Raw genomic sequence first — 57,671 nt, forward strand, 5'->3', positions numbered from 1 at the left:
ATACCAAACCGTGCCTGTGTAAAATTCATATCTTTTGTCCACAGAAAAGGAGTGTGGTACGGTCACTTTATCGAACCTTCCGCCCTGAGGAACGTTCTGCATGTACCATTTTCCTGGAAGTCCCATGTTAGCAGGATCAAGCGCAAATAACCATTCGCCATGAAGCGGAATCGCGTCGGGGCGCCGGATGGAGTATTGGGCAAAAGAACTTTGCGCAATGCATAAGATTAAAAGGAAGAAATGTTGAAATTGAAATCGTTTCATGTAAGATTTTGTCAATTAACAGGGTTTGGAAATTCAATGGGTTGACTTTGCATCTTTATCTTCTTCGAAGCACTGTAAGGAATCAACGTTGCTACCAGAATTACCCCGGCGATGATGGCGGTAATTTCTGCTCCGGAAGTTGTGAAAGTACTGAGTACAAACAGTATGACAGAGGTGAAAAGCAGGGCTCCTGCAATTACCTGCAAGCCGAATTTGTTCTGACGTTTAATCTCCAATGCCTCTTCTGGTGTTGCTTCAATCAGATTGTCAACCCGTTTTTGCTCCCTTGAAACCTGATACGTTAAAAACTCCTGTGCGGTTTTGTCTTTTGATCTTGCCCAAAGTTCATAAGCGAGAAGCAGCAATAATGGAAGCCCAACGCCCAAAATGTTTTCCATTGCCCGCGACAGCTTGAAATCGAGCAGCAGCGGGGCCAGTACTTTAAAGAAAAGGTTAACTGAAAGACCGATGCCGGTAACCCACAGCGTTACTTTGCTGGTCAGCCTCTTTGAAAACAGAGCCCAAAGGGGAGGCGCAAGCAAGGGGCCGCCGGATACGGCCGAAATACTCAGAACCACCTCCACAATGCCACCTGCCAGCGGAACCAGCAAAGCGATCCCGATCATACCCAAGCCAAAAAACCAGGATGAAGCTCTTGCCACGCGAATGAGCTGTTTATCAGAAGCAAGCGGATTAACCATCCCTTTGTAAATGTCATTGGTAAATACCGCAGAAACTACGTTGAGCGCTGTGTTTGCACTGGCAGAGGTAGAAAAGTACATACCCGTAAGCATCAGCCCAAGTAAGCCCGGAGGCAATACGAGTTTGCATATCATCAGATAAGCATTTTCAGTATCCATACCTGTAAGCGACGGATTAATTGCCTTGTAAATCATCGGAGGAAACATCCAGATCACCGGGCTTATCAGGTACAATCCGGCAAAAAGGAACGCTACTTTTCTCGCTGATTTTTCACTGTCCACACTCGTGTAGCGCTGCACCATGGTCCAATTTCCACCTATATAGCAAATGTGGTAAATGACGTAAGCGAGCACGAACCCGATCGTGTATTCACCGTTGAGCAGATTGAAAAAATCGTCGGGAACGTTCTGAGTGAAACCTTCCCAGCCGCCCACTTTGTCGAACGACAACGGCAGCAGAATAAAAACTGCGGCACATAAAACCACGAATTGAAGAATGTCTGTTACCATGACAGCCCAAAGTCCACCAACTGCGGTATAGGCGATCATAAACAATCCCAGTGCAATGGTGCAGGGCATCAAAGGTAAATCCAGCGAAGAACTCACTAGTCGTGCCACGGGATACAAAACCGAACCTTTAATGAAAACGGATACGAGTGTAAAGATGAAAATATAGGTTTTTTGAACAGGCAGGCCCAGCCGTTCACGTATGAATTCTGCTGCTGTAAGTGCACCTGTTCTTTTCCAGTAAGGTGCAAGAAAAAGACCCGTTACGAGCGCTCCAATACACATTGTCCACTGAATAGTGATAGCAACCCAGCCGTGTTTGTATGCAATAGATCCCCAGGCGACAAAAGTCCCGGCTGAAAAGAAACTCATGAACAGCGATAGTCCGCCAATAAACCAGGGCACGGCTTCTCCTCCTGCGAAAAAGGATTTTAAATTTCTGCCCGTTCTTGCAAAAAGCAAACCTATTGCCAGTACAAAGGCAGAGAAAACGGCAATTACGATGGTATCAATAGTACTGTTCATAAATTAGGCTGTTGGCTTTCAGCAATCAGCTGTCGGCTCGTGTTTATAATGTTATTTTGAACTTAATTTTATCAATGGGCTGTCTGTACGGAACGGTGCTGCCGGGAAACCTTCTTTGTTGTAAAGGTTGGCGCCGTTGCCTTCCACCGGGCTCCATGCCCACGCATAGCGCACGGATTTTGGCTCCGGAATTTCATCTTTCCAGACAACTACCTCGTTTCCTTCGATTCTGGCGTTGGCCCATACAAATTTTCCGTCCACTCCGGCAATGGCGAATCCTTTCAAAGCTCCATTCCGTGCGGACAATCCGTTGGCGGCATATTTGAATTTTATCCGGATGTTCTGTCCTTCAATCTGCATCGACTGATACAATGGAGAAGTTTGCAGATTGTTTTCTCCATAACACAGCCTTTTTGCCTCGGCTGCCATGCGCTCACCGACTTGCTGCTTGTAAACGGGATGAACGTCATACGGATTTCCTACATCCATCGTGACTGCTATTCCGGTTTGAGGAATTGCCAAAGCCGACTGCTGTGCTTCCCGCATTTCAGCCCAATGCGATTCTTCCGGATTCGGGTTCAGAGCCCCCATGCCGGAAAGCTGCGAAATAATGAACGGAAGCTCTCCCTGGTTAAACTGTTTGCGCCAGTCGTTAATTAAAAGCGGTAGAAGTTTCTGGTATTTAGCTGCTTCGGAGGCATTGGCTTCTCCCTGGTACCACAAAAAACCTTTTATTCCCAGATCTGCAAACGGGGCGATCATGGCATTATAGATTGCTGACGGTCTCTTCCTGTCCGCCGGCTCGCTTGGTTTATCCGGATATGCGCCTTTTTTCAAAGTACTTCTATAGAGCCAGTTTCCTGACAATGGGATGATGAGCGGCTGATCGGATTCTACCAATTCCTGCAATCTCAGATCAATGGCATTTTTGCTTGTGAAACCACCGAAGCCAGAAGTGTTTTCAATGCGGATTGTAATGAGATTTTTGCCTTCTTTTACCAATTCACCTGGAATAATATAAATCCTGCGGCCCGGCTGCCAGGAAGTTTTGCCAACTTCTGTTCCGTTGAAATAGGTGATGTCAACATCTTTTAGTGTTTCCAGATTGATCATGAGCGATTTCCCCTTCATGGAAGCAGGCACATTTACTTCTTTGCGAAGCCACACAATTCCGTCAAAGTCAGATAATCCCTGTTCTTCCCAGTATCCCGGTGCTATTAGCGTCTTCCAGTTTTCAGGTTTATAGGCGGGAGAATACCAATTTTCTGCAAAACCTGCATCTGTTTTTTGAATGCCATCCATCCATGTTCGTGTAGCTGCGGCATATTCAGTCTGACTGGTTTCAATTGACTTTTTCTGCATTTCTTTTTGAAAGCTATCAGCCAGTTTGGAGAAATCAGGATGTTGTTCTATACTTTTTAGTCCGATCCATGGCTCAATGAATGTTCCTCCCCAGGAAGCGTGTATGATGCCAATAGGGATATGCCTGGATTTGTAAATTTCTCTTGCAAAAAAATAGGCGACAGCAGAAAAAGAGGCGGTGTTTTCGGGAGTTGAAATTTGCCACAATGCCTCAGATGTATTGTTACGTGGCGCTGAACTTAAATCCTTGGGCACAGTGAAAGATCGAATCTCAGCATGATCTGCGTTTTTTAGTTCGAAAGGGGCGTTGAAAGCCTTATAAACCGGCCACTCCATGTTGGACTGTCCGGAGCAAAGCCATACATCGCCGATCAGGATATTTTTAAATGAAAACGAGCTGTCTGAAATGATTTTTAAGTCATACGTCCCGCCAGCTTCTTTTGCAGGAAAGCTAATGTTCCATTTACCGTCAGCGTCGGCTTTAACTTTCTTCTTCTCATTGGAAAATTCAATGGTAAATGTCGCTTTTGGATTGGCAGTGCCCCAAAACTGAATCGGTTTTTCACGTTGCAAAACCATATTGTCGCCAAAGAAATAGGGGAGTTTAATCCCGCTTTTGGCAAACGAAATCTGTGCAATGCAGAACAGAATCAAACTCAGGTAGATTGTCTTTTTTACTTTATTCATAGGAATTAGCAGGGCTCATTGCATGGTAAACGCATTTGAAAATTTTGTTGGATAACCTTATTCTTTTTTTATGAGTTTTTACCCACCGCAACGGCGGACGGTCCGCCGTTGCGGTGGGTATCTTGCATTTGACAAAAGCCTAAATGCGTTTGCCCTGTGCTCATTGCCTTGGTCCGTTCTTTAAACTGTTGACTATTCAAAAGTGACTGTATAAACCTCCATCCCAAATCCGGGTATTTGATAGTCAATAGATTGGTTGGTCACGGATTGTTTTGATGCCGTTTTAGAAATACTTTTTATCTTTTTACCCGCTGCCCATTTTTCAGCATTGAGAGAAATTTTTCCTTCACTCGGTTGTGCCCGGTTATTGAGCAAAATGATATAAGCTTCCTTGTTTTCTGTATTCTCGGCAAGAACGGCATCCACAACGGGAAGCTGACCGGTTACGAAACCTTCTCTGATCACCAGGCTTGCCTTATTGCCATAAATTGTTCCAGGTTCAAAACCATAGGTTTGGTGCGGTCCGACTTTTGGTGTTACAAAACCTCTTGGGAAAGAAGCTTTGCCATCGGAACGTAGCGCAACTTCGGACAAAAGATAATCGGTGATCCAGCCGACCTGCCACCATGCATGATGCGGATAAGGACCGGCTCCTTTGTTCATGGCTTGCCAGTAGTAAGAGGCTACGCTGGTTTTGCTATCCACAAAAGCGTCCCGGCCAATGGCAGATGAGCGGGCCATATCTGCAAAAATCTGATCGCCTGTAAGCTGATGCATACGAATGAACATACCGGCATGGCTTGCCAATTGAATAGGTCCGTGGCGTGTGGCCGAACCAAAAATTCCTCCATGCTCGAAGCTCAATCCGGTCTGGCTAATTTCCCAGTCCTGTCTTTTGGTTCCGTTCACCGTTTTAACTTCCTGCGTGGCAATAGGGTGTGTATAGATGGATGTCGTATAAATTTTGGCACAGGTGATGGCTGCATCCTGATATTTTTTGTTTTTGGTCAAATCATACAGATCCAGAAATGCCTGAGCCGATTGTCCGGTTGCGAAATCGGGAGCATAACTTGCGTCGCCGCAAACACCTAAAAACGAACCTGTTTCTACTGAGTTTTTGATTAGCCAGTCGGCTCCTTTTTGCGCAGCTTTCAGGTACTTCTCATCTTTTAAAATTCGGTAGGCGACAATTAATCCATAAAAAGAAGGACGTACATCTTTAATATCTTTGAAGAGTTCTGCTTTCGTATTGCGGTCGTAAGCAACGGCAAAACTTCCATCCGGTTTTTGCCAGGAAAGTAATTTTTCGGCGCCGTATTTAAGCCTTTCTTTTAGTTCTGTATTATTTGGTTCGAACAACAGCATGTTGCCGATGTCGAGCATTACGTAATAGGTGAGCGCGATAGGCTCAACCACCTCGCCCCATTCTTCCACGAATTTTTTCTTTTTGGTAAGATAATATTGTCCTTCTATCGCACCTTTGAAAAAATCATCTTCTGTATCCTGCTGTACCAACTTAAAATTTAAAGCTGGCGGTAACACTTTTTCTTTCAATTCCGGATCGTTGGTCGTATTGGCCAACATCCACATGGCGCCGTAGTCAGCATTTTTCATGGCATCTTTATTGGAGCCCACCACACCGCCAAGATAGGATTGCGCGCCAATTTGTTTGCCTTTGTATTCCTCAATATTCCAAAGAGAGGTTTTTGGATCAGTGAGGTAATGATGCATATTTTCGATCCTGCTTGTAAGCGATTGTGTGCTTTGGCGCAGCGCTAGCGTTTCTTTGAACTTATAAATATCATAAGCCGCATGGTTCACCGCCTGAAACCAGTCGCCGTCGGTGAGGCTGTAACGGAAGGAATAGGTGATTTCTTCATCAGCATTACGTTCCGATTTTGCTTCACCCAAAACCGGATAATAGAGCGTGGGCGAAAGCTGCGACCTTCGGTTCATATGTGACAGGCCAACAAACCAGTCCGTTTGTGTGTATTTGTCCTTTGCCCAGGGATCACGGGCAAGTCCGGGTTCGGGAATAACGGAAAGGGTAACGCCCGTTTTTGAACTCATGAGAGGACTTAAAGTGGTGGCGCAACGTTCACGATATATCACCGGACGGTTCGGAACCCCATGGCCGTAAGCATACGCAAGGGCAAAGTTTTTCTGCATGAAATTTCCCTGAAAATACCCGGGTACAGATACCCAGGCCATCTTGTCTGCGGGTAGGGTGGCCAGCGTTGGTGTTGCCAGTGAAAAGAAACCTTTTTTTCTGGGAATAAGGCGCATCGTAACCTGTATATCGTTTGGAAATGCCGGGTCTAGCTTCCAGGTGGAGATGATGGTGGCTACCTCGGTCTCTTTTGTCAATTCCACCTCATTGCTTTTAACCTGAATCGCCGATGGGAAAAAGTGAAATACCTGTCCTGCTTTGTTTAAAGAAACCTCAGTGGTGCTTTCTTTCCATTGCAGCTGCTGGTAGTGGTAGGCCTCTTCGGGAAACTTCCCGCCAGTAATTTTTTCAAATGTCTCTTTTGGCTCGTCCGACGGTTTGGTTTCGGAATAAAGCAAAGTGTACTCACCTGATGGTACCAGAGCGTCGATCCATTTACCATTTTTTTTAACCTGAACCTTGTTGATTTTCCACTCCTGCTTGCCGTTATTTTGCCAGCTGACATGAATGTGATCATTCATCAGGTCAGTAGGAGTTTTCTTTTGGGCAAAGATCAATTCCGGAAAAACGAAACAGATAAACAGGATCAGATATGTTCTCATTTTAATCATTGTACGCCGGTTAAATCATCATTTAAAATTTTCTTTCCCTATAATATTTTTATAAAATTCCTGATTCCTTCTGACGCGTAGGAGCTGAGTTTCCCAGTCGTATCATTGTATATCAGGAATACATCGATGTGTTTGTGCTGCTTTATAAATTTTTTCGTCTCCTCAATACCCATTACAAAAAAGGCGGTATCGTAAGCATCAGCAGTAATAGCGTCCTTTGCGAAAACGGTTACACTTAGCAGAGAAGTCTGCTCCATGGAACCCGTTTTTGGATTGATAAGATGGTTGAAAACCTGTCCGTCCTTCTCAAAATGATTCCGGTAATTTCCGGCTGTGGTCATGGCTTTGTCGGTTAGAGTTACCGTCGCATAAAGTGAACCTGGTGTCAGCGGATTATCTATACCTGTAATCCATGGCTTGTCATCATTTTTTGTACCCTTGCAGACAATTTCCCCTCCAATTTCAACCATGTAACATTTAATGTTTTTTTGTTCTAAAAATCTGCTGATTACATCCACCGAATAGCCCTGAGCGATTCCGTTGAAGTCAAGCCGAACATTTTCTTTGGATTTCTGAACCGATATGGAGTCAAACTCAATCTGATTGAAGCCGATCAGTTTTAGTGCAGAATCCACCGCTAACTTCGCGTTTTGATTTTTTCCATTAGCTCCAAAACCATAAGCTTCGGTGAGTGGCAGAATCGTCGGATCAAACATTCCATTGGTTGCCTCATAAACCTCTTTCGACTTCGCCAGCACCGGGTAAAAGTAGGGTGTTGTGAATTTGATGGCATGCGATCGGTTAAAAAGCGACAGCTCCGAATCGTCCCGGTAGAGCGACAAACTCTTATCAAAATCAGTTAGAATAGAATCAATTTGTATTTTAAAATTCCGTTTTTCTGTATCGAAATATTTGATGTTGTAAGTAGTACCCTGAGCTTTGCCATTGACGGAAACCATAGGAATAGATTGAGCAGCTGTCCTGTTTTGTGATAAAAACAGGATGAGAAATGTAGCATATATCAATCTTTGGAAACTCATTGACTAATTGTTTTTTTGTTTGCCACGGATGCACGAATATTCACGAATAAAAAAAATGATTACATCTACATTCGTGTAAAATCCGTGTATCCGTGGCATAAAAATTACGGTTGCGGAGCCAGTGTTTCACCTTTTAAAACACCAACAAGTTCGGGCAAATGATGCTCGTAAACACCTCTTGGCGATGTTTTGTATTTGGCAGCCAAAGCGGCTGCAAATCCTACCACTTCGCCCATCATGCCGCACGTACGCATTACACGAGTACTTCCAAAAGCGACATGCGTGGTACTTATATTCCTTCCTGCCATAAATAAGTTCTGGATGTTCTTTGAATATAAGCAGCGGTACGGAATCGTATACGGCGCTACTTTAATGTGTTTGGTGCTGGCAAAAAACTCCTGACCTTCGAAATACTTGCTGTTTTTTTCGTTGGGAAAATGCAGGTCAATCGTCCATGTGGCTGTAACTGAGCCATCGGGATAAAACTTGCCTTCCTGAATATCCATCTGGTTCAGAATGTGATCTCCAATTAATCTTCGTGATTCTCTCTTCCCGCCAATATATGCAACCCAGGCAAGTTCCTGTTTTGCGAACTTTTCCTTTTTGCTATTTTTTAAATAAGACCAGTTTCCGAAAATGGCGCGAAGATTATGGTCGCGGATTTGTTCAGCCTGTGTAATGGTGTTGAAGTTCCCGAAACCGGTTTCCCATTCCCAATCCGATTTTGTCTGGTCAATGTGGTATTCGTCTGAAAACTGTAAAGCCCATGGTGTTTCCGGGAAACTGGTCACTGAATCAACCGGCAATGAAGCCCACAAATTGGAGGTCCCCAGTGTAAAATCATCGGATTTTTCAGCCGCCAGCGATTCGCCTGTTTCTGCTTTGCTTTCTCTACCCATGCGGAAGTCGGCACCAGCCAAAAATCCTAACGTTCCGTCACCGGTACAGTCAGAGAAAAATGAACCTTCAAACCTTGTTTCCTGATTGGTAGCAATGTTTCGGCCTACCACAGCAGTAATAATATCGTTTTGTTTTTCTGCCTTAAAAACGAATGTGTTGAGAAAGAGAGTGATGTTGGGCTCCGCTTTGATGATGTCAATTTTACGTTTGTCACCATATTCCTTCGCATCAGGATTTCCGTTACCGGGATCGCCATTGTCCATTTCACGTACAATGCGGCCTAGTTTTGGATAATGGTTTTTGTCTACATCGCCCATTAGATGCACACGTATTTCGGAGCTGTTGTTTCCACCCAAAACAGGTCTGTCTTGGATTAATGCCACTTTCATACCCATACGTGCTGCGGAAATGGCTGCGCAAGTCCCGGCAATACCACCTCCCACTACCACCATATCAAACCTTCCGGCGGTAGAAGGCGTTTCAGTCAGATTTAGCTGTTTTCTGCGAAATGCGGTCAGTTCGTCCAGTTTGTTTGGAGGTGTAAATTTTGGAGCATCGGTAAACAGGATTGCATCGCAACGTCCGTTAAAGCCGGTAAGGTCTTTTAATGATAGTTTGGTCTGCACATTTTTGATATCCACTTCGCCGCCATCGTACCATTTCCACTCGTCCGACCCGCTTTCTCCGAAAATTTGTTTGATCGCATTACCATCAACCGAAACCTGGAATTTGCCCGGACCTTTTGGAAAAGGAGCCCAGTCTTTCGTGCGAACCCACATGCGATATTTCCCTGTTTTGGGAAATTTAACTGTTGTAGACGCATCTTTAACCGGTCGTCCCATTCCGTGCGCCATAATGTATGATGAATTCATCACCACAAACGACTGCTGATCGATCACCCACCCTCCTTTGTTTTCGAAAGATTCCGTTTCCACGAAGACATGGTTCTGGGCAAAAAGTTGGACCGTAAGGAATAATAAGAGTATTGTTATGTTGATTTTCATAGGGGTATTAGGTTTAGTTATTGTAATTCCCAGGGCTTCTTCCGGTTCTCATAGCTATATCTGGTTCCGCGCACTTCCTCCCCGGATTTCTTCCGGGGTTGAGAGAGTAAGCCTTTCGGGCTATTTTGATCCGGGTTGTGAAAGATTTGAGTTATTTCTGCTTATCATTTTTTCTAGATTATTACCTGCTTTTATACTGGTTCATCTTATTTCTTACCTCCTTATTTTTAGGTTGGAAATGTTCCAGGGTTTCGAAAATTTTGGAGGCTAATTCCTCATTGTCCATTTCCAGGTTCTTTGCAAGCATGAGCATTGTTGGTTCAGACAATTGTTTCTGTTTTGTCAAAATCCCCAGCTTTAATCTGATTTGTTCCTGATTGGATTCCTGAATACTTGCCGCCAGTTTCTGTTCCAGACTTGCAATGATGGGAACATCTGTCAACCGTTTCAAAATGGCAACCTGCATCGGATAGGAAGTTGCGTTGTAAGTATTCCAAAGCCAGTTTTGTCTGGTAGCATTAGCGAAGAAACGGTTTCCAGCCTTTTGTAATGCCGTTCGGGCAGTGAATAGATTTTTGCCCGCAATGACCTGTTCGATATCATTTTCAAAAGCTTTTTTAACCGAACCGTTTTTGTCAATTACCTTTTCCATAGCCCAATACCGGTAGTGATAATTATCGCTGGAAATGAATTTGTGAAGCATTTCATCGGTAAGGTAAGTGTCTGTAATCCGCTTCATTTCACTCACCACCTGCTTGCCGTAAGCAATGTGCCATAAGGTAAAACAGGTATAAACAGCTCCGTCGATCACATCATTTTTAATGGTTTTAAGCGTTGCCCCGGTTTTGGCATCCACATCGTCGGTCAGGCTGTCGGTTCCCGATGTGAGCAAATCTTCCATTTTAAGATCAGCGAAGATCGAATTGGACCGGGATAGAATATCGGCCAGTTTCTGATAGTCCTTTTCTTCAAATTCGTCATGATCTACCTTGGTCAGGATTTTACCTTTTGGCATTTCATAACGTATGTAGTTACCAAGCAAGTCCCAGTAAAAATCGATGTGAACCGGCTTGCATTCATTGGTATAACACACAGGCGTAAAGATGTTCCGGAAGAAATATTGAGGCCTCCCGGAATCATCCAACGCCAGTTTCAGGGTATAGGAATTAGTATCGTTTTCAGTAATTGTGAATTCTCGGATGGTTCCAATTTTCGTTACAGCTTTATGGCCATTCTTTATACCAATATCAACACCCTTACCTTCTGCTAATGAAAGCAGAGGCAAGAGAGACAGCAGCGAAAAGATGATGGATTTCAACATAAACTTCAATTTTAAAACACACACATTGATCTATCTCCAGTCAGGATTTTGTTCCAACTTTGGATTGGCATTGATCTCATCCTGTGGTATCGGGAAATACTTGTGTTTCGCCTGTACCGGACGATTTGGATAGACACTGTTTACTGCCTTTGGTATTACAGTCAGGAATTTATTGGTGCGAGTCAAATCATACCAGCGGTCACCTTCCGCAAAGAATTCCCAGGCTCTTTCTTGTAAAACTGCTTCGATAAACGCATCCTTTGTAAGGCCAACTGATAAATCTGGAAGCCCTGCTCGTTTTCTTACAGGATTTATAAAGCCATAAGCAACCGTCGTAGCGCCATTCAGACGAGCCTCAGCTTCGGCCGCAATGAGGTACATGTCGGGTAACCGGAGTATGGGGATGTTCGGTACAAAACCAATAGTTGAAACCGGATCCTGGTATTTTTTGATTAAAACACCCTGTGTCGTGATGGGAGTAATACTTTTCTGCGGGACCACTTTACCGGTTTTGTCGATATAATTGGTATCCAACAAAGCTCTTCGTTTGTCTTTGGGATCAAAGGAATCGAAAAAGGCCTGATAAGCAAACATAGAGCCAAAGGAGCTTTTGGCATAAGCAGGAGCGGCGCTTCCGGGAGGGCCGCACAAACCTACCAACTGGTGACTATTTCCCGGCGAAATCGGGTCGACCTCATAGGCCCACATGTTTTCGATCCTCGCAGCGTCCTCCATGTTATATCGATAAACGTCTTGTACGTCGGCGACTAAAGCATATTTGTTAGAACTGATGACCTCTTTGGCTTTTTCTAATGCCTTGGTATAATCTTCGTTGTACAGTGCCGCTTTTGCATACAATGCATTTACTACTTCTTTCGATGGGCGGCCTTTGTCAACTGCAGGGTAAGATGGCAAACCCGAAGCAAGTGCCTGGTCCAGGTCACTGTAAATTTGTTTGTAAACATCTGATTTTGGGCTTTTATTGGTAAATGCTTCGGCCTGCGTATAGCTGGGAGTCGTTTTGATTACAACGTCTCCAAAGTTTTTTGTTAGAAACCAATGATAAAAAGCTCGTAGAAAATAGGCTTCGCCAATGATCTGTTTTTTTCTGGTTTCGTCCATTGAAGCTGCTGGAACTTTGGCAATTACCCAGTTAGCATTTTCTATACCACTATACGATGCAGACCAGATATGCTGTGGTGACTCATTGACCCGTGCATTACTTTTCTGAGTGGTATAATTAACATCATATGTAAACAAAGTGAGCGTGTTACGTCCTACTACTCCCCGTGGATAAGTAAGGTCGTCACTAAAATCTGCAACAAGGGTGAGCGCAGGTGCAGCACCAAGACTTTTGAGGGCACCGTACGCACTAATGAGGCCTTTTTCAGCATCCGCCGCTGTTTTGTAAAAGTCTTCTGTGTAAATAGAAGAGTATATGGTTTCGTTAAGTTCGCAAGAACCAAGCAACACAGAAGCTGCAAAGATTCCGGAAAAACTAGTTACTTTTTTTAATATGGTTTTCATTATAAAAATGGATTTCGATTTGATTAACAGCACTATCGTACATTTCCACATGGATGGCGTATCAGAAAGTAACCTGGATACCTCCCAAAAATGATTTGGCTTGCGGGTACACGAGGTTATCTACACCGATCACCGTGTTAGAACCAGCGAAAGTGTTTACTTCCGGATCAAAGCCGCTGTAATTGGTAATGGTGAATAGGTTGTTGGTACTCACATATAGACGTATTCCCTGGATTGGACCAAAACTTTTGATGGTATACCCCAGTGTCATATTTTTACAGCGCAGGTAGGAGCCATCTTCAACCACATAGTTGGAGATAGGTAGTCGCCCTCCCTGAAATCCGCTTACATATTGCTCGCTTGGGTTGGTGGCTGACCAGCGGTTAGCTACACCCTGCAGTAGGTTACGCTGACCTAGTGGGTTCTCGAAAGACAACCGACTGGCGTTGTAGATATCATTACCCTGTGATCCTGAGAAAAATACTCCGAAGTCAAATCCTTTGAAGGAGAGATTAGTTGAAAAACCATAAATCAATTTGGGGTTGGGGTTTCCTACGATCATCTGATCAGCAGCAGATATTTGCTTATCGCCATTGATGTCCTTCAACTTATGGCCGCCGATGCGTCCGTCGTAGCCAGGCAGGATGGCTTCCCCAGTTTGGTTAATGCCGTCAAAAACATAAGTTTTGAATAAACCCAAGGGAGCCCCTACTTTGAGAACAGTATAAGTGGTGATGAATTTTTCGTTTGTCACGTCTTCGTCAAGGCTCAATACCTTATTTCGGTTGATAGTTGCATTAGCCGAAACATCCCACTTAAAAGAACCGTTGAGGATTCTTGCATTGGCTGCTAGTTCAATTCCTTTGTTGAGGAGAGAAGCATAGTTCCCGGTCATATCGGCATATCCGGAGCTGAGCGGAAGCGTTTTGACAAAAAGGAGGTCAAGGGTCTTTTTGTGGTAAACGTCGGCAATAAGGCTAAGTCTGTTATTGAGCAAACTAATATCTAACCCTAAGTTGCTCTGGATGGACTTTTCCCAGCGTAAATCGGGATTTGCAATACCGGTAGGGCTGATTCCCGTGAGATAGGCATGGTTGAAGATATAATCCTTACCTGACGCAGACACTGTGGAAAGTGACTGATATGGAGAAATTCCTGCTGCGTTTCCTGTCAAACCATAGCTTCCCCGGATTTTGAGGTCGGAAAGCCAAGAGATATTTTTTGCGAAATCCTCTTCAATGATACGGTACGCAGCTGATACGGCCGGGAAAATCCCGTATTTGTTATTGGCTCCGAAACTGCTGAAACCATCTGCTCGGGCGGTTAGGTCGAGGAAGAACTTGTCTTTGAATCCGTAGTTGATACGGCCCATATACGAGTCGAGGCGTTGACTGGTACGATCACTTCTAACGGTTCTGGTAAGCGCAAGCTGGAGTGCCTCGTTTTGAGTAGCATCGTTAGGGAAACCAGTAGCATTTATCGTATTGGAGTTTGATAAATCTATCTGTGTCCCAAATACACCCGTGGCTTTGAGCGTGTGGTTCTTACCAATGTTGGTGCTGTAAGTCAGGATACTTTCATGTAACAATACTAACCCGTTTCCATTTATTTTGCTTGCACTTCCCGAGTTATCGTTGAGGTCACTTTTATTAATTATGGAACGGGGAGAATACGAATTGTAAAGCTCTCCTTTCTGGTCCATGTTAAAGGAAGCACGGTAGTTGAGACCTTTAAGGATGTTTGCTTCTCCATACAGATTAATTAGTGAGCGCTTAATGCTTCTTTCTTGCTTAAGTGCGGCAAATTCGAGTGGATTTTTAATTTCCCTGTATTGCCCGGCACCTTGCTCACCAAATGGAAAAAGTGAACCATCGGGGCGATAAGGCTGCAAGAGAGGAGGAGCGCCTAAGGCGGCTCCTAAGACAGAGTTAATGGCACTGTCGGTATTTTCAATGCCTGCGGTGACACCGTCGTTGATCGAATAACTACCTAGTATACTTGTTCCAACTTTAAATATTTTGCTGATCCGGTGGTCGAGGTTGAGGCGGTAAGAAAAGCGTTTGAATCCTGAGCTCATAATGATTCCTTTCTGATCGAAGTAGTTAAGTGAAAGTGCTACCTGCGTTTTGTCGTTTCCGCCGTTGATTGAGAGCTGATGATTTTGAATTGGGGCATCTCGGAAGATCATTTTTTGCCAGTTGGTACCTTCGCCTAGTGAAGCCGGATCGGGATAATTATTGTTTTTAAAAACCTCATTCTCCAATTGTGCAAAGTCAGAAGCATTTAGAACGTCCAGCATTTTATTGACTTTTTGAGTTCCGTAGTAACTGTCGAAAGTAACCCTTGTAGCGCCGCTTTTACCTCTTTTTGTGGTAATGAGCACTACACCGTTTGCTGCACGGGCACCATAGATAGCTGAGGCGGAAGCATCTTTGAGTACTTCGACCGATTCAATATCATTTGGATTGATAGTCGATAAGGGGCTAACATCGGTGATACCACCGCCGTTTGAGATCTGAATTCCATCTACTACATAGAGAGGCTCAGATGAGCCGTTGATGGAGTTGGTCCCCCTGATTCTGACACTGATGTTACCACCAGGGGAGCCAGAATTTTGGTTGATTTGCACTCCGGCAACTCTTGCTTGTAAACCCTGAGCGATATTGGCCACAGGGGTTTGCACAAGGTCAGCAGCTTTCACCGAGGCAATTGAACCTGTCGTTTCTATTTTTCGCTGGGTTCCATAACCAACCACCACCACCTCTTCCAGTGCTTTTGTATCAGTTTTTAATGTTACATTAATTTTGGACTGGCTGCCTACTGCAACTTCTTCTTTAAGGTATCCAACAAAGGAAAAAACAAGTGTAGCATTGGGTGCAGCATCAAGGTAGTACGTTCCGTCAATGGAGGTCAATGTTCCGGTTTGTGTTCCTTTTACAGTAACGCTTGCGCCGGGTATACCTTCACCACTGTCGTCCACAACCTTTCCTGAAACGGACTTGTTCTGGGCGTAAATGTTGTTTGCGGTCAGCACATTCAGTGTTAAGAGCAAACATAAACTGAGTATTGTTTTCAGCATACGGTTTGGTTGTTAAATAGGGTATTTATAAGAATAGTACTAAAATTGAGAATTGAACAAACGTAAAGTGCGATTTCTGATGAGTTTGAAAAAGCGTATCAGGAGGCGTTTGTGTCGAATTCCTATTGAAGATACATGTAGATAGTGCCCCGGTCAAGTCAAAACTAACACAATTAACTCTGGGATTAGCACAAAAAGTATCGGTAACGTTTGCGGATACGTTACCGATATATGGTTATGATTATTTTTAATATAATATTTTTAGATTTATCACAATCCGTATATTTGATTTCAGTTTTACCGGTTGTGAATCAATTTTATTAAAATAATACAATGGTTAGATGTCCAAAATGTGCACAGGTCGGGACGATCATGAAAGCAGGTTATGTCAGGAACAAGCAGCGTTATGTTTGTAAATCGTGTAATTACTTTTTTACCATTGCCAGTTCGGAACAGGTACCAAGCCGGCAGAAGAACCACAGACATCAGACAACCATTATTGATATTGCCCGCTCTACAGGTGTTTCCAATTCAACAGTTTCCAGAGCGCTGCACGGACATGCAGACATTAGTCCCGAAACGCGGCAGGCAGTTTTGGACATGGCAGCTCAGCTGGACTATCAGCCGAATCAGCTTGCATATAATCTTGTAAAGAGCAAGACGAACACAATTGGGATGATCGTACCAGAATTTCACAATCGCTTTTTTCCCAATGTGATTATGGGGGCGCATCAGATACTTACCGCCGAAGGTTACAACCTCACCATCATGCAGTCGAATGAATCATTCGCGGTGGAGGTGTCCAATACCAAGGCCATGCTTGCCAACAGGATTGACGGTTTGCTGATTTCACTTACTCAGGAAACAAACAGCTTTGAACATTTACAGGTATTTGAGAAGAGAGGTATACCGCTGGTTTTGTTTAACCGGGTTTGTGATGATGTAAAAGCCCCGAAGGTTGTAGTCAATGATTTTGAGGCGGCGTTTATGGCAGTGGAGCATTTAATCCTGAACGGTTACGAACGTATTGCACATTTGGGCGGTCCGTTGAATCTGCTCGTGAGCCGCGAACGACTACGCGGGTATAGAGCCGCTCTCGAAAAACATGGCAAAAATATTGAGGAAGACATGATCATTCAGGGAATGTTGTCGCAGCAAAAGGCCAGGATATACGGGAAATATCTGCTCGAACTGGAAAACAGACCGGACGCCATTTTTGCTGTTAACGATTCGGCGGCGATTGAGATCATGCTCATGGCAAAAGAAAAAGGGATTTCTATTCCGGAAGAACTTGGTGTAGTAGGATTCAGCGATAACCCCGAGTCGGCTTACATAGGGCCAGGCTTGACAACGGTGCGACAACCGACGATTGAAATTGGAAAGACGACCGCTCAATGGATTCTTCAGATGATTGATGCCGATGAAGAAATGGCTTTGCCTCAGGAACGTATTTTAAAAACTGAACTCATTATCCGAGGTTCGTCACTACGTAGCGGTATTTGAGAGTATGTCAACTCCTAAACCTTTCTATTTTTTAATGTAGACAGGAGCAGACGTACTGGTAAAACTTTGCCCGTTTAGCAGGTCAATTTTTACGGTAAAACGATGAAGCCCGCTACTTTCCGGTGCCTGGGTCAGCCTGATGGAATAGGCATAGTAAGCTGGTCTGTCAGGAGTGGTGTCAAAATTGAAAAATGCTTGCTGTGGCCATCTTTCTCTTGCAATTGACAAAACAGGTGAAAGGTGAGTTCCCGGGGGAAGTGTGCTATTATAAGATGCACTGCTGGTTACAATAATTGATTTTATTTTGTCTATCGCAATTACCGCAGGATCGCAGGCCCAGGCTTCCGCACCGGTTTTAGTTTGACTGTGGAACACCACAGATCTCAACGTGCCGGTTATCGCAATACTTAATTTTTTAAAATCAACGGTGTCATTGGCAGCGATGGTATCCGGAGGATACATATATTGATCTTCCTTCTCTGCATTACCGAGGTATATCTTATAATTGCTTATCCCAAACCTGATCGGATCCGGATTGCAATCGTCACACCCGGTGAGCGCTGACAGAAACAAAGGAAAGCTATAAACGAGTAGGATAAGTAATAGCTTTTTCATTGGGTAGGTTTTATCTGACGGTTGCGGTCATTTCAATAATAAAGTTACCTAAATTGATAAGTTTGATTTGCGAATACTGATTATTATTGAAATAATTCAATTGAGTCTCCTTCTACAATTTACATCATCTTCCCAAAACCTGCCTTATTTTTCAAAATAGTCCAATAAAAAACCATTTGAAGTACATTTTGGCAACGTTCCCGACAACGATTGCGTAAAAAAATACCAATATTATCTTGGCTTATTCTGGGGTTAAGTTCATCTTCCATTGTGCAATCAAGTGTATATCAATTGGAAAAATTAGTTATTTCTTGGTTTGATTACATTTTGTTCCGCTTGCAAATTCATCCTCTAAACATGTCTCTTTAATTTTTCCTGATCCGGAGTTTCTCAGAGATCGGCATGATGAAAAAGTGGCGTGTTTGAATATGAATTAAGCAGTAATAAATTGAATATTATAAACTGTCATAAGGTATGTTAAGAAGACTACAGAGTGCCTCAGCCCTTGGACTTTTGATTTTAAGCGGTGTGCTGCCGCTTACCCGTCAGCAGGCGTATGCGGGAATTGAATTGAAAGTGACCAAACATGTTACAGTTGACGGGGAAAACCGGTCAAAGTCTGTGTTTGATGTGAGCGGTAAAGTAACCGGAGACAACGGAGAGGAATTGCCGGGTGTAAGTGTACTGTTAAAAGGAACAACAACGGGTGCAACCTCGGATGTGAACGGTGTTTTTAAACTGACCATACCAACCGGAAATGAAACACTTGTGTTTTCGTATGTTGGTTATCTCACTCAGGAAATCCAGGTTGCTAACCGGTCTGTAATAGATGTGAAACTTGCCGCTGATACAAAAGCTTTGGAGGAAGTTGTAGTGGTAGGATACGGTACGATGAAAAAAAGTGATGTAACGGGAGCTATCACTTCGGTAAAAGCACAGGACATTACGGCCATTCCTACAACCAATGCGCTGAGATCGTTGCAGGGAAAAGTTTCCGGGATTGATATCACGCAAACCAACGGACAGCCGGGAGCCAATATCAATATCGTTTTGCGTGGTAACCGTTCTTTAAAAGCCGATAACAAACCTTTGGTATTGGTTGACGGTATTCCCTACGGATCTTTTATTGACATTAACCCTACCGATATCGCATCCATCGAAGTACTGAAAGATGTGGCTTCAACTGCCATTTACGGTACACGTGGGGCAAATGGTGTAATCATCATTACGACTAAAAGAGGGGTGTCAGGTAAATCAAGCCTTTCGGTAAATTCATATGTCTCGATCAACAAAAAGGCACTTTATCCGCGCATAATGAACGGAGAGGAATACGCTCAACAGAAACGTGAGGCATACCGGACTACCAACGGTGGTGTATACCGGAAAGATGAAGATATTTTTCAGGTTACCGAACTTGAGTATTTGAGATCGGGACAGTTTGAAGACTGGCAGAGCTATATTTTTCATACTGGTCTGATGCAGAATTACGAGGTGAACCTTACGGGTGGAAGTGAAAAAACTACTTTCGCAACTTCATTCGGTTTTCAGAAAGACAAGGGTTTGCTGTTGGATGATGTGTACAGGAGATTGAACGGAAAGCTAAGTATTGACCACAAATTCAACAACAGAATTCGTGTGGGAGTTAGTGCTATTTATTCTTATAAAAATCAGGATAAAAGAGACAATCCGCTTAACATGGCGAACAAAATCCTTCCAATCGCCAAAGCATTTAACGACGACGGATCACTAATCCTTAACCCTGCACCAGGTTATAGTGCACAGTTTACTCCGCTTGCCGATGAGCAACCGGGCGTATTTGTCAACAACATTAAAGACAAACGTTTATTCACATCGGCCTACATTGATGTGAAGGTAACGGATGATCTTTTCTTAAAATCAACCATTGGTCTGGATTTGATAGATTATAGAAGAGGATATTTTAAAGGATACAACACTGTTGCTAATTCAGGGAAGAATTCAGTTTCTGGTGTAGAGATCAATAACTCCTTTAATTACACCTGGGAAAATACGCTGAATTACAACAAAACAGTAGGTATTCACCAGATACAAGGTTTACTAGGAACGAGCTCATTGGGAACTAACTTTGAGGAGTATACTTCCTCGGGTAACAACCAGGCATCGCCACTTACTTCTTATCATGATCTGAACTCGAACACCATTTCAAAAGTACTCGGCAGCAAGCTTCGCGAAACACGTATTGCCTCATTCTTCGGTCGTATTAATTACAAACTGAATAACAAGTATATTTTCCAGGCGTCACTTCGTACAGATGGATCGTCGGTGCTTGCGGCAGGTAATAAGTGGGGGTATTTCCCATCCGTATCAGGAGCGTGGAGAGTGATTGAGGAACCGTTTTTGCAAAATAGCAATGTGGTTAACGATTTGAAACTACGTTTGAGCTGGGGTAAATCTGGTAACGCTGCTATTGACCCATATGCTACAATGGGCGGTTTGGGATTATCGGCCTACGCATTCGGAACAAGTGCCGCTTTCGGTTATTCGCCGAGTGTGATCCGTAACCCGAATCTGACATGGGAGACTACCGGTACCTGGAACGTAGGTTTGGATTTCGGTCTGTTGCGTAACCGCATTTCAGGAACACTTGATATTTATAAGTCAAATACAAAGGATCTTCTGCTGCCAAGTTTACTTCCAACGCATACCGGATATGCAGAATTTCTTGATAACGTTGGACAGGTTGAGAACAAGGGAATTGAACTTTCGATTACTTCTCAAAACATTGCAGGTAAGGCGTTCAATTGGTCAACCGACTATACTTTCACATTGAATCGTGAGAAAATTGTTGCTCTGAATAGTGGTGTAACCCGTAATGAAGCTAACAGCTGGTTTGTTGGGGAGCCTACTAAAGTATTTTTTAACTATAAGAAGGTAGGAATATGGCAGCTGGGAGAAGAAGAAGCGGCCAAGAATTTTGGTAATAACGTTCCTGGTGACGTGAAGGTAGCAGACATGAATGGAAATGGAGTTGTGGATCCGGGTGACCGTACAACATTCTCCCAGGTGCCTAAGTTTTCACTTGGTATCAACAACCATTTTGAATACAAAAACTTTGATATGAGTGTATTCGTATTTGCCCGCGTCGGACAGTTTATCAATTACGAATACAATGCCTCTGCTTACAAACCAAGTGCGCTGGAAAACTCTTCAAATGTGGATTACTGGACTCCGGAAAATCCTACCAATGGTTTCCCAAGACCGAATAGTTCGTACTCAACGACCAATTACCTGTATCAGTCCACATTGGGTTATGTAGATGGATCTTTCCTGAAAATACGTGACGTATCACTGGGATACAACATCCCTTCTGCTCTGGTTAAAAAGATTGGTGTAGGACGGGTTAGAGTTTACAGTACGCTTCAAAACTACTTTACTTTCAGTAAGATAAAGGATTACGATCCGGAACGTGGCGGTGATTTGAGCTTCCCGCTTGTGAAGCAGATGATCTTTGGTGTGAACATCGATTTTTAATCGGTCTCTCTGTTTACAAGGTCTGAAAAGAAGTTAAGAATATTTAAAAACGACATTCCAATGAAAACGAAATTAATAGCCCTGTGCATGGCATTTTCTCTTGCAGGATTAACCTCTTGTGAAGATTATCTTACCGAAGTCAACAAAAGCGGGCTAACCGAAGACCCATTTTTTCAAACCGAACTGGGAATTACAGCCGCTGTGAACGCGAGTTATTCAGGAACCAGGCTGTGGTACGGTAAAGAATTTCCGTCCGCATTTGCTGAAACCGGAACGGATCTTTTTTTAAGAGGCGGTGATAACAAAGCCAATCAGATTTCCGACTACACGGTCGATCTGAATGGCGCGCAAACCAACCTGAAAGATTACTGGGGACATTTGTACAAGGCACTCAATACTTGCAACACCGTACTGAAACAATTACCGTCGCCGGTGTTGAGCGAAGCGCTAAACAAGCAGTATGAAGGGGAAGTTAGATTTTTAAGAGCACATTACCTGTGGCTCATCACCGAAACCTGGGGAGATGTTGTTCTTTCAACTGAGCCAACGGTGGGTGTGGTTACGACTGCAAAACGTTCCAGTGTTGAGGAGTTTTACAAAGTAATATTTGCGGACCTGAATATTTCGATTGCCAATCTGGCTGCGCAAAAATCCAATACAGGACGCATTACGCAGGATGTCGCAAAAGCATTTAAAGCTCGTATGTGCCTTACACGTGCCAGCGCTACAAACAACGCGGCACTTTACGCAGAGGCGGCTACGCTGGCGAAAGAGGTTATTGCAACTGGTCGTTATTCGCTGTTCAGTGATTTTAAAGCGCTTTGGGATATGAAAAATTCCGAGGGCGGTTCTAATTCTGAGGTCGTGTATTACGTGAATTATACCAACGACGACACCATGAACGGTGATTACGATCCGGCGGCAGGAAAAGGGAACAACAGCCATTTGCACTATATAATGGTGTATGACAAACAGCCTGGCATGGAGCGCTCTGTGGCTTACGGTCGTCCGTATCAGCGCTATGTTCCTACGCTTCGTTTGCTTGATCTGTTCAATGAAAATGTAGATCAGCGTTACCACGGCACTTTCCAGACAGTTTGGAAAGCCAACATGGCAAACCTGAAAGCTGGATCAGTGAATGGTTACGCAAAAATGGCGCTTGGAGACACCTCCATGTTGTTCCTCAAAACGGTAGCGACGCCAGCGCAAGTTGCGAATGCAGCAAACAAATACAAATTATATGACCGTAATATTATGTATAAAGCAGATGGTACGTTGCAGACAAGATCACAGTTTATTCAAATGAGCAAATTCATGGACCCAACCCGCCTTACAGCCAACCAGGAATGGAGCTCACGCGATGGCTTTGTGATCCGTATTGCTGAAATGTACCTGATCGCAGCGGAAGCATTGATGACTTCGGCACCGGCGGAGGCTTTGAAATACATGAATGATCTTCGTAAAAAACGTGCTATTGCAGGTAAGGAAGCAGATATGGAAATTGCCGCAAAAGACCTCAACATCGATTTCATCCTCGAAGAACGCGGACGTGAACTTGCAGGAGAACTGTTCAGATGGTATGATCTGAAACGTACAGGAAAGCTGGTGAGTTATGTGCAGAAGTACAATGCTGATGCCAAAGCTAACATTAAGGAAATGCATATGTTGCGCCCGATTCCACAGGTTCAGCTGGATGCCGTGAGTAATAAGGAGGAGTTCAAGCAAAATCCAGGTTATAACTGATATGATGGGTAAAGTTTGTGAGAAATCTGGCAGGTTTATGCCTGCCAGATTTACATCAGAATACCGGATTGCGATTTGCATTCCGGTATTTCTGTTTTTTCAGCTGGCTGCAATCGCACAGGATAATGCGCTTTCGTGGCGGAACAATATCGCTTACAATTCGTACCTGATGCGTGAGGTGCATGCCCAGTATGCCAACCGGGAAACGAAGTTCAAATCGGCTCTTTCATCTTCCAAAGAAATGGAGCTATACCGCGAGCAGTGCCGGAAAAGTTATCGTTCCATTATCGGAGATTTTCCTGCGAAAACGGCTCTGAACGCCAAAGTTGTAGGAACTCAGCGTTACGATGGTTTCAGTGTAGAGAAAGTGATTTATGAAAGTGTACCGGGACGTTTTGTTTCGGCCAATTTATATATTCCCGAAGGTAATGGACCTTTTCCGGGTATACTGCTTTTGGCTGGTCATGGTATGTCGGGCAAGGCTTCGGAACAACGTGCAGCACTTACTTTGGTACAAAATGGATTAGCTGTTTTTGCCGTGGATCCGGTAGGGCAGGGAGAACGCGTGCAGCTGCTGGATAGCAATGGGAAATCGGCAACAAGAGGAGCTACCACCGAACACACGTTGCTGAACGCCGGAGCGAACCTCGTCGGAACCAGCGTTGCTGCCGTCGAATATTGGGATAACCACCGTGCTCTGGACTATTTGGAAACGAGAAAAGAAGTTGACAAAAACAAACTGGGTTGTATTGGAAGCTCCGGTGGCGGTACACAGGCAACTTACATGCTCGGACTGGACGATAGAATCAAGGTTGCAGTAGTGTGCAGTTATGTTTCAAAACGGGAACGGGTACTGGAACTGAGCGGTCCTTCGGACGGCTGTCAGCATATTCCTTACGAGGGGCGTGAAGGATTGGAAATCGGAGATTTTTTATTGATGTTTTCTCCCAAACCGCTGCTGATCATGTCTGGTTTATATGATTTTGTGGATTACTGGGGAGCGCAGCAATCGTATCAGGAGTTGCAGGCTGCGTATAAAGTGTTGGGAAATGAAAACAAGGTGAGTATGATCACGGTCGAGTCAGGACATGGAATGCCGAAGCCAAAACGGGAAGCCGCAACGGCCTGGTTCAGGAAATGGTTTTACCAAGATAACAAAACTGTGACTGAAAAAGCAGGAACGCCAATTTCGGAAAAGGAACTATGGACAACCACAAGCGGGCAAGTGCTGACGAACATCTCAGAAGCGGTTTCGACTCCGAAAGAAAACCAGAATACATCTGAGCAACTGGCAAAGCAACGCAGTATTTTTCTAAAAAAGGATGCCGCTACGATCAAATCCAAAGTGAATGAATTACTGGGATTGAAACCATGGACTGATAAAATTGTAGTGGAAGCAACAGGTTCTATTTCAGCAAGAAATCATACGATCAACAAATATCAGATACTTCGTAAAGGCGAAATGCCCGTTTCTGTTTTGCTGGTTTATCCTGAGAATGTAAGTGTAAAAAGCAGGCTAGTGGTATTGCTTAACGAAAACGGAAAGTCAGAAATACTTTCGAATGAAAAAATGCTGGAACCTTATATCAATCGTGGTGATATACTTTTGCTTGCGGACCTTCGTGGAATTGGTGAAACCGCAGATCCGTTGGATTTGAATGATACCAAATATTGGAACAAAGAATATCGGAACGCTATGATCAGTATGCATGCCGGTCGGCCGGTGATGGGGCAGAGGGTAACGGATATTATCTCGGTGATGGACTTCGTACAATCAGATGAAAAGCTGAAAGGTCGTCAGGTGAACTTGCAGGCGAACGGAGTGTATGGTCCCGCTGCGATTCATGCTGCTTATCTGGATTCCCGCATCAACACAACTGAAATTTCAAGATCATTTCGCTCCTTTGAAGAGATCGTACGAAATCCCATGCAGCGGGATGTATATTCCAACGTACTGTACGGCGTTCTCAAATATTACGATCTGAAAGATTTGATGACACTGGCAGGGGGCAATAGAATACGTTTTGCGGATTGAATGTCAAACTTGTATCTGGTTTAATTCAACCACAAAAGGAACAAAGAAAACAAAGAATTCTTTTACGCCACCGTTCGTGTCCTCACAAACGGTCTTGACGACTGCATTTACAGATCTCATATGGAGTTGTAAATCGTTTGTGGAGACACAAACGATGGCGAATAGTCTCAAAATGTAGCCAGTTATTCAACCACAAAAGGAACAAAGAACACAAAGCATCTTTTGTTGACTTTTGTTTCTTTTGTTGTTCAAAATTTAAAATCTAGTAGCCGCACAATCCGATATTAATTCAACCACAAAAGGAACAAAGAACTCAAAGAATTCTTTTCTTTTGCGGTTGAAATTTAAAATACACTGCCGGGGAGTAATTCCTAGCCTTAACTGAATACCTCTCTAAAAAGCTTCAAACTTTTCGGAACAGCTACATTCGGATCTTCTTTGCCCTCCATTTCTAACGATACATAACCTTTGAAATTTGCTTTGCGCAGAATTGATGCAACATTCTTGTAGTCAAGGTCTAAGTTGTAATAATGACCGCCTCCGTAGTACGTTTTTGCCTGTACGATGGTTGCGTATGGCGCGAGTCTTTCAAATTGCGGATAAGGATCTCCTACGAAATTGCCGGTATCGACATTCATGCCCATTGCAGGAGATGAGGACAATGGTTTATAGATTTCAAGCAAATAATCAATGTTCGAAGAAAGTCCCCAATGGTTTTCAATCGCCAGAATTATGCCCGCTTTTTCTGCTGCAACAAGGCACTCTCCATAAGAATCAATACACCATTTAATGGCGTCTTTATCGGTATATCCTTCAATTGGCGGTTCTTGTCCATCCTTATAATAAGCGGCATCACGCTTCTTGGTTCGCCAGCTTCCGGTATTCATCCTGATGCATGGAATTCCCATTTGCGTCGCGAGGTTTATGCATTTCAATGTATGCTCAATGTCCTTTTTCCGATCTTCCGCTTTTGGTTGAACAAAACTCTGGTGAATCGAAAGCATCGGAAGTGAAAGTCCGTTGTCGAAAGCCAGTCTTTTCAGCTTGTTCATGTAAGGTATCGTTTCATTTTCCATCTGACGATGAAGGATTTCAACACCGTCGAAACCAAGTCTCGCTGCGTCTTCGATTACTTTCTCAACCGGATATTTCTGCTCTTGAAAATGCCAGTAAGAATACGTTGACACCGCTAATGGAATTCGCCTCGCCGCTGGTGCAGGTATCTGCTCCGCTGTTTCAGCATGCGATTTGCCTGCTAAAAGAGCTGCACCTGCAAGAGCGCTTGTTTTTAACCAATTCCTTCTGGATGAATTACTGAGATCATTATCATTAATAAAATCTTGCATAAAAAGGATGTTTAGGAATAGTCAACTATTAGATTGAAAAACTTCCGAAGATTACAATAAATCTAAGGAAGTTCCAATTTAGTAGTTTTGTTTCAGGATATTGGATCCCATGATGTCAATTTGTGCTTGCGGAATCGGGAAATATTCGTTTTGACCTTTTGTGAAAGTTGCTCCGCTCATGTAGGATCTTTTCAGCTTTTCTTTCGCCAGATAAGCGTTAAGCACCTGATCGGCAACACCCCAGCGAACAAGGTCAAAGTGGCGGTGACCTTCCATCGCAAGCTCAACACGGCGCTCGAAACGAACCGCTTTTCTTGCAAAATCCTGACTTGGGAACGCAGCATAAGGCTTAACAAGGTAGTTGGCAGCAGGTTTTCCGGTTGCATCGGTAACCGTCACATTTCCTGCACGTGTACGAATTTGGTTCACATAGGTTAGTGCTGTTGGCAGATCACTTTCTTCTACCGCAATTTCGGCGCGCATCAGAAGAACATCTGCAAAACGCAACGCTCGGTAGTTATTGGCGTTCGCACGAGGTGAAATCGCACCCGCATTTTCTCCACTGTAAGCAAAGAACTTCTTGAAAGTATAAGGTCCGCCAAAGCTTTGGTCGCGAATCCAGTTTTTACCAGGGTGCGTTCCCCAGTTCAGGAATGGCAATCCACGGCGGCCAACTGTCCAATCCAATCTCGGATCAAGCGTTCCATCATAGGGCGTAAAGGCGTCGGTCGAGGCAAGACCTTCGTCGTTCTTCACATCTACATCGTTGAACGTATCCAACAATGGCAATCCTCTTGCATCTGTTTTAAAAGAGTTTACCAGATTTTGAGAAGGCTGGAAAAATCCGCAGCATCCGCCGGGAGCAGCTCCGTAAGGGAAGTTGTTGCTGTCACCCCAGCTTCCGTTCAGGTCATTTCCACCATCACCTACCGACATTTGGACTTCAAAAACCGATTCGGCATTGTTTTCGGTAGTGATCCGGAAGTTTTCGTGAAAACTGTCAACCAGTCTGAAAGGTCCGTTCGTGATCACATCGTCAAGCAGAATTTTAGCGGCGGCTCTGTCATTCTGATACATATGGGCTTTTGCCAGATATGCTTTGGCGCTCCATTTGCTTGCTCTCCCCACCTGTGCTTTGGTTGCAGAAATGTTGTCTATCGCAAACTGGAAATCAGCTTCGATCATTGGCCATATGTCTTTATCGTTTGGCAGATTGATGTAATCCGTAACCGTTTCATCAACGTAAGGAACCATGTTCCAGATTTTCTTGGCTTCGAAATGGTACCAGGCTCTCAGGAAACGTGCTTCGCCAATCATCTGTGCTTTTTCCGCATCGGTCATATCCGTGACCTTGCCAACAAGCCGGATCACGTCATTGCTTCTGGAAATTCCATCATAAAGCGCTACCCATTTGTCGTTGAAATAAACAATATCAGCCTGATTAATGTAGCGTTCAATGGTTGTGATCTGCGCATTGTCACCCACATCACTGCCTTTGTAAGCATCGTCCGAAGCAACAGAACCATATACCCAGTTGCTCACCGCTGCATAGTTTGTCGGACCAGCTCCAACACCATCCAGCAAGCTGTAAGCGCCGATCAATACCGCATTAGCTCCTGTTTTGTTGGCCAGCGTTTCTTCCGCTCTTACGCCGAGGGGAGTGGTTTGCAGAAATTCTTCTTTGCAGGAAGTCATCATTCCCATGCAAATGGCTGCTGTAAATATTAAGACTTTCTTTTTCATATATCTTTCTGATTTTAAAATCTTTAACTGGTTATCAAAATCCAAAGTTCAGACCAACCTGATACATTTTTGATCTTGGATAATTTCCCTGATCCATACCAAGTGTAGTTGTTCCCGGAGTTGCACCTACGGAAGTTACTTCCGGATCTATTCCGCTGTACTTTGTGATTGTGAACAGGTTTTGTCCCTGCACATAAATGCGAGCGCTTGATAAGCCGATTTTAGAAATTAATGTGTTTGGCAATTTGTAGCCGATCGTCAGATTTTTCATTCTGAAATACGAACCATCTTCTACAAAATAACTTGATGGCTGTTGGCTGCGGCTATCGTTTGCATCCAGAATAGGCAATACTGCGTCGGGATTTTCGGGAGTCCATGAGTCGTTCAGCATACGCAGACTTCTGTTACCAGCCTGGTTGTTAAAGTCTGTCCAGCGTTTTACCATGTTGAAAATGTCGTTTCCTTTAACACCCTGGAAGAAAGCAGAAACGTCAAAACCTTTGTAACCTAGATTCAGATTCAAACCGTAAGTAAAGTCTGGATGCGGATTGCCAATTATTTTTCTATCGGCGTCCGTTATAGTGCCGTCACCATCGGTGTCATGATATTTGTATTTTCCAACAGCAGCATATCCCGGATACTTTGGTCCGTTGTCCACTTCACCCTGATTCTGATAAATTCCGTCGATCTGCAAACCATAGAAAGTATACAACGGATTTCCTGGCATAGAGCGCGTCCACGTGTAACTGCGAATGGTTGGTCCGAGAAGAACAGCGGACGGACTGTTGTTCAGCTTAACAATATTGTTTTTATATGAAGAGAAGTTTACACCAACCGAGTAGGTTAGATCGCCGTCCAATGCAGTGTTGTTGAAATCCAGTGCCAGATCAATTCCTTTGTTATTCATCTCGCCAATGTTTACAAAAGGAACTGTTGCAACACCTTGCGTTGCTGGTAAACTCACCTGATACAACATGTCTGACGTTGTACGGTTATACAAATCGATGTTAAGACCGAACATACCTTTCAGGAAAGTCGCATCCAAACCGATGTTAGTCTGGGTGGTAGTTTCCCATTTTGCATCCTGGTTTCCAAATGCATCCGTGTCAAAGCCGGGTGTAACCGAACTGTTTGAGCCGTCGATAGCATAGGAAGAAAGACCAAGGTTTGAGCGGTAAGTACTGAAACCGTTGTAGTTTCCAATCTCTTGGTTACCGGTTTGTCCCCAACCAGCTCTCAGTTTCAGATCGTCAATCCATTTGATCGGTTTCATAAACGATTCCTCCGAAAGCCTCCATCCAGCACTGAATGCGGGGAAAGTTCCGTAACGGTTGTTTGCACCGAAACGCGAAGAGCCGTCACGTCTTACAGTTGCTTCAAGCAGGTAACGATCCAGTAATGAATAGTTTACTTTTCCGAAAATGGAGAAAAGCGACCATTCATAACCTGTTCCGGTGTTGTTGATACCGGCTGTTCCCGAGTTCAGGTACATATAAAGCGGATCTTCCGAGAAAAACGTAGTGCGGATGGCTGAAAAATCTTTACCAATACCTTTGATCGCCTCTGTTCCTGCCAGGACATTCAGCTTGTGTGCACCAAATGATTTGCTGTAATTCAGTGTGTTAGACCATGTCCAGTTCACATCGTAAGCATAAGCATTTGTTAATGAGTTGGCCGATTCGATTTCAGCTTCTTCAAGATCCAGCAAAACATAAGCAGTTCTGTTGGCATTGGTAAAATCAACACCGATACTGGATTTGGCCACAAGATCTTTGAGCACGTCGATTTCCATATAAGCGTTTCCGAATGCACGGAATGTATTAACCTGATTATTTCTGGTACGATACAACTGCGCAACCGGGTTTGTAGCAGGTCCAAGTCCCGAAGCACGGGTTGCTGCAAAATTGCCCATAATATCATAAACAGGAATGATGGAAGGAATACGGAAACCATTTCCGATCGGGTTTCCATCCTGGTTATTGGTGGAGCTGGCCGTACCGTTATTGCTGTAATAGCCCTTGTTTTGGGTATAACTCACTTCCAGGTTTTCTCCCATGCGAATTTTCTTTTTGAATAGAAATTCGGTATTGCTGCGGATCGAATATCTGTCAAATGAGGTATTCAACAAAACACCGTCCTGCTTGAAATAATTGAGTGAAAGTGCATATCTGCCTGTTTCCGAGCCACCGCTTGCACCAATGTTGTATTCCTGAATCGGAGCCGAACGAAGAATTTCATCATGCCAGTCAGTTCCTTCTTTGTTGGCTTTTACGATCTGATAAAAACCGGTACGGTTGTAGTTGTATAGGGAAGGATCAGTTTTCGGATCTCCGTCAGACAAGCCATAGCTTGAACCAGCCAGAATGTAATCCGGAACGACAGCGGATGGTCCGTTCCCGTATTGTGGGTGTGAAGGATTTCCGTTTGTAAGGATACCTGCATTTTTGCGTTGCGTCCATAAAAGATCGCCAAATTGCTGCGGATCCTTGATCATTCCCAGTTCTACTTTACCCGTTTGTACACCGAAACGACTGTTGAAAGTGAACTGCGGCGCACCTGATTTTCCTTTTTTTGTTGTGATGATGATTACGCCATTCGCAGCACGTGAACCGTAAATAGAAGCCGACGATGCATCTTTCAAAACCTGCATCGACTCAATATTATTGGGGTTAATGCTGTTCAGTCCACCTTTTGTAGGTACACCGTCGATTACGTAAAGAGGATCGTTGTTGTTGATCGTACCAAATCCGCGGATACGAACCGTAGCCTCACCACCCGGTGTGTTGTTGGCTGTAACCGTAACACCGGCAACACGACCTTGCAACTGTTGCGCCACGTTGGGTGCAGAAACTTTGGTCAGTTCTTTGGTATCAACCGTAGATACCGAACCAGTAATATCTCTTTTTGACTGAGATGAATAACCAGTTACCACAACCTCGCTCAAGGCCTTCACATCAGATTGAAGCGTAATGTCAACCTGACTTCTGTTCGCAATGGTAATTTCCTGCGTGAGAAAACCGATTGATGAAACAACCAGTGTGGTGCTTCCATCAGGGAGCGTTAAGGAGAATAGACCGTCTGCATCGGTCGTTGTTCCAACCGAACTACTACCTTTTAGCACCACCGTTGCACCTGGAATTACTACACCGGAGGCATCAGCAACTTTTCCTTTTACAGAGAAATCTGCAATGTTAATCTTTGTAACAGATGTTTTAAATGTAACTGGTAACGTACCCACAGATGCCGAAAGGACATCGGAGTATTGCAGGATGCCCAGCAGTGGTATGAGGCTGAGTCTCATAATTTTGAGTCCTGAGCTCTGCCCGTAAAAAGTTTTTTTCATACTTTTGTTTGTTTTGGTGGTTTTAAAAAATCGGCAAAATAATTCCCTTATCCCTTTTGGGATTTTTCTTAGCGCCAGCATAGAATGGGGGGTTAATTCAGGGTGAATGATGTTGACGCATCGTTCACCTTTTTTGTTTAGTCAAATTGTTCTGAAATTAGATTTATGGGTGATTTTAGTATTTTCAGTCAAATATCCTACATGACTTGATGAACATATTTCTTACGACGATTTTACAACCGAAGGTCTTGCATCATGATCAATATGAGGAGGTGTAGCCTAATTTTCAGCCTGTATTTAAAGTCAGCGTTTTATGCCAGGTTCTTGAATTTCGGTGGCTTGCTTCAAAATTTCCGGGTTAGATAACAATTGTGCTCGAACACACCATTTTTGCCAGGAATTGATTAAGCTGTTGCTTCATTAATTCAAATGTAAGAAATGCGAATCTTTAATAAAATAGCATTTTGTATTTTATTGGAATAACAAAATTTTATTAAAATATTCTACCAATATACTTATCATTTAAAGTGAGTTTGTGAAAATGCCATCTATTCTCTTTGTTCATGTTGCGGTTTTTCGGGGATTTGTATTGTGAGTAAAGCCCGTAAGGTGGTCTGCTTTGTAGTTTACAACGCAAATGATAAGTAATGAAAAAGTGTATTCTGATAGTGATCTTGCTTCATGTAATGAGTTGCCCGCGCCTCCTTGCACAATCTTCTAAACCAGATTATAAAGGCCGTGTTGACCTGATTCATAAAAATGTTAACGCGGTTTTTCATAAACCTCAATCTGGTTTGTATCTGGAAACCAATGGAAAAAACGACAAGCCATTTTCTTTTTTATGGCCGCTGTGCGCTTTGATACAAGCGGCTAATGAAGCAGAAGTTCTGAATCCTGAGCGTGAATTCATGAAACCCGTTCTGAACGCAATAAGCCAATATTACAATACCAATCCACCAGCACCCGGCTACCAGGCTTATCTTTCAAAAGACGGGAATGATTCGCGCTTTTATGACGACAACCAGTGGATTGCTATCGCATTGCTGGATGCTTACAACCGAACAGGAGAGAAATCATACTTGTCTAAGGCCGAGGAACTATGCCGGTTTATGATGACCGGTTACGACGATAAGTCGGGTGGGGGACTGTCCTGGAAAGAGGATGAGAAGAATACGAAAAACACCTGCTCCAACGGACCGGGGATTCTGATTGCTTTGCAGTTGTATAAAATCACGAAAAAGAAGGAATACCTCACCACGGCATTGGATCTGTATCAGTGGACAAATAAGCATCTAAGAGATTCGGATGGTATTTATTGGGATGCTATTAAAATTCCGGGAATGAAGCTCGACTCGGCAAAGTACAGCTACAATACGGGTACGATGTTGCAATCAAATGCACTTCTTTATCAAATTACAAAAGATAAAAAGTATCTCGATGAAGCCATTTTTATATCAAAGTCCGCTGAAAGGTTTTTCTTTAAAAAAGGAAGGCTGCCCGATCATTATTGGTTTAATGTGGTGTTGCTGAGAGGTTACGAAGAACTCTACAAAATTGATCAAAAAAAGGAACGTTTTCAGTTTTTTATCACCGACGCAGAACGCATCTGGAAGGAAGAAAGAGATGAATCGAATTTGTTGGGTCCAAAAAGCAAAAAGGGCCTTATTGACCAGGCTGCAATGATGGAGATGTATGCGCGGTTGGCGAGACTAAAATGAGTTGATTTTTAATCAGAGTCATAACATAGAAAAGCCGCCAGAATGATGAACATAATGGCGGCTTTTAGTTTTCAATTCAATTACTCCGAATCCTTATACAAACCAAATTCACTTATTGCCACGCATACAGGTGACTTGGTAATGCGCAGTCTGAATCGTTTTCCGGTTACGGGTACTGCAAGTTTTACGAGGCGTTTTGCACCAACACTTGTCCCTTTGTGAACTTGTTTCCAGTCCGTTCCTTCCCATACGTCCACCGCAAATTCTTCGATCCGCTGTCCGAGTTTGATATATTCCTGCAAACTGATGATGTCAAAAGTGATGGGTTGTGAAAGGTCAACCACGACTTCGGGAGTCGTAAAATCGTCGTCGGTAGCCCAATAAGAATCTGTTTTACCGTCCAGGATATTTTTGGCACTGTAAATACTGTTGTAACCTCTCACGTTCACCGCTTTCGAATTTGCCTTGGCGATCAGGTTGGTTGCAAAAGTTGCGTTAATATGGTCTCCAAAAGATTTCAGCGCTGCTACGTCGTCGTCATGAAGCTGCCCTCGGGTATCTGGTGCAAGTCCAAGGTCAAGCGCGGCGCCACGGCCAACACTTTTCATATACAGATCAAATAATTTCTCAGGTGTTTTAGGTTTTTCGTTGGCATGATAAAACCATCCTTTACGCAATGGTACATCACATTCTGCCGGAATCCAGGATTTTCCGTTGCGTGTTCCGCCCGGATTTTCGTCTGCATTGGCCTGGCCCGGAACTGCCACATTTTGTCCTTTTGAAGGAACCGGTGTAAGCGTTGCCCAGGAGGTTTCATTTACACTTCCATCTTCATTTCCTGCCCAGCGTACATCCCAGCCAATATCACTGAAAATGTTGGCACTTGGTTGTAATTTGCGCGTCAAGTTAGACCAGGTACCATCCCATTGGTAGTAAGTAGTATTGTCAATCGAGCGTTTTTCTTTTGCACCACCATAGAATCCATCTCCACCATTGGCGCCATCGTGCCATGACATAAATAGCTCACCGTAGTTGGTGTACAGTTCTTTAAGCTGTTGACGGTAAATTTCCAGATATTCGGGTGAGCCATATTTTGCATTGTTTCTATCCCAAGGCGAGCAATAAACACCAAATTTCAGACCGTGTTTGCGGGCCGCGTCTGCCACTTCCTTCACCATATCACCTTTGCCACCACGGAACGGACTTTTAGAAATGTTGTAGTCCGTGGTTTTGGTTGGCCAAAGAGCAAAGCCGTCATGGTGTTTTGCGACAAAGACAATACCTCTCAATCCGCCTGCTTTTGCTGCGAGTATGATTTGTTCTGCATTAAAATCTGTTGGGTTAAAAGTTTGCGGATCAGCATCACCAAAACCCCATTCTTTGTTTTCAAATGTTGTGGGTGTAAAATGGATGAGGCCATATACCTCCGTTTTATGCCATTCAATCTGTCTCGGTGCGGGCAATGCTCCGTAGGGCTTTGGAGGTTGTTGAGCAAAGGCATTTAATCCTGTCAGGAGTAATAAAGTAGCTATTGGTTTAATCATTTTAATCAGGGGTCAGGACTGGTAAAAGTCACATGGGATAAAGAGTAAGTAAATATCTGACAAATTTTGCAAGGTTCGGCTGTTCCTGGGAGAATTTGTCGAGGTGTAATCCACATTCATGGGTGTATGCCTTCTGTCGGAATGTAAACGGTTCTATTTTCAACGGGTTTAATCAGGGAATTTTCTTTTGGAGGTCCCAAATTCAGTTAAAACAGGGATGGGGCTTGCAGGTTTTACCGGGGCAAAGAAGTGCAGCTGCAAGGTACTCGACCGGATTTTGCGCGTATTCTCCCGGTTTCAAAAAGGATTTTGCCAACAAAAAAGGAAGCATCGGATTTGCGGTGGAGAACTTCATGACAAAAGGCGTTGGATTCACTTCCGATCTCAGTTCAGATTCCTTTAAACAATCCAGCACGACAGCTTTACAACCGAAATTTCGAGATTATCTTTAATTATTCAATAGGTAAAATGAGTTTCGATGCTCTTAAGAAGAAAATGAAATCTATGAACAACACGGACGTAATGGGTGGGGAGAGAGTAGTTGAGGTAAATAGGAATAACAATTTGCCTGCAACGACTTTCAGTTCAAATCAATCGGAACTGGAAGCCGTTGTTGTTTGTATGGCCGTGGCCGTTACGGAATTTGGAGTCTGACCCTATTGCTTTTTAGACTGCCAGAACCGGTCTTTTCCTTCGGCTATCCATTCCAGGGACTGTTCGATTCGTTTTTGCCTGGTTTCTTCTGTTTTAGCATCCATTATCCAGATATTATAATTCTTACGAAATGAAGGAGATTTGCTTTCGAATACTTCTTTCGTTTTTGGATTGGCAGTGAGTTTTTCCAGGAAGTATTCCGGCGTTTCTACCACCTTTGGAGTATCAGATTTCGGCGTTATAATTTTGATTCCCTTGTCATTTAATTGTATTGCTTCTTTAAGCAGTATTACGAATTCAGCATCGGGCGGCAAATCTGTCAATTTTGTAATTTTCCCCAAAAAACGTTGAATAGGTTTGAGGCTTTTGCTGTCTTTTAGTCTTGGGTCAGTGAGAAGTTCAGCTTTAATAAAAGTAAACGAACAATGACTTTTATATGCAGCCATTACACACATGAAATCACTTTTGTAGTCGAAGTGCGGAATGCCCCATTTAATAGCTTCCGACACATCATGGCAGGTGTCATGTACTAATTTTCGCCAATGCTCCAAAATTGGTTTTGCAAAATCTTCCGACTTTGCGATATAGGCATCCACGTCTGAATTAAGTTTTTTCATTTCAAAAATACGGAATGGAATAGGTGATGAAGTTGAGTGGTAAATAAAACAAATCTCATACATTAACCAGATGCTGCTCTGGCCAGGGTAATCCTTTTCCTGTTTCGCAGAAGAGTTTCAGACTTCTCATAAACAGTCCCCACGTATAGTTGCATTCGGCGAACATGGGGGTGTAAGCTTTCCAGTTTTCATGCTGGAAAACAAGTAGCGTGATCTCGTCACCTTCAATCTGTTGTATTTGTCCGCCCATTTCGGGATGGGAATTAAGGATTGTTTCCTTATTACCTCCTTCGAGTTTAAATGTAAAGTTTGTGCCGACCCATTCGCTTGCTCCTTTTGTACAAAGCCAGGCCACCAGCTTCGAAGGAATTAGTTCGGTGATTTGCATTTCTTTAAAATATTCAGGACCGAATTGGAAGCGTGACAAAGTACCAACTTCTGCAATAGCTTTAGTATCGCGCGTCCACCACGCGGACAAACCTTCCTGACTTGTGATGGCTTCGTACACCTTTTCCTCAGGTGCGTCTATGAGGACTTGATGATGAATATTTGGCATGGTCGATTGGGTTTAATTTTGAAAGAGTATCAAAGATATAATGACTGCCGGGGCAGCTGCAAAGTATAAAGCGCTTGCCCAGAATGCAGCTTTTTGATATTTTGAATCATTCCTGGTTTTTCTATTCTGAAATGCAATAAATCCCATACCTATCGGTGCGACAAGAACCAAATAAAACGTACCAAGAGAGGCCATCCCCGACCATTCTCCAAACAAGCTTGTGAGACTCAGCAGCAATAATCCACCATAATTTGCAAAAACAAAAAGCAATTTCAGATTTAGAGAGTTGGCTACGTTTCTGTTCAGCACTTATCTTTTCAATTTTAGGAACCAAAGTAAGTCTGTTAATGGTACCAGCAGATAGATGGTCAGGATGGCCAATAAGTCGTTTGATATCATTATTAATTTAAGAATGATTCGGTCAATAAATACTAACTGCTTTCATAATTGGTTGGCTTGTGCCTGTTTCACAAAAATATGAGGATAAGGTTTTACTGCAAAATGGACTGTTAATTAAAACCGTGTACTAAGTAGTTGAGTCTAAAGTGTTCAAAATCAGATCAGATATTAGCCATTCGTGATTAACTTGGCGAAGATAAACCTTTGCTCAAAAACGTTATGTATAAGACAATTAAAAAGTACAGTATCTGTATTGCGGGCATTTTGCTCACCTGTTCTTTTAGAATTTCTACACCGCCACGCAACTTTTTTGACAGGCTTGGTTTTTCAAATAGTCAGCATATTTCAACAGAGATGTTTGGCGACACCATCCTACGAGATACAATTCGGGGGGAACGCATCACCGTTGCCTTACTGGCGATTTAGTAAATAGGAGTTTTGGATTCAGGCGATCCATGTGCTTTCTACCTTAATTACAATCCATTTCTGATTTACATTTTCAAGATACAAGTAACCCAAGCCGCATTTTGAGCCACACCCGTATTCAACAGTCATGATTGCTTTTTCTTTCTTTTTGTCAAAATAAATCTTTGAGAAAGATAGCTCGCCGGCAAATTTGGGATATTTGGCTTCCCAATTCTCGTATTCATAATCAGGTTTTAATTCAGACAGGTATTTGAAATTGAACTTCTGAGATTGGTATTTTGGGATGTCAATTCTGTATTTGTTTGCGTTCAGTGGCTGAAATTCTTTGGAGACAAATCGCGCATCATCCTGATAAATCAAATGGACGGAGTCGGAAATCGCAAGGACCAGATTTAGCGTATCGTTTCTTAAAGCTTCCCTTTCACGAACACAATCGGGATTCTCTTTTATAACAGTGCTTTGCACCTTAGTCTTGTCCGAAACTGAAAAGTTATAGTCCCATATTATTTATTTCGTGGCATTCAACTCGTTTAAAACCAAAGTTTGCAGTTCTTCCTTCGGCAGTAAAAGCTGATATTCGGCAACGCCTATGGGTTTATTAATGTCTTGCAGAGCAATTTCTACGTCAAGATGATCTTTATCTGCACAGAGGATGATTCCGATAGATTGGTTTTCATTTTCACTTTTTTCCAGGCGATCCAGTAAAGAAAGGTATAGATTCATTTTTCCAACATACTCTGCTTTAAAGCCTCCGATTTTTAATTCGATCGCTACCTACGCACGTAAGCCTCTGTGGAAGAATAACATATCTACAAAGTATTCTTTACCATTATATTCCAGTCTGTACTGGTTGCCAATAAAGCTGAATCCTCTTCCCAATTCCAATATAAAGGATCTGATTTTGGCAATGAGTCTGTTTTCGAGTTCTAGTTCTTTTACTGGTTCGGTAATACCCAAAAATCCAAGGTTATACGTGCTTTTGAATACCTCACTGACATAATCCGCATGTGCAGTTGGAAGCGTTTGATCAAAATTGTGTGTTTTGATCTGCTTTTGTGCCTGAGTATAGCTATCCATTTTGATGGCATTGAGCAATAAATCTCTCGACCAACCTTTTGTCAGGACTTCGTTAGCGTAAAAGCGGACCGCATCAAGGGACTGCAACTTGTCCAGAAGAAGCAAGTTGTGTCCCCAAGGCAAAACTGCTACGGCTTGTAGCAGTTTTGTATCTGCCTGATAATAACGCTCATATAAACGTTTCATATTCCAAAGATTTCGCGGAGACAAACCCATATCCGGAAACTCGGCTTTTAAATCAACAGATAATTGTTTCACAACACCACTGCCATAGCCTTCTTCAAGTTGTCTGTCTGAAAGTAATTTCCCCAGATTCCAGTACACCGAATTAGCAGTGTTGTTTATTTGCCTGGCGATAGCAGTCCGAGCCATTCTGATCTCAGCAACGGCTCGGCTTAATATTTCGCTATACTCATCTTCATTTATGGTCAATTGGGACATTTCGGTAACATGGTATTTTAGTTCGAAAACGCATAAATTGTTTGTAAGCCGTATATCACAGTATTATCCGTTTCTTAACTCATTTTCTCAACCCATTCCTCGGCTCGTTCCACCACAAACTTATCAATTTTATTGTCTCCAGATGTAACCGTTAATCCGTTGTCAATCAATCCAGCGGTTTTGGTTCTTTCAACCTTTTTAATGTCCGTCAGGTCGATTGAAAGTTCGTGATTTTGGATATTCAATTTGTGTGATTTAAAAACCAGTCTTTTGTTTGTCAGGAAAAGTTTTCCTCCAACTGCTTCGAGAACTTTAAAATGATTGGCTCCGGTTTGAAATAAAATATTTTCGTCCGGCTCGGTATCTATTTTTGTTGATGCTCCTACAAATTTTGGAAATTGAAAATAACGGACAAATGTCCCGAATAGAAATCCAAAAAGGATACCGTTTATCAGTCCGTAAATTACTACGTGCCCAACAAAATTCGCCGAGAAAAGATCACCTGCCCATATTTTCTCAACAATCTTAAACAGAGTCATCGTCGTTCCAAAATACAGCGCTTCCCTAATATTGAATCTTTTCATTTATCCTCATTTACATATTCCAGAATGTCGCCCGGCTGGCAATTCAGTACCTGGCATATGGCTTCCAGCGTACTAAAACGAATTGCTTTGGCTTTTCCTGTTTTTAAAATCGAAAGATTCGATAGCGTTAAACCTACTTTTTCGGAAAGCTCATTCAAAGATATTTTTCGCTTGGCCATCATCACATCCAGATTCACTATTATGGGCATACGCTAGATGGTTAACTCGTTTTCTTTTTGAATTTCTATGCCTCTTTTTACAATCTGCACAATGACAAAAAGTACCACCGCCATAAAAAGCCAGACATCGGAGCCAGCGAGATCCAGCGCTTGCAGATCCGCTTTTGCAGCACCTTGTTGGGCGAGCCACACGGAATACTCAGACCCGGAATGAGAAAACAGACCAATGCCCAACGCCAGATAAGAAAGATTTAAAATGAAGTGCCTCAATTCCTTACTGAAAGGTTGTGAAATGTTAAGCGTCTTCTCGGTGAATAACTTGACAATAAGGTAGAACATGATAGCCTTTAGCACAGCTACGATATTCATGATCAAGGTGATTACCATAAAATTCCCACGGTCAAAAGCATGAAGACTCGATAGATAATCCGCTCCTTCCCAAAAATTTACAACACCACTAGGGTTTATAAACAGTGTAATAAAAGTGTTGACAGCAACACCGCCCGCCTCAACACACAAGCCAATAAAAATGATCCACGAAAGTATTTGCAACACCTTCAGGACCTGATCGGTAGTGATTTTAATTTCCATAATGAACAGGATATTAGAATTTGAAAAGTCAAATATCAGTAAATATTTATTGATAATCAATAAATATTGTTTTTTCCTTGGCCCGTGTCTTCACGGGACTGCGAGCGATAAAAGGCCTGTGTGGAGACACAGACCATGGTTGAGCGGTCTGGAGACTACGATCAACTAGGGCTGGCAATTCAGCACTTGGCATATGGCGTAATATGAATATACCTACTTCTTTTTCGCTCCCTGTTCGATTGTTTTCAGGCTTTCCAAATAGTTTTGCTCTGCCTCGCTTAGTGTTTTTGCCTGGTACTTTTTGTATTCTGTGGTGGCCTTTTCTACGGCTGTGTCGTGGCTTATTTTGCCAGCGCCCTCTAATAACTTTTCTCCGCTCATGGTAAGAATGCGGTCCAAATGCACAGCCCAATCTTTCATTGTCATTGTCTGTTCACGTTCTGCTTGTCGTTCGGCAAAGTCTAAGTAACCCGAAACAATTTGTCCCAATGCCCGCAATTCTTTCTCGTCTAAATAATTTTTGGCTACAACAACATCTTTTAAATACGGGCGATTGCCGGTAAAGGTCATCAATCCCAAATATTCTTTTTCCGCATCGACACGGTTAAAAATTACTTCGGCTGCGGTTTGTCCGTGAACGGCAAAATGAATTTTGTTCTGAACCTTTTTGAAAAATTCAAACGAAACATCGGCTCTAGGGTCGTAGTCCACGCTGGTTGAATAAATTTCCAATATCTGGCGGTAAAATACTTTTTCGGAGGCACGAATATCACGTATACGCTGCAAAAGCTCTGTCCAATATCCGCCACCGCCAAGGTTTTTCATACGCTCATCGTCCATGGTAAAGCCTTTGATGATGTACTCCTTCAACCGCTCGGTAGCCCAAATTCGAAATTGAGTAGCAATTTTTGAGTTTACACGGTAGCCGAGCGAAATGATCATATCAAGGCTGTAATGATTTGTGTTGTATTTTTTACCGTCTGCGGCAGTTCGTAAGAATTTCTTACTAACTGAAGTTTCCTGCAATTCGCCCTCGTCGAAAATGTTTTTAATATGTTGTGTAATGCCGGGGCGTTCTATGCAGTAAAGAGTTGCCAACTGGTCTTGCGTAAGCCAAACATCTTTTTCGTTCATGCGCACATCGACAGAAACACTTTCGTTTTCGGTTTTAAAGATGATGAACTCCGAACGGTTTTCAGTGTTTTTACTTTTTGTCATAGTTTCAAATTTACTTCAGTGCCCTATTTGCCTTGGCCCGTGTCTTCACCGGACTAGTGTTGATTTGCCAGGGCTGTGACAGCACTATAGCCGTCAACTTAAAATTTTGTTGATATGTGAGAATAAGGACAGACAATTTGTTTTGGTGTTCTTATTCTTTTAAATATTATCTACTCAGGGGTGTTAATTACTTACCGACAATGCTAGCCTGTCGAAAGTGGGGTGCCGCTAGCCGCGTGCGTATGCTACGCGTGTGAGAGCATTTTTTCGATTTGACATTTTGTGGACGCCGTGCAGGTACTTTTTTTCGGTCTATCGCTTCGGTCAAGAAAAAAGTACAATAACATGAAGAGTTCGAAGAAAAATGAAATCTATTATGTTGCCTACTATTATAGCAACACAGACCAGGGTTTAGGTGATAGGCTTTTTCAAAGCCGTATTTATTTATGTCTTTCATGCAAACTTCTTTTGTTTAGCGATTTACATTATCTGCGACATGAACAAGGTTTCGAGCTTATTTAAAAGCTTTCTCTATCATAGTCTCAGATGCAAGTCAACCAAATTTGAAGTGAGCACTTTGCCCGGCGTTAGACATCAAATGTAATTGGTTGCTAGAAGGTTTTTACCCAATCAATTTTACATTTAAAATATAAAAGTAATCTATCAAAACACTTAAAATGGCTCTATCTGAAATTTTTATTGATCCGACGCTTTCGATCAGTATTATTTGGCATAACTCCGGGTCAAGATTATTGTGATTTGAATGCATGAAATAATTGTAAGTTGTGTTTCACGGGTAGGGATAACATGCAGTAATTTCCTGCCTACTACCTTGTTTTCTACACTTTTGATAAGATGTGAACGATTCAGTACTTAAAATGATAAAATTGAAGGCTTCGGCTCCGCTCGGCCTGACATCGTCCCAGAATAAAAGATGTCTAGTATTGCATAAATTGAATATTGTTTATTCTATTACGAAAAGTCCGGAAGCGCTACCAATAACATAGCATTCCCGGACTTTCTTTAAACTACACTGTCAGAAAATTCCCTGAGCAGAACCTCTAAAACCTACTCAATAACCAACAAATAAGCAGCCTGCACACCAACTTCTTCGCTCGTTTTCGCAGGAACCAAAACACTTCCATCTTTCTGTTTCAACGCCTTTTTACTTCCTGCAAGAGTTATTTTAGCAGTTTTTGGGATAGTTAATCCTTCTGGTTTCAGGCTGGTTGGGAGTTTTTCTCCGGCATCGGCCAGGTAGAAAGCGTAGGTGGTGTTGCCTTTTTTGGTGTATGCCCATTTGCCTTGGCGGTAGGGAGCGAGGGGTTTGGTGTCATAAATACCAACGCTGTTTGTTTTCATCCATTTACCTATTTCTTCCAGGCGGGTGTATGCTTCCTGATGCCATTCGCCGTCGGGGCCAGGTGCTACATTCAGCAAGAGGTTCCCGCCTTTTGCGACAATATCCACGAGTGTGTGCACCAGTTTTTCAGTGGATTTAAAATTTTCCTTCGGGATATATGACCACGAATCTCCCATTGTGATGCATGATTCCCAAGGGATAGACATGTAGTGATCTGGGATTTGCTGCTCAGGTGTCACGTAGTTTTCAAACTCGCCCGTGACGGTGCGGTCTACTACTAGCAGTCCGGGTTGATGTGAACGTGCCATTTTTGCAATTTTGGCCATGTCTATATCCTGCTCGTAAGGAATGGATTTCTGCCAGCTGATCTTCGGATCAATGGTGTTGAAAGGGCGTACCCAGCCGCCATCCAGCCATAGAATATCCACCGAGCCGTAATCCGTCATCAGCTCTTCGATCTGGTTGTAAGTGAAGTTTTTGAACTTCTCCCAGATCTCTGGTTTTTTCTTTGGATCGTATGTCGAGTTGCGATCCTTTGGAGGGAAATATGGCCACCAGTATGAATCTACATTCCAGTCGGGTTTGGAGAAATATGTTCCCGTCATAAAACCTTCGTTGCGGAATGCGGAAAGGATTTCTTTGGTAATGTTACTCTTCGGATTTGATTTAAATGGCGTATTGGTGATCTTGTAATCGGTATGTTTGGAGTCAAACATCGCAAAACCGTCGTGGTGTTTGGTGGTAAACACAAGGTATTTCATCCCGGCGTTTTTGGCTGCAGTGGCCCATTTTTCAGGATTAAATTTCACCGGATTAAACTCCTTCGATATGTTTTCATATGCCTTTTTGTATTCATACCAGTTGTGAGAATGCGGACCTTTGCGCTCGCACCAGCCCTCATCTTCCGGGCACAGCGACCACGATTCTACGATACCCCACTGGCTGTAGGTGCCCCAGTGCATCATCAACCCGAATTTTACATCCTGCCATTTGGCAAGTTTCTGCTGCACAAGCGGATCGGTCGGTACTACATATTTGGAATGATCTTGCTCGGAATGCTGCTGAGCGGATGTCGTCAGCGTAGTAAAAACGGCAAGGGTAGAGAGTAAAAGGGTATTGATTTTCATTTGGTTAGCGATTGGCTATTAGCAACAAACTTTTAGCGACGTGACATTAATTTGGTATAATTTGACGCAAAGCAGGAAAGGCAGGAGCAAAGACCGGAAAGCTTTTTCTTTTTTAGCGTTCTTTGTTTTTTTCTTTTCTGCTTTGTGCGGCGGGCGTTCCCGTGAAACACTTTAAGCAAAGTAACTTTTGGCATTGATCACCACTCCTTTCCCACCTTTCTCCGTCACAGTGTAATTGAAGCCTTTTTGTACAGAGTAAGCGCCCACTTCACCTTGTTTGTTAATTGCGATAAAGCCTACCTGAAAGGTTTTGGCCCTTTCGGGATTGGGTTTTATGATGCGTTCGACAGCTTTTTTGCAAGCAGCCTCCGGTGAAAGTCCTGAGCGCATAAATTCAACAACAAGGTGTGTACCGCAAACACGGATCACTTCTTCTCCTTGTCCGGATGAGGTGGCTGCACCTATTTCATTGTCAACAAACAGACCTGCGCCGATAATGGGAGAATCACCCACACGCCCGCGCATTTTAAAACCCATTCCGCTGGTGGTGCACATGCCTGATAAGTCGCCTTTTGCATCCAGGGCAATGGTGCCCATGGTATCGTGGTTAAACGATCCGTCATCAAAACGATTTGGCGCAAACGGACCGTTACCCTTTTCTTTCGGGTGCGATTGCTGGTGCTCTATATTAATGATTGGTTTGTATTCTGCTTTTTTGAGCCATTCCTTGTAGGTTTTAGATGCGTCCGGAGATAATTCAGCGGATTCCAGCGGAAAGCCGTTAGCAAGGGCAAACTGTTGGGCACCCACACCAGCGAGAAATACGTGTGGAGTGGTTTCCATGAGTTTCCGGGCAACGGAAATAGGGTGTTTGATACGTTCCATAAATGCAACTGATCCGCAATTAGCCTTTTCATCCATGATACAGGCATCTAATGTTACATATCCGTCACGGTCCGGATTTCCACCAAGTCCGACACAGCAATTAATATCGTTTTCAATCGCAATTGCTGCCTGTTCTACTGCATCCAATGCGCGGCCTCCTTTTTCCAGCACAGGCCATGCAGCGCCATTGGCAATTTGTCCGCTATCCCAGGTCGATACCACCAGCGGTTTCCGGGGGGCTGGCTTGCCGATGAGTGAATTAATTTGAGTAAACGGCAAAGCCAGTGCTGAAAAACGCAGGAAGGAGCGACGACTGGAAGACTTGGTAGACGACATACAGGATTTTGGTTAATTGCTTGTTAATAATGATTTAATGGTCTCTTTCTGGCCATTATGAGCTGAATAGGTGATCATCAAAACACATAAAAAGAGTTCCGAATACTTGTAAGACTGTAATAGAAGGACAATTTATTAAAAATATTTAAAAAGTCGGTGATAATTTGTTTCCGCTTTTAAAATACACCACCTTTTGATTTACTACAAAATATTATTTGCTGACAGGTGGCCGGTACTTCCTGAATGGAATCACGAGCAGATTTGAAATTTTACTGTTTTCGGTCACTTCCGGATGTGTGTCTACTCCGTATACAATGTCTTTTTGAAACATAGACTTATAGGTACCAAAAAGTCTGTCCCAAACCGAAAAGATGTTGCCATAATTAGAGTCTGTATAAGGCTGTACGTAATGATGATGTACATGGTGCATATTGGGTGTAACAATGAGCAGACTCAGAACTTTATGCAGCCATTCCGGCAACACGATATTGGCATGGTTGAACTGAGAAAGGATTACAGATAAAGACTGATAGAGAAAGATCAGCCACATGGGCGCTCCTGCAATGATGATGGCTGCCATTGTAAAAATAAAACGTACCAGACTCTCACCCGGATGATGTCGGTTGGCAGTGGTGGTGTCCACCTCGTGATCGGCATGATGAACGATATGAAATTGCCACAGCCACTTGGTTTTATGCTGCGTCCAGTGAGCGAGCCATGCGCCTACGAGATCCAGGACGAGTAGTCCAATAATTGCATACAGCCATAATGGAAGTACAGGTAGCCATTGCAAAATTCCGAATTGGTTATTGACGCAAAAATCGCTGCACAATACCAATAGAAAAGCCAGAGGGAAATTGACAAGAATGGTGGTGATTGTAAAAAAGATATTTACACTCGCATGTTTCCATTTGTTGTAGTCAAAATGAAATAGTGGCCATGCTCCTTCCAATAGCCAGAAAAACAGTATTCCTCCAACCAAAATTGCGCTTCGGTGGATAGAAGGTATATGTCCGAAATAGTCAGCGATGAAGTCCATATTCCAACTCTAAAAGATGGTTTAAATAACACAATATTATGACTTTTTTGAATATTTTTAATAAGTAGGGATTGTTCATTTAAAGGGTAGTTTTGGCTCATGGATTTAGTAAGAGTCAAAAATATAATCAGGAATCTACATATTTAAGATTCTTCAATATATTTGCGAATGGTCTTAACACTTTCAGATTTAAAGCAGCGATACGGTCATAACGAAGTGCTTGACATCCCGTCATGGAGCGTTGACTATGGGATTTTCTGGGTTCATGGTGAAAATGGCGCGGGAAAATCCACGTTGTTCCGGACATTGGCAGGCATGCTTCCCTACGCTGGCAGCGTCGTTTTAAATGGGAAATATGACCTGAAAAAACAACAGACAGAATATCTGTTACGGCTTAATCTTGGTGAGGCCGAGCCATTATATCCATCTTTTTTGACACCCAAAGATATCATTTCCTTTGTGGGAGAAGCTAAAAAAAGTCCGGCAGGACAAGTCGGGATGCTTATCGAAGCGCTGGGAATCAATTATCTTACACATCCATTTGGTAACTGTTCAAGTGGTATGGTTAAAAAGGTATCCCTCGCACTGGCGTTTCTGGGTAATCCCTCGCTGATTATTCTGGACGAGCCGCTGATTACCATAGATAAAGAGGCCAGAACTGCACTCTTTGAGCTTATTAAAACATATCATACCAATGGAGTGACGTTTATGCTTTCGTCACATCAGCCATTTCAGCAGGAGGGATTGCTGGTGACCGGCAGTTATGCACTAAAAAATAAAAGACTTGAAGCAATTTCGAATTTATGAAAGCATTGTTTATAGCAACGGTTTCGGAGTTTTTTAAACAGCGGGCCGGTATGTTTTTCGTAGTGATCGCTGTGCTTTTCGGCTTTCTGAGTGGCAGAGAACACCACGCCTTTGCGTCCTTTTTCCTGACTGACCGGTTTGGAATGATGTATCTTTTTCTGATCTGGCTTGCATACACAATATTCTGCATCCATTTTTTACTGAATCTGTGGAAACGGCAGGATTATCATTTCGTTTTTCAAACCCGGCTTTGGATTTTTAAAACAAGATTGGGCAGATTCTCCCTGATCGCATCAGGGTTTCTACAGCCGTTGGTACTTTACGGTATCTATATGATTGTAGTAGCCTATCAGGATGGATTTCTAAACAGAGTTTGGCCACTTCCGCTGTATTACACAATGCTGATTCTTTCGATTATCCTGGCAGCAGAATGGCGAATAAATAACCCTCGTTTGGTTGTGAACAAAAAACAGGGAATTAGCCACTGGCAATTGCCACGTCCTGTATCGTGGATATATTGGTCCATCGAATGGCTGTTCCGGGAGAAAGGAGTAACGTTGCTGATTTGCAAAACGGGAACTGCAATTGTTTTCATTTGTACGCTTATATATTACGGTACGGATGATTACGATCTGAGGTTGCCTGCGGTCGGTTTGTCATTGGGATATCTTTTAAACGTCGGTTTGTCGTATGAGCTGTATCAGTGGGAGAGTGTAATTTGGATGTGGAACCGATCTTTACCAGTGCCCATAAGCCAGCGATTTTTACGCGCGGTGTTCATTCATGCCCTGATCATCCTGCCCGAAACATTGATTTGTCTTCGTTACGACGTGCTTTCATTTGGCGATGCGGTTCAGCTATACAGTTTAGGATTGGGGATAATCATGCTTTATCATACCTATTTATATAAGAAAAACGGGCTGCTGGAAGATTCCATGCAACCCGTTCTAACAGGATTTGTAATTCTCACACTGATCATTTTGTATAAAATTCCAGTGCTCGTAATCGCCGCATCCTGTATTCTTTTTTCCTATTGTATATTTCCAAAATGGTATTTAACACCGAGAGGGAATTATACTTAGAAATTTCTGAACCAGTCTTGTTATTAACCACAAAAGGAACAAAAGTTAACAAAAGGTATGCTTTTGATTTCTCTTGTGTCTTTGTGGTAAAAAAAATAAACCATTATTTCGGAGGCATAGAAGGACGTACCTCAATTTTACTTGGAAGGGTTCGCGCCGGCATTTTAATCAGGTCAGAAACAATCTGTCCGATATCCTCAGGTTGAATTTTCCACGCGTCTTTCTCAGAAGGCTGATGATTGCTGAATTCTGTTGCAACAGAACCCGGCATAATGGTTGTTACCTTTATACCATTACTTCTCACATCCATCATCATGGCCTGTGAAAAACCAACCAGTCCGAATTTGCTGGCATTGTAAGCCGTTCCATTAGGGAAAAAGTTTGTACCCGCAAGGCTTGCAATGTTGATGAAATATCCTTCTGTCGCTTTTAAGGCATCTAAAGAAGCTTTTGCGCTGTAAAAAACACCCGTAAGGTTAATATCAATGGTTTCATGCCACTGTTCCGGAGTTAGTTCTGCAATGTTAGCAAAGTGACCTACACCTGCATTAGCGATCACGTAGTTCAATTGTCCCCATTTTTCAATAACAGCGTCCACAGCAGTTTGTTGAGATTCCAGATTTCTTACATCTGACTCAATGCCAATGGCAAAACCTTCTTTAATTTTATTGAGTGAGGCTGCCGCTTCGTCTGCACTTTTTTGAGAGCGGCTGGTAATCGCAACATAAATTCCGTCTTTGATAAGCGCTTCGGCGACGCCGTAGCCAATTCCCTTTGAGCCTCCTGTAATCAGGGCTGTTTTAATTGATTCTGCCATGTATGCTAAATTTTCCGACCGCAAAGGTCATTTAAAGTTAAACTAATGGATGGAGAACAAAGACAATGTCAGGAAGGTTTGGGACGGTGCAGTTATATGGAATTTTATGCAGGAAGCAATGAACAATTCTTATCACGAAATTACATGTTTGTTACGCACTTTGTCGATTTCACTCATAATGTCTTCATCGGACATTTTATCCGGCTTGGCATGCTGACAGGTATTTACATCCATCTCTTTTTTGCCCATCTCTATACAATACCCTATTTTTGCCAACCGTAATACACGTTGACGAAGCATTATAAATCAAGGTAATGTTTCTTTGAAATTAAATATCTCAAAATTTACCCAATGAAATTAGTAGAAAATAAGGTTGCTTTGGTTACCGGAGCTTCTCGCGGAATAGGCCGTTCAATCGCGTTACGTTTGGCTCAGGAAGGTGCCAATGTTGCATTCACCTACCTGTCAAGTGTAGAAAAGGGAGAAGCCTTGGCTCAGGAGCTGGAACAGTACGGCATTAAAGCCAAAGGTTACCGTTCCGATGCATCTGATTTTCAGGCTGCCGATCAGCTGGTTACAGACGTGATCGCGGATTTTGGCAAATTGGATATTCTTATTAATAATGCCGGAGTGACACGTGACGGCTTGCTAATGCGCATGAGCGAGGAAAACTGGGATACGGTTATTAATATCAACCTGAAATCGGTATTCAATCTTACCAAAGCGGCTACTAAAAGCATGATGCGTGCCAAAAGCGGTTCTATCATCAACATCACTTCGGTGGTTGGGATACGTGGAAATGCAGGCCAGGCAAATTATGCAGCTTCAAAAGCGGGTATCATAGGATTTACGAAATCCGTTGCACTCGAGTTGGGTTCAAGAAACATCCGTTCCAATGCAGTAGCTCCTGGTTTTATCGAAACTGAAATGACCGATGCAATTGATGGAAAGGCGATGGAAGAATGGAAACAGTCAATTCCGATGAAGCGCGGCGGACAGCCGGAAGAGGTAGCAGATGCGTGTGTGTTCCTTGCTTCGGATCTTTCAAGATATATTACCGGACAGGTTCTACAGGTAGACGGCGGGATGCTCACCTAGTTGAAATAGAGGTAAAACGGCTAATAACGCACAATTCACAGTAAGAAGTAAACCTTTTTACTGTATATTGCTATGTTGACTATCGCCACGCGGCTAACTGTCTATTACAAATATGCGTTCTGAACTTCTTTTTCAAACTCCTTATTGGTTTATCGTTTTTTGTCTGATTGCTGGCGCGCTTTATGCCTGGCTATTGTATCAGCCGGTGGCCTCGTGGAGTAAGAAATTGAATTACACCTTGGCCGGTCTTCGTGGTTTTACAGTCGCTTTCATTGCTTTTTTGTTACTGAGTCCTTTGGTGCGAAAAACGGAAACAACGGTTGATAAAGCCAAGGTGGTGATAGCCATTGATAATTCAGAATCGGTTAAAGGTTATGGTGATTCTTTACTTGCAAGCATAAATTCCGCAGCTGGTGAATTGTCAGCTGCCGGGTTTGAAGTGAGTTTTCAAACACTCGACAAGGCGGTAAAAACAGAGGAGGTCGATTCAATCCGCTTTGATAAAAATAAAACAGATCTGTCGGGTTTGCTGCAAACTGTCAAAAGTAATTTTGAGGGGCGAAATCTGACGGATGTACTGTTGTTGTCAGATGGGGTTGTGAACCAGGGAATATCTCCGGCATTTGTCCGCTTTCCTTTCAGAGTCAACACGCTTGCCGTAGGTGATACCATTCCTGAGCTTGACCTTGGTATTAAAGATGTGATCAGTAATCGGGTTGCTTATCTTGGTAACGACTTTCCGATAAGAGCCGAGGTTATTGCAAACGGACTTGTTGGAAAAACCACTACCATCGCGCTCAAACAAAACGGAAGGATTATTGAGACGCAAAAAGTAGTGATTGACCGCGAATCGTTTTTTAAAGCCTATGATTTTAAAACTTCATCCGCTCAAAAAGGGGTGCAACATTACACCATTGAGCTTGGAGGTGTGACAGGTGAGTCGTCGGTTCGGAATAATAAGCGTGATTTGTATGTCGACATAATCGATGGCCGCCAGAATATCCTGTTACTTGCTTTGGCGCCGCATCCGGATATAAAAGCGCTACGCAGCCTGATCACAAGTAATGATAACTATGAGCTGGACGTACAGATACTTTCCATAAATGCGAACGTACCTGCTACGAGTAAACCGTACGATCTTGTGATTTTGCATCAGATCCCGAATGTGCTCGGAATGGGAAATGCGCTGGTTCGGAAATACATAGATTCCAAGACTCCTTTATGGTATATCCTGGGTAACCAATCGGCAGTTCCTTTGGTCAATACGCTCAATCGTGCGCTGGTTATTAATACCGCGAACGGACAAACTGATAAAGTTACAGCCCGGTACAATCCGGCGTTTCAAATGCTTAATCTGGATGCGGAGAGCATGAAGGTACTGGAACGCCTCCCGCCGCTTTCTGTTCCGTTCGGAGAATACAATATCTCTTCCGGTACTGAATCAATCCTTTTCCAGAAGGTTGGTACGCTCAACACCAACAAGCCGCTTTTGGTATTAAATACAGCATTGGAACAGAAGACAGCATTGTTGGCAGGCGAGGGGATTTGGCAGTGGCGACAGGAAGAATTCGCTCTTACCAATAAGCAGGATGTGGTCGATAACCTCTTTCAAAAGCTGATCCAGATCTTGTCGGTGCGGGAAGATAAACGGAAATTTCGCGTTTATCCTGTAAGGCCTGAGTTTGAAGTTGGCGAAGAGGTTGTGTTTCAGACGGAGATATACAACGACATTTATGAGCAGATTTACGGACAGGAAGTGAAGCTGACGCTAACAGATGAAAAGGGGGTTTCGAAACAATACAGTTACGTTCATTCTGCTGAAAATCCAAGATTTAACATCAGCGGACTGAGTGAAGGAGTTTACAGGTTTCAGGCACTTACGGCTTTAAAAGGTGTGCAGGAAAAGGTAACAGGTCAGTTCGTTGTCACGAATGTGGATATCGAAATGAACAATACAACGGCCGATTTTGGGATGTTGAGGGAGTTGTCTGCCAATAGTGGCGGCCAGTTCGTAACGCCCGAAGGACTTACGGCATTTGTACAAAAATTAAAAGAAAACCGCCCTGCGGACCGGCTGGATAGCTCAGAAGAAATGGTAGAGCTTATTCACATGAAATGGCTGTTTTTTCTACTGATTATTTTGCTGGGTATTGAGTGGGGATTAAGAAAATACCATGGTGGATATTGATGAGAAGATTTATGTTTATAAAGTTAGGTTAATCAGCAGGCAGCGGAAATTTATCTTATCAATCGGTTTGCTTTCTTTTTTTGCCACAGTTCTGCTTCCCGACAACCGTGTTTATGCGCAATCTGACAGCATTTTTGTAGATACAACAAAAGCTGTACGACCAAATTATAAGATGCTGAGGGGGATTTTTGCAGGTCAGTCGGTGCTTTATCTTGGAAGTATTTATGGATTGAGCAAGTCATGGTACAAAAATTCCCTCACCAATTTTACAGTCCAGGACGATTCCCATGAATGGCTGCAAATGGACAAAATGGGGCATGTTTACACATCTTACCAGATTGCGCGCCATACCGCTGCACTTTATCAGAAAACAGGTATATCAAAAAAACAAATGTTGATATACGGCGCAATTTCAGGCATTATTTTTCAAACACCTATTGAAATCCTGGATGGGTTCTCACCGGATTACGGATTTTCGCCTGGTGACATGGCTGCTAACATAACCGGTTCTGTGCTTTTTCTGGGACAGATTGCGCTATGGGATGAGATAAGAATCCAGCCAAAGTTTTCTTTTCACTATACGTCCCTTGCAGCTGTACGTCCTGAGTTATTAGGATCAAGTTTCTCGGAGCGGTGGCTAAAAGATTACAATGGACAAACTTATTGGTTATCGGCAAGTCCGGGTTCATTCTTTAAAAATAGTGGGTGGCCGAAATGGCTTTGTTTTTCAATAGGTTACGGGATAAACAATATGGTTTCGGCGGAAAGGTATAAGAGTGTTGAAATGGGGTATATACCTTACAGACAATATTATTTATCGCTGGATATCGACCTTACAAAAATTAAAACCAAAAGTAAATTGTTGAAGGCAATAGGATTCATGGCGAATTCGATTAAAATTCCGGCACCGGCATTGCAGATCAGTAAAAACGGTGTTGATTTTAAACCTTTCTACTTCTAGAAGTGAGGTGTTTGTACAAAATGTACGGCTATGTTCTGTACACTAAAAGCTAAATAATTATGAATATTGGAGATAAAGTAAGGTTGGTACACGGACGGGAAGAAGGTATTGTTTATGCCTTTTTACCTGGAAATGTGGTTGAAGTAGAAATTGAAGATGGTTTTCGGATACCCGTGCTGAAAAACGAAATCGTTACCATTTCGCCGGTGGAGTCCCAGCGGCTTGTGAAGGCACCGGATTCTCAAAAGATTGGTAGCCAGAGTGATAAAATTGTATCTCGTACGCCGGTGTTTGCCGAAAAAGGAATATACCTCGCATTCGCATCTGTGAACGACAGAGCTGTGACGGTGCATTTAATCAACAATACCGACTGGATATTACCATTCACAGCAACCGCTCAGGACCAGTCAGTACAAACCGGACTTGGTGCCGGAACACTGCAACCCAGAAGTGCTCAGAAGCTTTCCGAGTTATTGATCAAGGATTTTGAAATGTGGCCAACTTTTGATTTCAAGATACTTTATTATCGTGAAGGGAGGTTTACCTTGCCACTTCCTTTGAATAAAAAACTGAAATGCCGTGCTCAATCATTTTACAAGAGTAAAGGGCAGGCACCGGTTTTGGGAAGAGAAGCATTTGTGTATCAGCTTGATGAGGAAAATCTGAAAAAGGAAGAGGTAGTTTCGGAGGCTGGTCTTTCAGATGCATTAAGAACAAGTATGATGGGCGGAGCGGAAGCGGGAAAGGCATTGTTGGAAAAGCCCGGGAATATTGTTGATTTACACATTGAAAAAATACAAAGTGATGTAAACGGGCTTAACAATGAGGCAATACTAAAAATACAGTTGGCAACGTTCGAAAGCAGTCTTGAACGTGCGATAGCCAATGGGATGGAGGAAATTACCTTTATTCACGGATCGGGCAGTGGTGTGTTGCGGACGGAATTACATCGGAGGCTGGGCAAAAATCAGCACGTTCAGTATTATAAAGATGCTCAAAAGGAAAAATTCGGATACGGTGCAACGCTCGTTAAAATCAAATAAATTCATCAGCAAACCTTTATTGGCAATTCTATTGGTAGTTGTGGCAATAAGCCAGTGGCAATGCAAGTCTACCAGTACATCGCCCAAGGCGCCTATGGAAGAATATCAATATTCGGACAAAGAAATCCAAAATGAAAAGCATTTATCCGTACTAAATGTACCCGTTGAAATTCCTATTTCTGAATTGGAAAATCAGATCAATGCGAAGATTAAAGGCCTTATATATGAGGACAATAGCTACGAAGATGACGGAAACGACAATCTTAAAGCCAAAGTATGGAAAATAAGCCCCATCAAAATGGTTGCGCTGGATTCTTCATTTTTGTTCGAGGTTCCTTTGAAAATATGGGTTAGTGCTGGTTATAACATTAGTCCGCTGGGCATCAGGATGTCTGGCTATAAGGATACGGAGTTTTCCATCAGGATCAGGCTTATCTCGAAAATTGTACTCGCCTCGGACTGGAAAGTCAATTCGGAAACTTACGTCGACAGTTACGACTGGATCTCAGAGCCTAATGTGAAAGTAGCCGGTATCAACATTCCGATAAAAAGCATGGCAAGCCGTCTGCTGAACAAGAATTTTGATAAAATAACACAGGCTATCGATGTGCAGGTAGCAGATAATATTGAATTGAAAAAGAATGTGGAGGTGGCATGGAAACTCGCTCATGAGCCGGTCTTGCTTGCCAAAGAATTTGATACATGGCTGGTGATTAAGCCCACCGGTGTTACGATGACACCACTTCTTGCCAAAAATGGTATATTGAGATCCGTAATTGGAATTAATGGTTACACACAGACTGTTACGTCCGCAGTTAAGCCATCCATTCCTGCAATTCCTAATCTGCCACCTCTTAAAATAGTAGAGAAAGTACCGGAAAATTTCAGGGTTAGCCTCATAAGTCTGGTTTCTTATGAAGAAGCTGGCAGGCTTGCTGCAACGAAGTTTAAGGGTGAAAAATTCTCGTTTCTGAACGGTCAGTATAATGTGGAAGTGACAACGGTTGAAATGTACGGACAAAATGATAAATTAATTATCAAGGCGGGTTTGAAGGGCAGCATAAACGGGAACATTTACCTGAAAGGTATTCCTTACTACGATCCGGTGTCCCAGCAGCTCTCTCTTAAAGGGTTAGACTATGACCTTGACACACGCAATACAATTCTGAAAACAGCAAATTGGTTGCTACAAGGACAGTTTAGCCGCATGATGGAAAAGAAAATGGTGTTCCCTGTCGGTGGGCAGATCAGCGATGCTAAAAAGACTATTCAGAAGGCATTGGCAAATTATAAAATTATTGACGGCGTGTTAATCAAAGGAACGCTCACAGATATAGTGCCTGATAAAGTATATCTTACTCCGCAACACATTTACTCTGTTGTTTTTGCGGAAGGTAAAGTAAATTTACGTGTTGATGGATTAAGGAGTTTTTAGGTTACATTTTAACCAAAAGGTCAGTCAGTTATCATCTTTTTTTACTTTTTATGCCAGATTGTCTACTGTTGAAGGAAAGTATTTCTTAGCTTTGTGGTCGAGCGAAAGGAATAAGCTGTTCTATCGCCGCGGCTTTATGTCGGGGAGGAAAGTCCGGGCAGCGCAGAGTGCCGTACTTCCTAACGGGAAGGCAGCAGATCAGAAATGGTAGGTTGACAGCAAGTGCCACAGAAAATTAAACCGCCTGGCATGTTTTTTATGTGTCAGGTAAGGGTGAAAAGGTGGAGTAAGAGACCACCGCCTGTTGGGTGATCAATAGGGCACGGTAAACCTTACGGGCTGAAAGATCAAATAGGTGTTAATTTGTGGGGCTACTCGTCTCCGTTTCTTAGGAAGCATTAACACGGGTAGATCGTTAGAGGTTCCGGGTGACCGGAATCCTGGATAAATGATAGAATCCTGATCTGGCGCAGGCTGGTGAGGGAAACAGAATCCGGCTTACAGGCTTGTTCTTTTTGTTTTGAACTTTAAAAATTAAGTGAATATTTGAATCACATAACTGGTGTTTCCCATGAAGAAAAAGAATCTTTACGTTGCTTTAGTTTGTTTGTTCCTTTCGAGCTTTGACACCTCCGCTCAAAACCGCACCTATGACGGCCCCAATAAAATGAATACCTGGTCAATCACAGGATACGGCGGTATCACTAAATTTTTTGGAGATATCAAAACCTATGATTTCAAACTCGGACCAGAAGAAAAACTAACAGGTGGCTGGGGTCTTTCAATCAACAAGCAGTTGTCTCCTATTTTTGGGGTTCAATTGACAGGTTTTAATGGACAGCTTCGTGGCTCAAAAATGGGATACATAAGCGATTTTTCGAAAAAGACTTATGATGTAACGTTTAATAGCCCCTCATTTGTCCAAGTTACTTTGGATGGAACAGTGAACGTGAACCGTTTGCTTTTGGGGTACAAAAAAATGCGCAGATGGAAAGTAGATGCACATTTAGGTGCTGGTATTATTTATTTCCATACTGATTTGCACGCAATTAATACTGAAACTGGAGTTGATTGGCCCATTAAGACAAACACGGGCGGTAGTTCTAAAACTGCTGGTACTTGGGAACGAAACGGATCTACTTACACTCGTGAGTGGGCTATTCCGGCAGGTCTTTCTGTTCATTACGAACTGACTCCACGTTTTGACATCGGTGCTGACTTTACGTACACCTATGTTAATACCGAGAAAATGGATGCAACTGTTGGTAGCATTACAGACTATGAGTCTCAGTATGGTCTTTGGTCATTCCAAAAAGGAGATTCTAAAAAAGACGGATGGGGAATGGCTTCTATTGCTTTGACCTACAAATTGGGTAAAAACGCAGTAAGAGCTAAGGATGGTAAGTACGATGCAGGAAGTGGTCGTTACCACTTGCGTTGGGCAAATCCACAATCTTTGATCCCAGTTCCTTACAACCCGACTATGGATGATGCGGATTCTATCGCAAAAGCAAATATGCCGAAGCCTGTTGATCCAAGATTGTATACAGATACAGATGGTGATGGTGTTGCTGACCTTTTCGACAAAGAGCCCAACACACCAGCAGGAAGTGTAGTATCAGGTGGTGGAGTTGCAATGGATCTTGATAAAATCATTCGTGATGCTATCAAAAACAACTTACCGAAAGACGAGTGTGAAGCGTTGTTCAGTAACATCGAGTTTGATACAGACAAGGCTATCATACGTAATGCTTCGAAAGAAACACTTAGCAAAGTTGTTGAACTTCTTAACCTGCGTCCCAACTGCCGTATCGTATTGGTTGGTCACACCGATGCACGTGCTTCTGACAACTACAACGTAGCACTTTCTCGTCGTCGTGTTGATGCAGCAAAAAGGTTCCTGATCCGTGCTGGTCTTAAAGAGCCAAGTCGTATCCTTAATGAATACTA

At 43.0% G+C, this 57,671-nt stretch carries 42 protein-coding genes, 1 other RNA gene and 1 pseudogene (2 of these 44 running past the window's edge); 16 read left to right on the forward strand and 28 right to left on the reverse strand.

What is annotated here, in order from left to right:
* The 9 genes from LZG71_RS10250 to LZG71_RS10290 form a co-directional block, all read right to left on the reverse strand.
* On the reverse strand, positions 1-264 hold the 5' portion of the coding sequence (locus LZG71_RS10250; protein WP_233820069.1) for a glycoside hydrolase family 2 protein. 1,815 nt of this gene lie to the left of the window's left edge; 264 of the gene's 2,079 nt are visible here — the first part of the coding sequence; its start codon is at positions 262-264; the stop codon falls past the left edge of the window.
* Positions 265-275: 11 nt separating this feature from the next.
* Entirely contained in the window at positions 276-1,997 is a 1,722-nt protein-coding gene (locus LZG71_RS10255; protein ID WP_233820071.1) for a sodium:solute symporter family protein, read from the reverse strand.
* A gap of 51 nt (positions 1,998-2,048) precedes the next feature.
* Positions 2,049-4,046: a sialate O-acetylesterase gene (locus LZG71_RS10260; RefSeq protein WP_233820073.1), complete on the reverse strand. Its 1,998-nt coding sequence runs from the start codon at positions 4,044-4,046 to the stop codon at positions 2,049-2,051.
* A gap of 192 nt (positions 4,047-4,238) precedes the next feature.
* Complete coding sequence (locus tag LZG71_RS10265) at positions 4,239-6,827, reverse strand: beta-L-arabinofuranosidase domain-containing protein (RefSeq protein WP_409013611.1); 2,589 nt, start codon at positions 6,825-6,827, stop codon at positions 4,239-4,241.
* 38 nt (positions 6,828-6,865) lie between these two features.
* Positions 6,866-7,867: an FAD:protein FMN transferase gene (locus tag LZG71_RS10270; RefSeq protein WP_233820075.1), complete on the reverse strand. Its 1,002-nt coding sequence runs from the start codon at positions 7,865-7,867 to the stop codon at positions 6,866-6,868.
* A 104-nt stretch (positions 7,868-7,971) separates the two neighbouring features.
* Positions 7,972-9,771, reverse strand: coding sequence for an FAD-dependent oxidoreductase (locus tag LZG71_RS10275; protein ID WP_233820077.1), 1,800 nt, complete (start codon positions 9,769-9,771; stop codon positions 7,972-7,974).
* 181 nt (positions 9,772-9,952) lie between these two features.
* Complete coding sequence (locus tag LZG71_RS10280; protein ID WP_233820079.1) at positions 9,953-11,092, reverse strand: hypothetical protein; 1,140 nt, start codon at positions 11,090-11,092, stop codon at positions 9,953-9,955.
* A gap of 30 nt (positions 11,093-11,122) precedes the next feature.
* Entirely contained in the window at positions 11,123-12,619 is a 1,497-nt protein-coding gene (locus LZG71_RS10285) for a RagB/SusD family nutrient uptake outer membrane protein (RefSeq protein WP_233820081.1), read from the reverse strand.
* Between the two features lie 61 nt (positions 12,620-12,680).
* Complete coding sequence (locus tag LZG71_RS10290; RefSeq protein WP_233820083.1) at positions 12,681-15,698, reverse strand: TonB-dependent receptor; 3,018 nt, start codon at positions 15,696-15,698, stop codon at positions 12,681-12,683.
* Between the two features lie 333 nt (positions 15,699-16,031).
* Between LZG71_RS10290 and LZG71_RS10295 the strand changes: the two genes are divergently transcribed.
* A complete protein-coding gene (locus tag LZG71_RS10295; RefSeq protein WP_233820088.1) occupies positions 16,032-17,201 on the forward strand; it encodes a LacI family DNA-binding transcriptional regulator in 1,170 nt (389 codons plus the stop codon).
* A gap of 24 nt (positions 17,202-17,225) precedes the next feature.
* On the opposite strand, the gene LZG71_RS10300 is transcribed toward LZG71_RS10295, so the two are convergent.
* Positions 17,226-17,816 carry a hypothetical protein gene (locus LZG71_RS10300; RefSeq protein WP_233820089.1) on the reverse strand — a complete coding sequence of 197 codons (591 nt, stop codon included), beginning with the start codon at positions 17,814-17,816 and terminating at the stop codon, positions 17,226-17,228.
* Between the two features lie 474 nt (positions 17,817-18,290).
* Here LZG71_RS10300 and LZG71_RS10305 point away from each other — a divergent pair, with 474 nt between their 5' ends.
* Genes LZG71_RS10305 through LZG71_RS10315 form a run of 3 tightly spaced genes read left to right on the forward strand, consistent with a single transcriptional unit; the run spans position 18,291 to position 25,104 of the window.
* A complete protein-coding gene (locus LZG71_RS10305) occupies positions 18,291-21,326 on the forward strand; it encodes a TonB-dependent receptor (RefSeq protein ID WP_233820091.1) in 3,036 nt (1,011 codons plus the stop codon).
* Positions 21,327-21,386: 60 nt separating this feature from the next.
* Complete coding sequence (locus LZG71_RS10310) at positions 21,387-23,069, forward strand: RagB/SusD family nutrient uptake outer membrane protein (protein WP_233820092.1); 1,683 nt, start codon at positions 21,387-21,389, stop codon at positions 23,067-23,069.
* A gap of 37 nt (positions 23,070-23,106) precedes the next feature.
* Complete coding sequence (locus LZG71_RS10315) at positions 23,107-25,104, forward strand: S9 family peptidase (protein WP_233820095.1); 1,998 nt, start codon at positions 23,107-23,109, stop codon at positions 25,102-25,104.
* A 377-nt stretch (positions 25,105-25,481) separates the two neighbouring features.
* Here the strand turns inward: LZG71_RS10315 and LZG71_RS10320 are convergent, their stop codons facing one another.
* The 3 genes from LZG71_RS10320 to LZG71_RS10330 form a co-directional block, all read right to left on the reverse strand.
* Positions 25,482-26,450 carry a sugar phosphate isomerase/epimerase gene (locus tag LZG71_RS10320; protein WP_233820097.1) on the reverse strand — a complete coding sequence of 323 codons (969 nt, stop codon included), beginning with the start codon at positions 26,448-26,450 and terminating at the stop codon, positions 25,482-25,484.
* A gap of 78 nt (positions 26,451-26,528) precedes the next feature.
* The gene (locus LZG71_RS10325) at positions 26,529-28,193 is read right to left on the reverse strand and encodes a RagB/SusD family nutrient uptake outer membrane protein (protein WP_233820099.1); all 1,665 of its coding nucleotides are present in this window, start codon (positions 28,191-28,193) and stop codon (positions 26,529-26,531) included.
* Between the two features lie 34 nt (positions 28,194-28,227).
* The gene (locus tag LZG71_RS10330; protein ID WP_233820100.1) at positions 28,228-31,536 is read right to left on the reverse strand and encodes a TonB-dependent receptor; all 3,309 of its coding nucleotides are present in this window, start codon (positions 31,534-31,536) and stop codon (positions 28,228-28,230) included.
* Positions 31,537-32,183: 647 nt separating this feature from the next.
* On the opposite strand from LZG71_RS10330, the gene LZG71_RS10335 reads away from it, so the two are divergent.
* Complete coding sequence (locus LZG71_RS10335) at positions 32,184-33,254, forward strand: glycoside hydrolase family 76 protein (RefSeq protein ID WP_233820102.1); 1,071 nt, start codon at positions 32,184-32,186, stop codon at positions 33,252-33,254.
* An 80-nt stretch (positions 33,255-33,334) separates the two neighbouring features.
* Here the strand turns inward: LZG71_RS10335 and LZG71_RS10340 are convergent, their stop codons facing one another.
* Entirely contained in the window at positions 33,335-34,798 is a 1,464-nt protein-coding gene (locus tag LZG71_RS10340; RefSeq protein WP_233820112.1) for an alpha-L-fucosidase, read from the reverse strand.
* A gap of 122 nt (positions 34,799-34,920) precedes the next feature.
* Here LZG71_RS10340 and LZG71_RS30685 point away from each other — a divergent pair, with 122 nt between their 5' ends.
* Both LZG71_RS30685 and LZG71_RS10345 read left to right on the forward strand, forming a co-directional pair.
* Positions 34,921-35,250 (forward strand): outer membrane beta-barrel protein, encoded by a 330-nt coding sequence (locus LZG71_RS30685; RefSeq protein ID WP_409013612.1) that lies wholly within the window; start codon positions 34,921-34,923, stop codon positions 35,248-35,250.
* Between the two features lie 52 nt (positions 35,251-35,302).
* Complete coding sequence (locus tag LZG71_RS10345) at positions 35,303-35,452, forward strand: hypothetical protein (protein ID WP_233820114.1); 150 nt, start codon at positions 35,303-35,305, stop codon at positions 35,450-35,452.
* A 2-nt stretch (positions 35,453-35,454) separates the two neighbouring features.
* Here LZG71_RS10345 and LZG71_RS10350 read toward each other — a convergent pair whose 3' ends face one another.
* From LZG71_RS10350 to LZG71_RS10405, 12 genes and pseudogenes are all read right to left on the reverse strand, one after another.
* The gene (locus tag LZG71_RS10350; RefSeq protein WP_233820116.1) at positions 35,455-36,069 is read right to left on the reverse strand and encodes a YdeI family protein; all 615 of its coding nucleotides are present in this window, start codon (positions 36,067-36,069) and stop codon (positions 35,455-35,457) included.
* 55 nt (positions 36,070-36,124) lie between these two features.
* Entirely contained in the window at positions 36,125-36,625 is a 501-nt protein-coding gene (locus tag LZG71_RS10355) for an SRPBCC domain-containing protein (protein WP_233820118.1), read from the reverse strand.
* A gap of 12 nt (positions 36,626-36,637) precedes the next feature.
* Positions 36,638-36,934 (reverse strand): hypothetical protein, encoded by a 297-nt coding sequence (locus LZG71_RS10360; RefSeq protein ID WP_233820121.1) that lies wholly within the window; start codon positions 36,932-36,934, stop codon positions 36,638-36,640.
* Between the two features lie 534 nt (positions 36,935-37,468).
* Positions 37,469-37,915, reverse strand: coding sequence for a hypothetical protein (locus LZG71_RS10365; RefSeq protein WP_233820123.1), 447 nt, complete (start codon positions 37,913-37,915; stop codon positions 37,469-37,471).
* A 42-nt stretch (positions 37,916-37,957) separates the two neighbouring features.
* Positions 37,958-38,968, reverse strand: a pseudogene (locus LZG71_RS10370) (YhcG family protein).
* 74 nt (positions 38,969-39,042) lie between these two features.
* Positions 39,043-39,552: a GRAM domain-containing protein gene (locus LZG71_RS10375; protein WP_233820126.1), complete on the reverse strand. Its 510-nt coding sequence runs from the start codon at positions 39,550-39,552 to the stop codon at positions 39,043-39,045.
* Positions 39,549-39,761 carry a helix-turn-helix transcriptional regulator gene (locus LZG71_RS10380; protein WP_233820127.1) on the reverse strand — a complete coding sequence of 71 codons (213 nt, stop codon included), beginning with the start codon at positions 39,759-39,761 and terminating at the stop codon, positions 39,549-39,551. The genes LZG71_RS10375 and LZG71_RS10380 overlap by 4 nt, the downstream gene beginning before the upstream one ends.
* A 3-nt stretch (positions 39,762-39,764) precedes the next feature.
* A complete protein-coding gene (locus LZG71_RS10385) occupies positions 39,765-40,322 on the reverse strand; it encodes a DUF2975 domain-containing protein (protein WP_233820128.1) in 558 nt (185 codons plus the stop codon).
* Positions 40,323-40,535: 213 nt separating this feature from the next.
* Positions 40,536-41,540 (reverse strand): virulence RhuM family protein, encoded by a 1,005-nt coding sequence (locus LZG71_RS10390; protein ID WP_233820129.1) that lies wholly within the window; start codon positions 41,538-41,540, stop codon positions 40,536-40,538.
* A 1,068-nt stretch (positions 41,541-42,608) separates the two neighbouring features.
* The gene (locus LZG71_RS10395) at positions 42,609-44,030 is read right to left on the reverse strand and encodes an alpha-L-fucosidase (protein WP_233820130.1); all 1,422 of its coding nucleotides are present in this window, start codon (positions 44,028-44,030) and stop codon (positions 42,609-42,611) included.
* A 171-nt stretch (positions 44,031-44,201) separates the two neighbouring features.
* Positions 44,202-45,251, reverse strand: coding sequence for an isoaspartyl peptidase/L-asparaginase family protein (locus tag LZG71_RS10400; protein ID WP_233820132.1), 1,050 nt, complete (start codon positions 45,249-45,251; stop codon positions 44,202-44,204).
* A gap of 211 nt (positions 45,252-45,462) precedes the next feature.
* Positions 45,463-46,290: a sterol desaturase family protein gene (locus tag LZG71_RS10405; RefSeq protein WP_233820134.1), complete on the reverse strand. Its 828-nt coding sequence runs from the start codon at positions 46,288-46,290 to the stop codon at positions 45,463-45,465.
* 168 nt (positions 46,291-46,458) lie between these two features.
* Between LZG71_RS10405 and LZG71_RS10410 the strand changes: the two genes are divergently transcribed.
* Positions 46,459-47,097, forward strand: coding sequence for an ATP-binding cassette domain-containing protein (locus LZG71_RS10410; protein WP_233820136.1), 639 nt, complete (start codon positions 46,459-46,461; stop codon positions 47,095-47,097).
* Positions 47,094-48,179, forward strand: a complete 1,086-nt coding sequence (locus LZG71_RS10415; protein WP_233820137.1) for a hypothetical protein — start codon at positions 47,094-47,096, stop codon at positions 48,177-48,179. Before LZG71_RS10410 ends, LZG71_RS10415 begins: the two co-directional genes overlap by 4 nt.
* Before the next feature lie 103 nt (positions 48,180-48,282).
* On the opposite strand, the gene LZG71_RS10420 is transcribed toward LZG71_RS10415, so the two are convergent.
* Positions 48,283-48,996: an SDR family oxidoreductase gene (locus LZG71_RS10420; protein WP_233820140.1), complete on the reverse strand. Its 714-nt coding sequence runs from the start codon at positions 48,994-48,996 to the stop codon at positions 48,283-48,285.
* 132 nt (positions 48,997-49,128) lie between these two features.
* Positions 49,129-49,296: a hypothetical protein gene (locus tag LZG71_RS10425; protein WP_233820142.1), complete on the reverse strand. Its 168-nt coding sequence runs from the start codon at positions 49,294-49,296 to the stop codon at positions 49,129-49,131.
* A gap of 51 nt (positions 49,297-49,347) precedes the next feature.
* Here LZG71_RS10425 and fabG point away from each other — a divergent pair, with 51 nt between their 5' ends.
* The 7 genes from fabG to LZG71_RS10460 form a co-directional block, all read left to right on the forward strand.
* Positions 49,348-50,094 (forward strand): 3-oxoacyl-[acyl-carrier-protein] reductase, encoded by a 747-nt coding sequence (gene fabG / locus LZG71_RS10430; protein ID WP_233820144.1) that lies wholly within the window; start codon positions 49,348-49,350, stop codon positions 50,092-50,094.
* Between the two features lie 112 nt (positions 50,095-50,206).
* Positions 50,207-52,282 (forward strand): VWA domain-containing protein, encoded by a 2,076-nt coding sequence (locus LZG71_RS10435; protein ID WP_233820152.1) that lies wholly within the window; start codon positions 50,207-50,209, stop codon positions 52,280-52,282.
* Entirely contained in the window at positions 52,269-53,243 is a 975-nt protein-coding gene (locus LZG71_RS10440; RefSeq protein ID WP_233820154.1) for a DUF2279 domain-containing protein, read from the forward strand. The genes LZG71_RS10435 and LZG71_RS10440 overlap by 14 nt, the downstream gene beginning before the upstream one ends.
* Positions 53,244-53,302: 59 nt before the next feature.
* Positions 53,303-54,286 carry a DUF2027 domain-containing protein gene (locus LZG71_RS10445; protein ID WP_233820156.1) on the forward strand — a complete coding sequence of 328 codons (984 nt, stop codon included), beginning with the start codon at positions 53,303-53,305 and terminating at the stop codon, positions 54,284-54,286.
* Complete coding sequence (locus LZG71_RS10450; RefSeq protein WP_233820158.1) at positions 54,234-55,721, forward strand: DUF4403 family protein; 1,488 nt, start codon at positions 54,234-54,236, stop codon at positions 55,719-55,721. Before LZG71_RS10445 ends, LZG71_RS10450 begins: the two co-directional genes overlap by 53 nt.
* Before the next feature lie 107 nt (positions 55,722-55,828).
* Positions 55,829-56,238: RNase P RNA component class A (gene rnpB / locus LZG71_RS10455), an RNA gene on the forward strand.
* A 54-nt stretch (positions 56,239-56,292) separates the two neighbouring features.
* On the forward strand, positions 56,293-57,671 hold the 5' portion of the coding sequence (locus LZG71_RS10460) for an OmpA family protein (protein WP_233820160.1). The gene runs 127 nt beyond the window's last position; 1,379 of the gene's 1,506 nt are visible here — the first part of the coding sequence; it begins with the start codon at positions 56,293-56,295; the stop codon falls past the right edge of the window.

The sequence above is a fragment of the Dyadobacter sp. CY312 genome (assembly GCF_021390535.1).
GTDB lineage: Bacteria > Bacteroidota > Bacteroidia > Cytophagales > Spirosomataceae > Dyadobacter.

Bases quoted from the DNA above. Each gene is read 5' to 3' on its own strand.
- LZG71_RS10255 (WP_233820071.1), bottom strand. From the start codon at position 1,997: ATGAACAGTACTATTGATACCATCGTAATTGCCGTTTTCTCTGCCTTT.
- LZG71_RS10260 (WP_233820073.1), bottom strand. From the start codon at position 4,046: ATGAATAAAGTAAAAAAGACAATCTACCTGAGTTTGATTCTGTTCTGC.
- LZG71_RS10265 (WP_409013611.1), bottom strand. From the start codon at position 6,827: ATGATTAAAATGAGAACATATCTGATCCTGTTTATCTGTTTCGTTTTT.
- LZG71_RS10270 (WP_233820075.1), bottom strand. From the start codon at position 7,867: ATGAGTTTCCAAAGATTGATATATGCTACATTTCTCATCCTGTTTTTA.
- LZG71_RS10275 (WP_233820077.1), bottom strand. From the start codon at position 9,771: ATGAAAATCAACATAACAATACTCTTATTATTCCTTACGGTCCAACTT.
- LZG71_RS10280 (WP_233820079.1), bottom strand. From the start codon at position 11,092: ATGTTGAAATCCATCATCTTTTCGCTGCTGTCTCTCTTGCCTCTGCTT.
- LZG71_RS10285 (WP_233820081.1), bottom strand. From the start codon at position 12,619: ATGAAAACCATATTAAAAAAAGTAACTAGTTTTTCCGGAATCTTTGCA.
- LZG71_RS10290 (WP_233820083.1), bottom strand. From the start codon at position 15,698: ATGCTGAAAACAATACTCAGTTTATGTTTGCTCTTAACACTGAATGTG.
- LZG71_RS10295 (WP_233820088.1), top strand. From the start codon at position 16,032: ATGGTTAGATGTCCAAAATGTGCACAGGTCGGGACGATCATGAAAGCA.
- LZG71_RS10300 (WP_233820089.1), bottom strand. From the start codon at position 17,816: ATGAAAAAGCTATTACTTATCCTACTCGTTTATAGCTTTCCTTTGTTT.
- LZG71_RS10305 (WP_233820091.1), top strand. From the start codon at position 18,291: ATGTTAAGAAGACTACAGAGTGCCTCAGCCCTTGGACTTTTGATTTTA.
- LZG71_RS10310 (WP_233820092.1), top strand. From the start codon at position 21,387: ATGAAAACGAAATTAATAGCCCTGTGCATGGCATTTTCTCTTGCAGGA.
- LZG71_RS10315 (WP_233820095.1), top strand. From the start codon at position 23,107: ATGCCTGCCAGATTTACATCAGAATACCGGATTGCGATTTGCATTCCG.
- LZG71_RS10320 (WP_233820097.1), bottom strand. From the start codon at position 26,450: ATGCAAGATTTTATTAATGATAATGATCTCAGTAATTCATCCAGAAGG.
- LZG71_RS10325 (WP_233820099.1), bottom strand. From the start codon at position 28,193: ATGAAAAAGAAAGTCTTAATATTTACAGCAGCCATTTGCATGGGAATG.
- LZG71_RS10330 (WP_233820100.1), bottom strand. From the start codon at position 31,536: ATGAAAAAAACTTTTTACGGGCAGAGCTCAGGACTCAAAATTATGAGA.
- LZG71_RS10335 (WP_233820102.1), top strand. From the start codon at position 32,184: ATGAAAAAGTGTATTCTGATAGTGATCTTGCTTCATGTAATGAGTTGC.
- LZG71_RS10340 (WP_233820112.1), bottom strand. From the start codon at position 34,798: ATGATTAAACCAATAGCTACTTTATTACTCCTGACAGGATTAAATGCC.
- LZG71_RS10345 (WP_233820114.1), top strand. From the start codon at position 35,303: ATGAACAACACGGACGTAATGGGTGGGGAGAGAGTAGTTGAGGTAAAT.
- LZG71_RS10350 (WP_233820116.1), bottom strand. From the start codon at position 36,069: ATGAAAAAACTTAATTCAGACGTGGATGCCTATATCGCAAAGTCGGAA.
- LZG71_RS10355 (WP_233820118.1), bottom strand. From the start codon at position 36,625: ATGCCAAATATTCATCATCAAGTCCTCATAGACGCACCTGAGGAAAAG.
- LZG71_RS10375 (WP_233820126.1), bottom strand. From the start codon at position 39,552: ATGAAAAGATTCAATATTAGGGAAGCGCTGTATTTTGGAACGACGATG.
- LZG71_RS10380 (WP_233820127.1), bottom strand. From the start codon at position 39,761: ATGCCCATAATAGTGAATCTGGATGTGATGATGGCCAAGCGAAAAATA.
- LZG71_RS10385 (WP_233820128.1), bottom strand. From the start codon at position 40,322: ATGGAAATTAAAATCACTACCGATCAGGTCCTGAAGGTGTTGCAAATA.
- LZG71_RS10390 (WP_233820129.1), bottom strand. From the start codon at position 41,540: ATGACAAAAAGTAAAAACACTGAAAACCGTTCGGAGTTCATCATCTTT.
- LZG71_RS10395 (WP_233820130.1), bottom strand. From the start codon at position 44,030: ATGAAAATCAATACCCTTTTACTCTCTACCCTTGCCGTTTTTACTACG.
- LZG71_RS10400 (WP_233820132.1), bottom strand. From the start codon at position 45,251: ATGTCGTCTACCAAGTCTTCCAGTCGTCGCTCCTTCCTGCGTTTTTCA.
- LZG71_RS10405 (WP_233820134.1), bottom strand. From the start codon at position 46,290: ATGGACTTCATCGCTGACTATTTCGGACATATACCTTCTATCCACCGA.
- LZG71_RS10410 (WP_233820136.1), top strand. From the start codon at position 46,459: ATGGTCTTAACACTTTCAGATTTAAAGCAGCGATACGGTCATAACGAA.
- LZG71_RS10415 (WP_233820137.1), top strand. From the start codon at position 47,094: ATGAAAGCATTGTTTATAGCAACGGTTTCGGAGTTTTTTAAACAGCGG.
- LZG71_RS10420 (WP_233820140.1), bottom strand. From the start codon at position 48,996: ATGGCAGAATCAATTAAAACAGCCCTGATTACAGGAGGCTCAAAGGGA.
- LZG71_RS10425 (WP_233820142.1), bottom strand. From the start codon at position 49,296: ATGCTTCGTCAACGTGTATTACGGTTGGCAAAAATAGGGTATTGTATA.
- fabG (WP_233820144.1), top strand. From the start codon at position 49,348: ATGAAATTAGTAGAAAATAAGGTTGCTTTGGTTACCGGAGCTTCTCGC.
- LZG71_RS10435 (WP_233820152.1), top strand. From the start codon at position 50,207: ATGCGTTCTGAACTTCTTTTTCAAACTCCTTATTGGTTTATCGTTTTT.
- LZG71_RS10440 (WP_233820154.1), top strand. From the start codon at position 52,269: ATGGTGGATATTGATGAGAAGATTTATGTTTATAAAGTTAGGTTAATC.
- LZG71_RS10445 (WP_233820156.1), top strand. From the start codon at position 53,303: ATGAATATTGGAGATAAAGTAAGGTTGGTACACGGACGGGAAGAAGGT.
- LZG71_RS10450 (WP_233820158.1), top strand. From the start codon at position 54,234: ATGCTCAAAAGGAAAAATTCGGATACGGTGCAACGCTCGTTAAAATCA.